Annotated in this window: 56 protein-coding genes (2 of these 56 cut by a window edge); 29 read left to right on the top strand and 27 right to left on the bottom strand. The window is 38.1% G+C overall.

From position 1 onward, the window contains the following. The 19 genes from rplX to DHW03_RS13275 all read left to right on the top strand — a co-directional run. A protein-coding gene (gene rplX, locus DHW03_RS13365; RefSeq protein ID WP_025145216.1) for a 50S ribosomal protein L24 crosses the window boundary here: on the top strand, positions 1-107 show its 3' portion. 235 nt of this gene lie to the left of the window's left edge; 107 of the gene's 342 nt are visible here — the last part of the coding sequence; its start codon lies beyond the left edge, outside the window; its stop codon occupies positions 105-107. After that, positions 104-670 carry a 50S ribosomal protein L5 gene (rplE, locus tag DHW03_RS13360; RefSeq protein ID WP_109926340.1) on the top strand — a complete coding sequence of 189 codons (567 nt, stop codon included), beginning with the start codon at positions 104-106 and terminating at the stop codon, positions 668-670. Before rplX ends, rplE begins: the two co-directional genes overlap by 4 nt. Beyond that, a complete protein-coding gene (gene rpsN, locus DHW03_RS13355; protein ID WP_025145214.1) occupies positions 670-939 on the top strand; it encodes a 30S ribosomal protein S14 in 270 nt (89 codons plus the stop codon). Before rplE ends, rpsN begins: the two co-directional genes overlap by 1 nt. A gap of 187 nt (positions 940-1,126) precedes the next feature. Next, positions 1,127-1,525 carry a 30S ribosomal protein S8 gene (rpsH, locus tag DHW03_RS13350; RefSeq protein WP_056869756.1) on the top strand — a complete coding sequence of 133 codons (399 nt, stop codon included), beginning with the start codon at positions 1,127-1,129 and terminating at the stop codon, positions 1,523-1,525. A 19-nt stretch (positions 1,526-1,544) separates the two neighbouring features. After that, positions 1,545-2,102 carry a 50S ribosomal protein L6 gene (gene rplF / locus DHW03_RS13345; protein ID WP_109926339.1) on the top strand — a complete coding sequence of 186 codons (558 nt, stop codon included), beginning with the start codon at positions 1,545-1,547 and terminating at the stop codon, positions 2,100-2,102. A gap of 5 nt (positions 2,103-2,107) precedes the next feature. Beyond that, positions 2,108-2,461: a 50S ribosomal protein L18 gene (gene rplR / locus DHW03_RS13340; RefSeq protein ID WP_109926338.1), complete on the top strand. Its 354-nt coding sequence runs from the start codon at positions 2,108-2,110 to the stop codon at positions 2,459-2,461. Positions 2,462-2,479: 18 nt separating this feature from the next. Continuing rightward, complete coding sequence (rpsE, locus tag DHW03_RS13335; protein WP_010599893.1) at positions 2,480-2,998, top strand: 30S ribosomal protein S5; 519 nt, start codon at positions 2,480-2,482, stop codon at positions 2,996-2,998. 4 nt (positions 2,999-3,002) lie between these two features. After that, complete coding sequence (gene rpmD / locus DHW03_RS13330; protein WP_109926337.1) at positions 3,003-3,182, top strand: 50S ribosomal protein L30; 180 nt, start codon at positions 3,003-3,005, stop codon at positions 3,180-3,182. 135 nt (positions 3,183-3,317) lie between these two features. Then, on the top strand, positions 3,318-3,764 hold the full coding sequence (gene rplO / locus DHW03_RS13325) for a 50S ribosomal protein L15 (protein ID WP_109926629.1): 447 nt from the start codon (positions 3,318-3,320) through the stop codon (positions 3,762-3,764). A gap of 8 nt (positions 3,765-3,772) precedes the next feature. Then, the gene (gene secY, locus DHW03_RS13320) at positions 3,773-5,113 is read left to right on the top strand and encodes a preprotein translocase subunit SecY (RefSeq protein WP_109926336.1); all 1,341 of its coding nucleotides are present in this window, start codon (positions 3,773-3,775) and stop codon (positions 5,111-5,113) included. Positions 5,114-5,122: 9 nt separating this feature from the next. Next, on the top strand, positions 5,123-5,908 hold the full coding sequence (gene map, locus DHW03_RS13315; protein ID WP_109926335.1) for a type I methionyl aminopeptidase: 786 nt from the start codon (positions 5,123-5,125) through the stop codon (positions 5,906-5,908). Positions 5,909-5,979: 71 nt separating this feature from the next. Then, entirely contained in the window at positions 5,980-6,198 is a 219-nt protein-coding gene (gene infA / locus DHW03_RS13310) for a translation initiation factor IF-1 (protein ID WP_010599888.1), read from the top strand. 1 nt (position 6,199) lies between these two features. Next, positions 6,200-6,316 carry a 50S ribosomal protein L36 gene (rpmJ, locus tag DHW03_RS13305; protein ID WP_010599887.1) on the top strand — a complete coding sequence of 39 codons (117 nt, stop codon included), beginning with the start codon at positions 6,200-6,202 and terminating at the stop codon, positions 6,314-6,316. A 69-nt stretch (positions 6,317-6,385) separates the two neighbouring features. Further along, on the top strand, positions 6,386-6,763 hold the full coding sequence (gene rpsM, locus DHW03_RS13300; RefSeq protein WP_109926334.1) for a 30S ribosomal protein S13: 378 nt from the start codon (positions 6,386-6,388) through the stop codon (positions 6,761-6,763). 152 nt (positions 6,764-6,915) lie between these two features. Next, the gene (gene rpsK, locus DHW03_RS13295) at positions 6,916-7,305 is read left to right on the top strand and encodes a 30S ribosomal protein S11 (RefSeq protein WP_109926333.1); all 390 of its coding nucleotides are present in this window, start codon (positions 6,916-6,918) and stop codon (positions 7,303-7,305) included. Between the two features lie 61 nt (positions 7,306-7,366). Then, complete coding sequence (gene rpsD, locus DHW03_RS13290) at positions 7,367-7,975, top strand: 30S ribosomal protein S4 (RefSeq protein ID WP_109926332.1); 609 nt, start codon at positions 7,367-7,369, stop codon at positions 7,973-7,975. Between the two features lie 85 nt (positions 7,976-8,060). Next, a complete protein-coding gene (locus DHW03_RS13285) occupies positions 8,061-9,053 on the top strand; it encodes a DNA-directed RNA polymerase subunit alpha (RefSeq protein WP_056097531.1) in 993 nt (330 codons plus the stop codon). Positions 9,054-9,174: 121 nt separating this feature from the next. After that, positions 9,175-9,699 (top strand): 50S ribosomal protein L17, encoded by a 525-nt coding sequence (rplQ, locus tag DHW03_RS13280; protein ID WP_109926331.1) that lies wholly within the window; start codon positions 9,175-9,177, stop codon positions 9,697-9,699. A 184-nt stretch (positions 9,700-9,883) separates the two neighbouring features. Next, positions 9,884-12,844: a glycoside hydrolase domain-containing protein gene (locus DHW03_RS13275; RefSeq protein ID WP_109926330.1), complete on the top strand. Its 2,961-nt coding sequence runs from the start codon at positions 9,884-9,886 to the stop codon at positions 12,842-12,844. Between the two features lie 83 nt (positions 12,845-12,927). Here DHW03_RS13275 and DHW03_RS13270 read toward each other — a convergent pair whose 3' ends face one another. Together DHW03_RS13270 and DHW03_RS13265 are read right to left on the bottom strand one after the other, a co-directional pair. Then, entirely contained in the window at positions 12,928-13,560 is a 633-nt protein-coding gene (locus DHW03_RS13270; RefSeq protein WP_109926329.1) for a gluconate 2-dehydrogenase subunit 3 family protein, read from the bottom strand. Positions 13,561-13,564: 4 nt separating this feature from the next. Further along, on the bottom strand, positions 13,565-15,301 hold the full coding sequence (locus tag DHW03_RS13265; protein ID WP_109926328.1) for a GMC family oxidoreductase: 1,737 nt from the start codon (positions 15,299-15,301) through the stop codon (positions 13,565-13,567). A 291-nt stretch (positions 15,302-15,592) separates the two neighbouring features. Between DHW03_RS13265 and DHW03_RS13260 the strand changes: the two genes are divergently transcribed. Next, the gene (locus DHW03_RS13260) at positions 15,593-16,795 is read left to right on the top strand and encodes a class I SAM-dependent methyltransferase (protein WP_109926327.1); all 1,203 of its coding nucleotides are present in this window, start codon (positions 15,593-15,595) and stop codon (positions 16,793-16,795) included. 118 nt (positions 16,796-16,913) lie between these two features. On the opposite strand, the gene DHW03_RS13255 is transcribed toward DHW03_RS13260, so the two are convergent. After that, on the bottom strand, positions 16,914-17,273 hold the full coding sequence (locus DHW03_RS13255; protein WP_109926326.1) for a DUF1304 domain-containing protein: 360 nt from the start codon (positions 17,271-17,273) through the stop codon (positions 16,914-16,916). 3,007 nt (positions 17,274-20,280) lie between these two features. Between DHW03_RS13255 and dnaK the strand changes: the two genes are divergently transcribed. Then, positions 20,281-22,188, top strand: a complete 1,908-nt coding sequence (gene dnaK, locus DHW03_RS13225; RefSeq protein WP_109926628.1) for a molecular chaperone DnaK — start codon at positions 20,281-20,283, stop codon at positions 22,186-22,188. Between the two features lie 174 nt (positions 22,189-22,362). Here dnaK and DHW03_RS13220 read toward each other — a convergent pair whose 3' ends face one another. The 7 genes from DHW03_RS13220 to DHW03_RS13190 all read right to left on the bottom strand — a co-directional run bounded on the left by DHW03_RS13220 (position 22,363) and on the right by DHW03_RS13190 (position 31,023). After that, entirely contained in the window at positions 22,363-23,697 is a 1,335-nt protein-coding gene (locus DHW03_RS13220; protein WP_109926320.1) for a MutS-related protein, read from the bottom strand. A gap of 246 nt (positions 23,698-23,943) precedes the next feature. After that, positions 23,944-24,843, bottom strand: a complete 900-nt coding sequence (locus tag DHW03_RS13215; RefSeq protein WP_205941009.1) for a nucleotidyltransferase family protein — start codon at positions 24,841-24,843, stop codon at positions 23,944-23,946. Between the two features lie 126 nt (positions 24,844-24,969). Next, positions 24,970-26,538: a helicase HerA-like domain-containing protein gene (locus tag DHW03_RS13210; protein WP_109926318.1), complete on the bottom strand. Its 1,569-nt coding sequence runs from the start codon at positions 26,536-26,538 to the stop codon at positions 24,970-24,972. 123 nt (positions 26,539-26,661) lie between these two features. Further along, the gene (locus DHW03_RS13205; protein WP_109926317.1) at positions 26,662-26,958 is read right to left on the bottom strand and encodes a chaperone modulator CbpM; all 297 of its coding nucleotides are present in this window, start codon (positions 26,956-26,958) and stop codon (positions 26,662-26,664) included. 70 nt (positions 26,959-27,028) lie between these two features. Further along, positions 27,029-27,910, bottom strand: a complete 882-nt coding sequence (locus DHW03_RS13200; RefSeq protein ID WP_109926316.1) for a DnaJ C-terminal domain-containing protein — start codon at positions 27,908-27,910, stop codon at positions 27,029-27,031. Positions 27,911-28,057: 147 nt separating this feature from the next. Next, positions 28,058-30,475 (bottom strand): alpha/beta hydrolase family protein, encoded by a 2,418-nt coding sequence (locus DHW03_RS13195; protein WP_109926315.1) that lies wholly within the window; start codon positions 30,473-30,475, stop codon positions 28,058-28,060. 131 nt (positions 30,476-30,606) lie between these two features. Next, entirely contained in the window at positions 30,607-31,023 is a 417-nt protein-coding gene (locus tag DHW03_RS13190) for a DUF1801 domain-containing protein (protein WP_109926314.1), read from the bottom strand. Positions 31,024-31,162: 139 nt separating this feature from the next. On the opposite strand from DHW03_RS13190, the gene DHW03_RS13185 reads away from it, so the two are divergent. Beyond that, positions 31,163-32,269 carry a Gfo/Idh/MocA family protein gene (locus DHW03_RS13185; protein ID WP_109926313.1) on the top strand — a complete coding sequence of 369 codons (1,107 nt, stop codon included), beginning with the start codon at positions 31,163-31,165 and terminating at the stop codon, positions 32,267-32,269. 28 nt (positions 32,270-32,297) lie between these two features. Here DHW03_RS13185 and DHW03_RS13180 read toward each other — a convergent pair whose 3' ends face one another. The 6 genes from DHW03_RS13180 to DHW03_RS13155 form a co-directional block, all read right to left on the bottom strand. Next, positions 32,298-32,705, bottom strand: coding sequence for a PAS domain-containing protein (locus DHW03_RS13180; RefSeq protein ID WP_109926312.1), 408 nt, complete (start codon positions 32,703-32,705; stop codon positions 32,298-32,300). Positions 32,706-33,592: 887 nt separating this feature from the next. Further along, positions 33,593-34,708 (bottom strand): M42 family metallopeptidase, encoded by a 1,116-nt coding sequence (locus DHW03_RS13175; RefSeq protein WP_109926311.1) that lies wholly within the window; start codon positions 34,706-34,708, stop codon positions 33,593-33,595. A 70-nt stretch (positions 34,709-34,778) separates the two neighbouring features. After that, positions 34,779-35,195: a GNAT family N-acetyltransferase gene (locus DHW03_RS13170; protein ID WP_109926310.1), complete on the bottom strand. Its 417-nt coding sequence runs from the start codon at positions 35,193-35,195 to the stop codon at positions 34,779-34,781. Beyond that, the gene (locus DHW03_RS13165; RefSeq protein WP_240618534.1) at positions 35,195-36,376 is read right to left on the bottom strand and encodes an MFS transporter; all 1,182 of its coding nucleotides are present in this window, start codon (positions 36,374-36,376) and stop codon (positions 35,195-35,197) included. The genes DHW03_RS13170 and DHW03_RS13165 overlap by 1 nt, the downstream gene beginning before the upstream one ends. Positions 36,377-36,428: 52 nt before the next feature. After that, entirely contained in the window at positions 36,429-37,970 is a 1,542-nt protein-coding gene (locus DHW03_RS13160) for an acyl-CoA carboxylase subunit beta (RefSeq protein WP_109926309.1), read from the bottom strand. A gap of 34 nt (positions 37,971-38,004) precedes the next feature. Continuing rightward, on the bottom strand, positions 38,005-39,240 hold the full coding sequence (locus tag DHW03_RS13155) for a porin (RefSeq protein ID WP_109926308.1): 1,236 nt from the start codon (positions 39,238-39,240) through the stop codon (positions 38,005-38,007). 146 nt (positions 39,241-39,386) lie between these two features. Here DHW03_RS13155 and DHW03_RS13150 point away from each other — a divergent pair, with 146 nt between their 5' ends. From DHW03_RS13150 to DHW03_RS13140, 3 genes are all read left to right on the top strand, one after another. After that, a complete protein-coding gene (locus DHW03_RS13150) occupies positions 39,387-39,731 on the top strand; it encodes a hypothetical protein (protein ID WP_109926307.1) in 345 nt (114 codons plus the stop codon). A 146-nt stretch (positions 39,732-39,877) separates the two neighbouring features. Then, a complete protein-coding gene (locus DHW03_RS13145) occupies positions 39,878-41,482 on the top strand; it encodes a SulP family inorganic anion transporter (RefSeq protein WP_109926306.1) in 1,605 nt (534 codons plus the stop codon). A 4-nt stretch (positions 41,483-41,486) separates the two neighbouring features. Then, on the top strand, positions 41,487-42,143 hold the full coding sequence (locus tag DHW03_RS13140; protein WP_109926305.1) for a carbonic anhydrase: 657 nt from the start codon (positions 41,487-41,489) through the stop codon (positions 42,141-42,143). A gap of 59 nt (positions 42,144-42,202) precedes the next feature. Here DHW03_RS13140 and DHW03_RS13135 read toward each other — a convergent pair whose 3' ends face one another. The 9 genes from DHW03_RS13135 to DHW03_RS13095 form a co-directional block, all read right to left on the bottom strand. Next, positions 42,203-42,466 (bottom strand): hypothetical protein, encoded by a 264-nt coding sequence (locus DHW03_RS13135; protein WP_109926304.1) that lies wholly within the window; start codon positions 42,464-42,466, stop codon positions 42,203-42,205. Between the two features lie 1,555 nt (positions 42,467-44,021). Further along, entirely contained in the window at positions 44,022-45,656 is a 1,635-nt protein-coding gene (gene pruA / locus DHW03_RS13130) for an L-glutamate gamma-semialdehyde dehydrogenase (protein ID WP_109926303.1), read from the bottom strand. A gap of 124 nt (positions 45,657-45,780) precedes the next feature. Beyond that, positions 45,781-46,326: a 4'-phosphopantetheinyl transferase family protein gene (locus DHW03_RS13125; protein ID WP_109926302.1), complete on the bottom strand. Its 546-nt coding sequence runs from the start codon at positions 46,324-46,326 to the stop codon at positions 45,781-45,783. Then, positions 46,316-46,570, bottom strand: a complete 255-nt coding sequence (locus DHW03_RS13120) for an acyl carrier protein (RefSeq protein ID WP_109926301.1) — start codon at positions 46,568-46,570, stop codon at positions 46,316-46,318. Before DHW03_RS13120 ends, DHW03_RS13125 begins: the two co-directional genes overlap by 11 nt. Further along, the gene (locus tag DHW03_RS13115; protein ID WP_109926300.1) at positions 46,563-47,843 is read right to left on the bottom strand and encodes a beta-ketoacyl-[acyl-carrier-protein] synthase family protein; all 1,281 of its coding nucleotides are present in this window, start codon (positions 47,841-47,843) and stop codon (positions 46,563-46,565) included. The genes DHW03_RS13120 and DHW03_RS13115 overlap by 8 nt, the downstream gene beginning before the upstream one ends. Beyond that, positions 47,836-48,288 (bottom strand): 3-hydroxyacyl-ACP dehydratase FabZ family protein, encoded by a 453-nt coding sequence (locus tag DHW03_RS13110; protein WP_109926299.1) that lies wholly within the window; start codon positions 48,286-48,288, stop codon positions 47,836-47,838. The genes DHW03_RS13115 and DHW03_RS13110 overlap by 8 nt, the downstream gene beginning before the upstream one ends. Beyond that, complete coding sequence (locus DHW03_RS13105; RefSeq protein ID WP_109926298.1) at positions 48,282-49,334, bottom strand: type III polyketide synthase; 1,053 nt, start codon at positions 49,332-49,334, stop codon at positions 48,282-48,284. The genes DHW03_RS13110 and DHW03_RS13105 overlap by 7 nt, the downstream gene beginning before the upstream one ends. Beyond that, positions 49,331-50,044, bottom strand: coding sequence for a methyltransferase domain-containing protein (locus DHW03_RS13100; RefSeq protein WP_109926297.1), 714 nt, complete (start codon positions 50,042-50,044; stop codon positions 49,331-49,333). The genes DHW03_RS13105 and DHW03_RS13100 overlap by 4 nt, the downstream gene beginning before the upstream one ends. Next, complete coding sequence (locus tag DHW03_RS13095) at positions 50,044-51,180, bottom strand: NAD(P)/FAD-dependent oxidoreductase (protein ID WP_109926296.1); 1,137 nt, start codon at positions 51,178-51,180, stop codon at positions 50,044-50,046. Before DHW03_RS13095 ends, DHW03_RS13100 begins: the two co-directional genes overlap by 1 nt. A gap of 202 nt (positions 51,181-51,382) precedes the next feature. Between DHW03_RS13095 and DHW03_RS13090 the strand changes: the two genes are divergently transcribed. From DHW03_RS13090 to DHW03_RS13075, 4 genes are all read left to right on the top strand, one after another. Then, positions 51,383-52,543 (top strand): carboxypeptidase-like regulatory domain-containing protein, encoded by a 1,161-nt coding sequence (locus DHW03_RS13090; protein WP_109926295.1) that lies wholly within the window; start codon positions 51,383-51,385, stop codon positions 52,541-52,543. 134 nt (positions 52,544-52,677) lie between these two features. Then, positions 52,678-53,739 (top strand): tetraacyldisaccharide 4'-kinase, encoded by a 1,062-nt coding sequence (lpxK, locus tag DHW03_RS13085; RefSeq protein ID WP_109926294.1) that lies wholly within the window; start codon positions 52,678-52,680, stop codon positions 53,737-53,739. After that, positions 53,711-54,526 carry a purine-nucleoside phosphorylase gene (locus DHW03_RS13080; protein ID WP_109926293.1) on the top strand — a complete coding sequence of 272 codons (816 nt, stop codon included), beginning with the start codon at positions 53,711-53,713 and terminating at the stop codon, positions 54,524-54,526. The genes lpxK and DHW03_RS13080 overlap by 29 nt, the downstream gene beginning before the upstream one ends. 1 nt (position 54,527) lies before the next feature. Beyond that, the gene (locus DHW03_RS13075) at positions 54,528-56,519 is read left to right on the top strand and encodes a putative porin (protein ID WP_109926292.1); all 1,992 of its coding nucleotides are present in this window, start codon (positions 54,528-54,530) and stop codon (positions 56,517-56,519) included. A 63-nt stretch (positions 56,520-56,582) separates the two neighbouring features. Here DHW03_RS13075 and DHW03_RS13070 read toward each other — a convergent pair whose 3' ends face one another. Then, positions 56,583-57,320, bottom strand: a complete 738-nt coding sequence (locus tag DHW03_RS13070) for an outer membrane beta-barrel protein (RefSeq protein WP_109926291.1) — start codon at positions 57,318-57,320, stop codon at positions 56,583-56,585. Positions 57,321-57,584: 264 nt separating this feature from the next. Next, positions 57,585-57,671, bottom strand: partial view of an asparagine synthetase B gene (locus tag DHW03_RS13065; RefSeq protein WP_109926290.1) — the 3' end only. It continues 1,095 nt past the right edge of the window; only the last 87 of its 1,182 coding nucleotides appear in the window; the start codon falls outside the window, past its right edge; its stop codon occupies positions 57,585-57,587.

The raw sequence follows: 57,671 nt of genomic DNA, 5'->3' as shown, positions 1-57,671 counted from the left end.
TGTTGGTTGATCCAAAATCTGGTAAAGCTACCCGCGTTGGACGTAAACTAAACGCAGATGGTAAATTAGTTAGAGTTGCTAAAATTTCAGGAGAGGAGATTAAATAATGGCTACACCAAGATTAAAAAGCAAATACAAAGAAGAAGTTGTAAATGCATTAAAAGAAAAATTTCAGTACAAAACTGTAATGCAGGTTCCTAAATTGGAAAAAATCTGTATCAATCAAGGTGTAGGTCGTTTTTCAGTTACGGATAAAAAGATTATGGACACTACAATTGTAGAATTGTCAACCATCACTGGTCAACAAGCAGTTCCAGCACAATCTAAAAAAGATATCTCTAACTTTAAGTTACGTAAAGGTATGCCAGTAGGTGTACGTGTTACTTTACGTGATAACAATATGTATGAGTTCTTGGATCGTTTGATCTCTGTTGCTCTTCCACGTATTCGTGATTTCAAAGGTATTAATGATAAGGGCTTTGATGGAAAAGGTAACTACACATTAGGTGTTACTGAACAAATCATCTTTCCAGAGATTAATATCGATAAAATCAATAAAATTTTAGGTATGGATATAACTTTCGTAACTTCGGCAAAATCTGACGTTGAAGCTTTAGAGTTATTGAAGCAATTCGGATTACCATTTAAAAATCAAAAAACAGCAGAATAATGGCAAAAGAAGGTGTAAAAGCACGCGAAGTTAAGCGCCAAAAATTGGTAGCTAGATACGCTGAAAAACGTGCAGTTTTAAAAGCTGCAGGAGATTTCGAAGGTTTAGATAAATTACCTAAAAACTCATCTCCGGTACGTTTACACAACCGTTGTAAGTTAACTGGTCGTCCACGTGGTTACATGCGTACCTTTGGTATTTCAAGGGTAACGTTCCGCCAAATGGCACTAGACGGTAAAATACCAGGTGTTAAAAAAGCATCTTGGTAATATAGCTTTAGAACTCATGTTCTAAGCTGAAAGACTAAAGCTGAATGAAAGCTAAATTTCAAAGTTTAAGGCGATGTATGTCGCTTTAGGCTTTGGTCTTTTACGTTTCAGCTTAACAAAGAATTTAACCGATAGCAGGTCCCATCGCTGGGTAGCGGAAGGATACCACTATCAAAAACAATAAAAAATGAATACAGATCCAATAGCAGATTATTTAACAAGAGTAAGGAATGCCATTAAGGCCAACCACCGTGTTGTAGAAATTCCTGCATCAAACCTTAAAAAAGAAATTACTAAAGTTCTTTTTGACAAAGGTTACATCGCGAACTACAAGTTTGAAGATACTACAGTTCAAGGCACCATTAAAATCGCTTTGAAATACAATCCAATAACTAAAGTTCCTGCTATTCGTACTTTGATGCGAATTAGTAAACCAGGTTTGAGAAACTATGCTGGTGTTGAAAATATGCCAAGAGTATTAAACGGTTTAGGTATCGCAATCTTATCTACTTCTAAAGGTGTAATGACTGATAAAGAAGCAGCCAAATTAAATATTGGTGGTGAGGTATTGTGTCACGTTTATTAATTTATAGGAGAACAGCACAATGTCAAGAATAGGAAAAGCCCCAATCACAATCCCTTCAGGAGTTACAATTACCGTATCTAAAGATAACGTAGTAAGCGTAAAAGGGCCTAAAGGTGAATTAACACAAGCAGTTGATACAGATATCACTGTAAGTCAAGAAGACGGAATCTTAACGGTTTCTCGCCCTTCTGAACAAAAGAAACACAAAGCATTACATGGTTTATACCGTTCTTTGCTTAACAATATGGTTATTGGTGTTACAGATGGTTATAAATTAGAACAAGAATTAGTAGGTGTTGGTTACCGTGCTACAAATGCTGGTAATACACTAGATTTAGTTTTAGGTTATTCTCACCATTACGTATTTCAATTACCACAAGAGATTAAAGTAACCACCACATCAGAAAAAGGTCAAACTCCTAAAATTATTTTAGAAAGTATTGACAAACAATTGATCGGTCAAGTAGCTGCGAAAATTCGTTCGTTACGTGCTCCAGAGCCTTATAAAGGTAAAGGTATCAAGTTTGTAGGTGAAGTGTTAAGAAGAAAAGCAGGTAAATCAGCATCTAAGAAATAATAATCATGGCAGGTAAAAAATTATCAAGAAGAGATCGTATTAAAAAAGGGATCAGAAAAAGACTTACTGGTTCGGAAGAACGCCCAAGGTTATCTGTTTATAGAAGCAATAAAGGTATTTATGCTCAGGTAATTAACGATGTAACCGGTACAACAATAGCTTCAGCATCTTCATTATCGAAAGATTTTGCAGGAACTGGAAATAAAAGCGATCAATCAGTAGCTGTAGGCAAATTAGTTGCCGAAAAAGCAATTGCTGCAGGTGTTAAAGAAGTTGTTTTCGATAGAAACGGCTACTTATATCACGGACGTGTTAAATCGTTGGCAGAAGGTGCTCGCGAAGCTGGTTTAGTATTTTAATCTGAAGAAAAAAGTAAGATGTCAACTATCAATATAAAAAGAGTAAAAACCACCGATATCGAGTTAAAGGATCGTTTGGTTAGTATACAACGTGTTGCCAAAGTTACCAAAGGTGGTCGTACTTTCAGCTTCTCAGCAATTGTTGTTGTTGGAGATGAAAACGGCGTTGTTGGTTTCGGTTTAGGTAAAGCGAAAGAAGTAACTGAAGCAATCGCTAAAGGTGTGGATGATGCTAAAAAGAACTTAGTTAAAGTTCCAATTTTAAACGGTACTGTTCCTCACGAGCAAATCGGTAAATTCTCTGGTGGTTTTGTTTTAATCAAACCAGCAGCAGTAGGTACAGGTGTAATTGCTGGTGGTGCAATGCGTGCTGTATTAGAAAGTGCTGGCGTGCATAACGTATTGGCAAAATCTAAAGGTTCATCTAACCCACACAACGTGGTAAAAGCAACTGTTGATGCATTAACAAAAATGCGTGATGCTTATACAGTAGCTCAAACTCGTGGTATAGATTTAAACAAAGTATTTAACGGATAATATCATGGCTAAGATCAAAATAACACAAGTAAAAAGTATTATCGATAGAAGCGAACGCCAAAAAAGAACTGTTCAAGCTTTGGGTTTATCTAAAATGAACCAAAGTGTAGAAGTTGAGGCTACTCCACAGATTATTGGAATGATTCGCAAAGTGAATCACTTAATCGCAATCGAAGCAATTTAAGAGAATTATAAGATGAATGAGTTTTGAGTGAGGGGATAAGCATATTGCAACTATTCAACCATTCAAAATTCAATCATTATTTATTTATCGTTGTACCTGTTTAGTGAAAGCGAAGGGCAACACAAATTCAAAAAAATGAATTTAAGTAATTTAAAACCTGCTACAGGTTCAGTAAAAAACAGTAAAAGAATTGGTCGTGGTACTGGTTCGGGTCGTGGTGGAACTTCAACTCGTGGTCATAAAGGTGCGGGTTCTCGTTCAGGTCACAAAACTAAGATCGGTTTTGAAGGTGGTCAAATGCCTTTACAGCGTCGTGTACCTAAAGTTGGTTTTAAACCAATTAACCGTACAGAATATGTAGGTGTAAACTTAGACGTATTACAAAGCTTAGCTGATAAATTTAGCTTAACAACGATTGATTTTGCTGCTTTACAAGAGCATGGTTTAGCTTCAAAAAATGATCTAGTAAAAATTCTAGGTCGTGGTGAAGTAAAAGCAAAATTAGATATTACAGCACATGCGTTTTCTGCAACCGCACAAAAAGCTATTGAAGCTGCAGGTGGTTCAATTGTAAAATTGTAAATTATTAAATGAAGAAGCTATTTACTACTTTAAGTAATATCTGGAAAATTCAAGAATTAAAAGAGCGTATATTGTTTACGCTCTTAATTCTTTTGGTGTACCGTTTCGTATCTCACGTGGTTTTGCCAGGTGTAGATCCAACAGCTTTAGGCAATAACGAAAAATCAGGAATCTTAGGCTTACTCGATATGTTTGCTGGGGGTTCTTTCTCTCGTGTGTCTATCTTGGCTTTAGGGGTAATGCCTTATATCTCTGCATCAATTGTGGTGCAATTGTTAGGTATTGCTGTTCCTTCTTTCCAAAAGATGCAAAAGGAAGGCGAAAGTGGCAGAAAAAAAATGAACCAGATTACCCGTTACCTAACGGTAGCGATTACAATCGTTCAATCAGTAGGTTATGTTAAAACTCAGGTTCCTGCAGAAGCTATTTTATTACCGAATACATTATTTTTAGTTTTATCAACTTTCGTATTAACCGCAGGTACATTATTCGTAATGTGGTTGGGTGAGAAGATCACAGATAAAGGTATTGGTAACGGTACGTCACTAATTATCATGGTTGGTATTATCGCTCGTTTACCGGTTGCAATCAGTCAAGAGTTTAGTGCTCGTGTAGGTTCAGCTAGTGAAGGTGGAGGACCAGTTGCTTTAGTTTTAGAAATTGTTGCTCTATTTGCTGTGGTGATGTTTACCATTTTAATTGTTCAAGGTGTACGTAAAGTGCCAGTACAATACGCTAAAAAAATAGTTGGTAACCGTCAGTTTGGTGGTGTTCGTCAGTACATTCCTTTAAAGGTAAATGCTGCTGGTGTTATGCCAATCATCTTTGCACAAGCGTTGATGTTTATACCAGGTGCTTTGATGCAGTTTGTTCCTTCTTTACAAGGATCATGGTTAATTCAATTTAGCAATACCACGTCGTTAGCTTATAGCTTAACTTTTGCGTTTTTAATTATTGCATTCACTTTCTTCTATACTGCAATTACAGTAAATCCAACTCAAATGAGTGATGATATGAAGAAAAATGGTGGTTTTATCCCTGGTGTTAAACCTGGTTTTGCAACTTCAACTTTTATTGATGATGTAATTTCTAAGATCACTTTTCCGGGTGCAGTATTTTTAGCCATTATCGCTATACTTCCATCAATTGCAGTTAAGTTCGGAATTAAGCAAGAATTTGCGCATTTCTTCGGAGGTACATCACTATTAATTTTAGTGGGTGTGGTTTTAGATACTTTACAACAAATTGAAAGTTATCTATTAATGCGTCACTACGACGGTTTAATGAAAACGGGCAGAGTTACTGGCAGAACAGGTGTACCTGCTGCAAGTAGCAACGCAGCTTTGTAGGCAATTTAAGTGTCTAAAGTTTGTTACAAATCTCTGGAAGAGATTGAGTTAATAAGGGAAAGTTCTTTACTGGTTTCGAAAGCTTTGGCCGAAGTGGCAAAAGTTATTAAAGCAGGCATAACAACAAATGAGTTGGATAAGTTAGCTTATGAGTTTATTCTTGATCACGGAGCAATCCCTGCATTTTTAAACTATAACGGCTTTCCAAACTCTTTATGTATTTCACCAAATGAACAAGTTGTTCACGGCTTTCCAAGTGAGTACGTCATCCAAGAGGGTGATTTGATTTCAGTCGATTGTGGCGTAATTAAAAACAATTATTTCGGCGATTCGGCCTTTACGTTCTCCATTGGAGAAATAGATGCAGAAAAGCAAAGATTAGTTGAGGTTACTAAACGTTGTTTGGAATTGGGGATTGAAAAGGCAGTAGTTGGCATGCGTGTTGGCGATATCGGCTTTGCCATTCAACAGCATGCAGAGGCGAATGGATTTGGTGTGGTAAGAGAACTTGTTGGGCATGGTGTTGGCATAAATCTCCACGAGAAACCAGAAGTTCCTAACTATGGAAAACGAGGAAGCGGACCAAAACTTGAAGAAGGGATGGTTATTGCAATTGAGCCGATGATTAACGCAGGCCTTGCAGGTATTATCTTTCATAGTGATGGCTGGACAGTTACGAGTAAAGACAATAAACCATCGGCACATTTTGAGCACACAATAGCAGTAAAAAAGGGCAAAGCAGACGTTCTATCGACCTTTTCAATAATAGAAGAAGTTTTACAACAAAAAAAATAAAAAATTAAAAATTTTTATTTAATTTTGCAACCCTGTTTAGAAGCAGCTAATTAAGTAACAATCAATAAAATATGGCTAAACAAGCCTCAATTGAACAAGACGGAGTAATACGAGAAGCATTATCTAATGCTATGTTTAGAGTTGAACTCGAAAACGGACATGAAATTATTGCGCACATTTCAGGTAAGATGAGGATGCACTACATCAAAATTCTTCCTGGGGATAAAGTAAAATTAGAGATGTCGCCGTATGATTTAACAAAAGGTCGCATCACTTATAGATATAAATAAAATGAAAGTTAGATCATCAATTAAAAAACGTAGCGCTGATTGCAAGATTATTCGCCGTAAAGGTAAACTTTACGTTATTAACAAGAAAAATCCTAAATACAAGCAACGTCAAGGGTAATTAAAACTATTGTAATGTACCGCACAACGGTGGCCCGCCGTTCGGAGTTACTTAAAAACATAAACAAATATGGCAAGGATTTCAGGTATTGATTTACCAAGAAACAAAAGAGGAGAGATTGGTTTAACTTATATCTACGGTATAGGAAAAACAACTGCACAACGTATTTTAACTACAGCAGGAATCGACGTAAACAAAAAAGTACAAGATTGGTCTGATGATGAATTGTCAGCAATCCGTACCATGATTAACGATGAAATTAAAGTAGAAGGTGCTTTACGTTCAGAGGTTCAGTTAAACATCAAACGTTTAATGGATATTGGTTGTTACCGTGGTTTACGTCACAGAAAAGGTTTACCTTCTCGTGGTCAGCGTACTAAAAACAACTCACGTACTCGTAAGGGTAAGAGAAAAACAGTTGCTAACAAGAAAAAAGCTACTAAGTAATAGATAGATAGGAGATGTGAGATTTTAGATGTGGGAACCATATCTTGATTATCTGCTCAAATCTGGAATAAAAGAGAAAAAGTAGGATACTGAGTGTCGGGGTAGGGAAATCTCCATGCCTCAAGTCTCATATCTAAAATCTAAAAGAAAAAATGGCTAAGAGTAAAAAAGTAACCAAAAAACGTATCGTTGTAATCGAACCTGTTGGTCAGGCTCATATCAATGCTACTTTCAACAACATCATCGTTACCTTAACAAACAACGGCGGACAAACCATTTCATGGTCGTCAGCTGGTAAAATGGGCTTTAAAGGTTCTAAAAAGAACACACCATATGCAGCTGGTCAAGCAGCTTCAGATTGCGGTAAAGTTGCGTTTGACTTAGGTTTACGTAAAGTTGAAGTATTTGTAAAAGGTCCAGGTTCAGGTCGTGAATCTGCAATCAGAACTTTACAAGTAGCAGGTATTGAAGTTTTATCTATCAAAGATATCACTCCACTTCCACACAACGGATGTCGTCCTCCTAAAAAGAGAAGAGTTTAATTAATTTTAAAGCTAAGAATCTTCAGCTACAGGTTGAATGATACTTTAAAAAACAACAAAAATGGCAAGATATACAGGCCCAAAAAGTAAAATTGCACGTAAATTCAGAGAACCAATCTTCGGTCCTGATAAAGTGTTAGACAGAAAAAATTATCCTCCTGGGCAACATGGCTCATCAAAAAGAAGAGGAAAACAATCTGAATATGCAATCCAGTTAATGGAGAAGCAAAAAGTAAAATACACTTATGGTGTATTGGAAAAACAGTTCAGTAACTTGTTTAAAAAAGCATCTTCACGTGCAGGTATCACTGGAGATAACTTACTTCAATTATTAGAAGCACGTTTAGATAATACAGTTTACCGTTTAGGTATTTCAACAACCCGTTCTGGTGCACGCCAGTTAGTTAGCCATAAACACGTAACCGTGAATGGTGAAGTTGTAAATATCCCTTCATATCAGTTAAAAGCTGGTGATGTGATTGCGGTTCGTGAGAAATCTAAATCTTTAGAATCAATTAGTAACTCAGTTGCAGGCAGAACAATTAATAAATTTGCTTGGTTAGAGTGGAATGCTGGAGAGTTAACAGGTAAGTTCTTAACTTATCCACAACGCGACGAGATTCCTGAAAACATTAAGGAAAACTTAATCATCGAGTTATACTCAAAGTAATAAATGATCTAGTTAATTACCTCGAAAGGGTAATTAACTTTTTTCATGTTACTATATATTCAATAACGAATTTAAAAAAATATAAATGGCAATTTTAGCATTTCAGAAACCAGACAAAGTGATCATGCAGAAATCAACTGATTTCGATGGCATATTTGAATTTCGTCCTTTAGAGCCCGGTTTCGGTGTAACAATTGGTAATGCCTTAAGAAGAATTTTACTTTCTTCATTAGAAGGTTATGCTATTACTACTATTCGTTTTTCAGGCGTTTCTCATGAGTTTTCTACCATGAAAGGTGTTGTAGAAGATTTAACTGATATCATTTTGAACTTGAAACAAGTACGTTTCAAAAAAACTGGTGATTCTGGTGATGCTGAAAAAGTTTTCATCATTGTTAACGGTCAAGATCAATTCAAAGCTGGTGATATTACTAAATTCTCTAACAACTTTACAGTTTTAAATCCTGAGCATGTAATTTGCAATATGGACAAATCTGTAACTTTAGAAGTGGAATTAACCATCAACAAAGGTCGTGGTTATGTTCCTGCTGAAGAAAATAAAGTTGCTGATGCTGTTGTAGGTGTTATCGCTATCGATTCGATCTACACACCAATGAAAAACGTTAAATACACAATTGAAAATTTCCGTGTTGAACAAAAAACGGATTATGAGAAATTGGTATTAGATATTTCTACTGATGGTTCAATTCACCCAGAAGAAGCATTAAAAGAGGCGGCTAAGATTCTTATCCAACACTTTATGTTATTCTCTGACGAGAACTTGGTATTAGAATCTCAAGCTAAAGAGGAAACTAAAGAAGTTGATGAGGAAATTTTACATATGCGTAAAATCCTTAAAACTGAATTGGTAGATATGGATCTTTCAGTTAGAGCATTAAATTGCTTAAAAGCTGCTGATATCCGCACTTTAGCTGATTTAGTTTCTTACGATGTTGCTGATATGTTAAAATTCAGAAACTTTGGTAAAAAATCTTTAACAGAGATTCAAGAGCTTGTAAAATCAAAAGGTTTATCATTCGGTATGAACCTGTCTAAATTCAAGTTAGACGAAGAGTAAGATTAGTCGTAAGTTTTTATTTTGATGCTTAGGCATCTGTTAGAAACCCAACTAAAATAAATAATTTTTCACAGTGCATAATTCCCTCGGTAAGAGACGGTATGCACTCAATTAAAAAACAATGAGACACGGTAAAAAAGTAAACCACTTAGGTAGAACCGCAAGCCACAGAAAGGCGATGTTAGCCAACATGGCATCATCACTTATTTTGCACAAAAGAATTACAACAACTTTAGCTAAAGCTAAAGCTTTACGTACTTATGTTGAGCCAATTATCACAAAATCAAAAAATGATACAACTCACTCTCGTCGTACAGTGTTCGCTTACTTACAAGATAAAGAAGTAGTAACTATTTTATTCCGCGAAATTGCTGAGAAAGTTGCAAATCGTCCGGGTGGATATACTCGTATCATTAAATTAAACAACCGTTTAGGTGATAACGCTGAAATGGCTTTAATTGAATTGGTAGATTACAATACAGTTTACGGTAAAGACGTAGAAGTTAAAGAAGAAAAGAAAACAACTCGTCGTGGTAGAAGTAAAGCTGCTGCTGCACCTAAAGCTACTGAAGCGAAAGCAGAAGTTACTGAAGAAGCTGCTCCTGCTGAAGAAGCTCCTGCAACTGAAGAGCCAAAAGGAGAATAATCTAATTCCCCTTAAAGTATTAAGTCCTGTTCAAAAGAGCAGGACTTTTTTTTGTGCCTAAATCGGAATGATTCTTTCATAACTCCCATTGTTTTGGGAAATAGGACAAAAGTTTCTCTCATATTTTCATTACATAGTGCTTTTTAGGAATGCTATCTATAAATTAGCTTCAAATAAATTTGAAATGAAATTTAGGTTTTTTCTAATAATCGCGCTATTCTCTCATTTAGCTGTTTTCGGTCAAATTCATCAATATTCCAATGGCAATAATGCATGGAATCCAGATTCTTTAGGCAACCATAGGGCGATGCTTCAATTTAACGGTCCCGGCAAAATTGCTCATGCAAAAATTAATTGGAGAAGGAGAGATGAACACCCAGAGTTAAAAAAGGTCATTATTCATGATTCTGAAGGAAACAAGGTTTCTATTGAGGGTTTAGCCAATTTTAGCAGGGAAGGTGTTGATGTTTATTTTGATGCCCCAAAAAAAGGTAAATATTACGTTTACTACATGCCTTATCAAGATGAAGGACGGAACAATTATCCCAAGGGTATCTATTTAAAATCTGATTCGCAGCAAGTGAGTAAATCGAAGCACACCTCGGTTAACTGTACGGTTATAGCCCTTCAATCCACTGATGCATTTAATTCTTTTTATCCGATGGAGATCATTGCGACGGCGAAGGAAACAAATGCCTTAAAAGCTCAGCACAAGGGGAAACCATTTTTGATATTTCCAGAGGACAGAATGTTTCCAATAAAGATGGTTAAGGATTTACCTTATCGCTGGATCGTTAAGGGCGCATCAAATTCATTTACTGGCTTTGCCGAAAAGGGCGAAAACTATGCTTTACAATTAGGCGTTTTTGCATTAAGAGACCTCAACAATGTAGAAGTGATTTTGGGTGATTTGAAATCGTCCAATGGTAAAATTATATCTTCAAAAAACATAAGCTGCATAAATACTGATGGAATCACCTATGATGGTAGGCCATTAAAGAAAAGGATTAGCCTTTCTTTGGGGAATGTACAAGCCTTGTGGATTACCGTTAATGTTCCGAAGCAAACAATCGCTGGTTTATATACAGGTAAATTTTTTGTAAAGGCTGAGGGTAAATCATATCCAGTAGATGTTAAACTGACGATTGGAAGCAAAATCTTACCTGACGGCGGGGTATCAACGCCGAATAAACAAACCCGCCTAACTTGGCTAAATTCTACTTTGGCTCAGCAAAACACAGTTGTAGCGCCATATACATCGTTGCAAGTGAATGGAAACATAATTTCTTTATTGGGTAGGAAATTCGAAATAAATACGGATGGATTTCCAAAGCAGATTCAAACGTTTTTTAATTCTGAAATGACGGCATACACCGAAAAACCAAATAACTTATTGGCAGAACCCATCCACTTTCATTTTTACAATACGCCAAAAACACAAGAGAAATTTGTTTCAAGTAATTTTAGCATAATTTCTAAAGAATCTGGCACTGTAAAGTGGACAGCAGCCAACACATCTCCTAACCTAAAAATGGATTTAGAGGCCAGTTTGGAGTTTGATGGGTATGTGCACTATGAAGTTAAAGTTACGGCGTTAAACGATGTCGATTTCAGTAACATTGATTTCCACATTCCATTTGATAAAAGATCAACAAAATATTTAATGGGGCTTGGTGAAAAGGGCGGGCTAAGGCCAGATACTCTTAGATGGAAATGGGATGTGGCACATAAAAATCAGGATGCTGTTTGGATTGGAAACGTAAATGCAGGGCTTTATTACAATTTAAGGGATGAGCATTACGTTCGCCCGCTCAATACAAACTTCTACTTGCAAAAACCATTGCGCTTGCCCAAATCTTGGGGCAATGACAATAAGGGAGGTATCCAAATTAATATCAAGGGAAGTTCTATGCTCGCCGATAATTTTACTGGTGCTAGAAGCATGAGAAAGGGGGAGGTACTTTACTACAATTTCAACTTGCTCATTACCCCTTTTCATTTGTTGGATACCGATTTCCAATGGGAGAATCGTTTTTACCACAAGTATGGGAATTTAGATTCTATCAAAGCAACTGGTGCGACAGTAGTAAACATACATCATGCAACACCCATCAATCCTTGGATTAATTATCCATTTATTGAATCGAAAAAAATGAAGGCTTATATTGATGAAGCACATAACAAAGGGCTGAAAGTTAAGATTTACAATACTGTTCGAGAACTTTCCAACCATGCTTACGAGTTACCTGCCTTAAGAAGTTTAGGAATGGAAGTTTATTCAGCGGGTAAAGGCGGTGGTTTTAGCTGGTTGCAAGAACATTTGGATACTAATTACATCGCAGCTTGGTTTGTGCCACAGATTAAGGATGCTGCCATCATCAACAGCGGGATGAATCGCTGGCACAACTATTATGTGGAAGGGATGAATTGGTTAACCAATAATGTTGGCATTGATGGGGTTTATTTGGATGATGTTGCTTTTGATCGGGTAACGATGAAAAGGATCAAGCGGGTGTTAACGAACAACGGGCATCCAGGTATCATCGATTTACATTCTGCAAATCAGTACAATAAAAACGATGGATTTAATAACAGCGCCATTTTATACATGGAGCATTTTCCTTACCTAAATCGGCTTTGGTTTGGCGAATATTTCGATTATGAGACAAACAATCCAGATTTCTTTTTAACTGAAGTAAGTGGTGTACCTTTTGGTTTAATGGGCGAAATGTTGCAGGATAATGGTAACCAATGGCGTGGATTGATTTATGGTATGACCAGCAGACTGGGTTGGAATCCTGGTAGCGATCCTAAACCACTTTGGAAAGTGTGGGACGCTTTCGGGATGAAAGGTTCGTCTATGATTGGTTATTGGAGCGATAATTCGCCCGCGAAAACAGATAACCCAAAAATATTGGCTACTGTGTATAAAAAGCCGGGTAAGGCACTCATTGCAATTGCAAGTTGGGCGGAAAACGATACCGTAGTAAATTTAACTTTAGATTGGAATAAATTGGGATTAGATGCCAGTAAGGCCAAGATTTCTGTTCCTGCTATCGAAAAATTTCAGGCAGCTCAAAATTATATGGGAAGTGAAGGTATCTCTATTGAAAAGGGGAAAGGCTTGATTTTAATTATTGAATAAGTTTTAAGTAACTAATGGCTAGCAAAGTGGAGAAGGTAAGCGATTATGTTCCCCACTTTGCTTTAGCGCATATTTCTTACATTTTATATTTTCACATTCTCCATGCCGTACTGTTTTAACACGTCATCGGGTACGCCAGCCCATTGATTTGGAGAATTTCCGACATAGCCAATGTCTTTAACGCCGATTTCAGTAGTGTAAAAACCTGACGCCGTTAAATCCCTCATTCTGTTAAAAAAGGCAACTCCAGCCTGCATTTCTGGTCTTGCCTTGGCAGGATAAGCTATTTCATCTACAATTGATATTTGCTCTTTTTCTGAAGCTTCTACAAAAGATTTCTGGAATTTATTGAAGCTGTAAATATCAAGCCACTTGAGTCCGCCACGCATTGGCACTTTGTGTTCTGGAATATCTTTTACGATAAACTCGATGAATTCTGGAACTTTAGCATCTGAGGCACTGCCAGAAACATCATCCTTAGGAATAATGATATCTGCCAAAACGGTTATGGTTGCCATTTCGTGTTTGGTGAAGAATGTGGCAGATTTAAGATTTTTATCTCTATCGATTTCCCATTGTTCACGTCCTGCCTCTTTGGCGGTTTCTTCTGGTTTGGCAATTTCTGTTTTGGTTTCGGGCTGTTTACAGGCTTCTACCAATACAGTTGTACTGATTGCGGTTATGCCGAGTGCTTTTATGGAATCACGTCTATTCATAATTCTATATGTTTTGTTTTTTCTTTTGTGCTAAAATGTATTCCGCTGTGCGCATAGATAGGGCTAGAATTGTCCAAGTGGCATTTTTGTCACCCTGCTGAACAAAGGGGCCAGCATCTACCACAAATAAATTTTTACAATCGTGTGCTTGGCAGTATTTATTTAAAGCCGATTTTTTTGGGTCGTCGCCCATGCGAATGGTTCCAACTTCATGGATAATTTTACCCGGATTTAATAAGCCATAATTGGTATCGGCACCATGGATTTCTGAAGTAACCACTGCACCCATTTCTTTCATGATGGAAAGAAAGGTTTCTTGCATGTGTTTTGCTTGAAGAATCTCCTCTTTTGCCCAAGTATAATTAAACCTTAATACCGGAATTCCGTATTTATCCACCACATTCGGGTCAATTTCGCAGTAGTTGTTTTCTCGAGCAATTGCTGTACCTCTGCCAGCCATCCCTACGCTTGTGCCATAGAAACGACGGTAGTCATCTTTTAACGATTTTCCATATCCTCCAGCTTCTTTTTTATTGCCGTTGCGATCGGGCACCATTCCATTTATTTTTGAAACGCCTCCACCAAATCCATAAGATGGCATACCCATTCCGCCACCATATTCAATGTGATAGCCACGAGGGAAATTTAATTTTTTATTATCTAGCCACCAAGGAGAGTAAATGTGCACACTTCCGAGTCCATCTTCATTGTAACGTTTTCTGTCCATTAGTTGGGGAAGAAATCCGTAAACACCAGCACCTGTAGAATCGTGTAAATATTTTCCTACTACACCACTGCTATTGGCCAAGCCACCTGGATGGGCGGAAGATTTGGAATTTAGAAGAATACGTGCAGATTCGCAAGCACTGGCACCCAGAATTACGAGCTTACCATTAACTTGATATTCTTGTAAATCTTTTCTATTTACATAAGAAACTCCTTTGGCGGTACCGTCTTTATCGGTAATCACTTCTCTAACCATTGCATCGGTGATTACGGTTAGATTCCCCGTTTTTACCGCTGGTATAACCAAACAAGATGATGCAGAGAAATCGCCATAAACTTTACAGCTTCTTCCGCATTGTCCGCAATAGAAACAAGGTGCACGATCGTTATTGCCCTTAATGGCTTCTGTCATTACCGCGCCACGACCCGTAATTACCTTTACACCCGCTTTTTCTGCTCCTTTTTTGATAAACAATTCATTTAAACGGGGTTTTGGTGGTTTCATGAAAATTCCGTCGGGTTCGTTTTCTAAACCTTCTGCTGTTCCATAAATCCCAATCATTCGGTCTACCTTATCATAAAATGGTTTAACATCATTATATGTAATTGGCCAATCATCGGTTAAGCCATCGGTTGGTTTAAAATCTTGTGGACCCATCCTCAAGGAAATTCTGCCCCAGTGGTTAGTGCGGCCGCCAAGCATTCGGGATCTGAACCACTCGAATTCTGTTTTATTTTTTTGAGTGTAGGGCTCGCCTTCAAGTTCCCAACCACCGTAAGAAGCATCAAAATCTCCAAAGGGACGGACTGTGCTTGCACCACGACGTGGGGATTCCCAAGGCCATTTTAATTGATGGGAGTCTAATCGCGGGTCGAAATACTGACCTGCTTCGAGCATTAAAACTTTTTGCCCTGCATTAGCCAGTACATAGGCGGCCATGCCACCACCAGCACCTGAGCCAACAACAATTGCATCGTAAACGGTAGGCGATTTTTTTATCTGAAATTCACTCATAGATTAAATTTAGAAATGAAAGGATATTCTAATCTAAAGTTAAAATTTGTGAATTAAAAGCTTATTTTTTTGGATTTCCTTTTTTGGAATGATTACAAACATTCTTTATTTGAATGTTTCCTAAATCGAATTAGTAAAAGCTTGCCTGTAAATTATATAGAAATGATTCACGAACATTATTCAAAATCTGATGGTTGATGTGTTGTGGGTAGGTCGTGTAATTGTTACATTATGTTTCATAGCGATTGTAGCAAAAAAAATTGGTTTATCTTTGTGCTTTAAAATTCATCAATGGTATTTTCAGAACATATAGAACAGTTTATTTCAGCCCTATCTTTAAGTTTAGAATCGCAAAACTTCGTGAAGATTTCTCTAGGGAATTACAAAGGTTTGGAAGAGGCATTAAAGCAAATTCTTGTTCGGAAAGTTATTATAAAGCGGGAAGAAAAATTGGCTTTTACATTTCGCTACAAAACGCGGGATGTTGTAAAGAATCTTTCTTACACCGAGGGCGTTAATTTAATTGCTGAATATTTAAACACGGGCTTCAAAATTGCAACATTATTTACAACCGATAGGGATTTAATTGTTGAGGAATTGAACAACGGTAAGCTAGTTATACGTGAAATAGCGCCAACAATTAAAGAGGCTCCAGCTGCCAGCCATGATAAGCAGAAAGCCAGGTTGATTACGGCTGATTCAAAATCGTATTTAACCGATTTGAAAATTACGGATACAGCGGGCAAAGTTTTTAAAAATGCCCAAAATAAATTCCGTCAGATTAATCATTACATCGAGATTTTAAGTGCCTTAATTAAAGAACTGCCTACAGGAACAATTAAGAAAGTAGTAGATATGGGCTCGGGTAAGGGTTATTTAACTTTTGCCTTGTATGATTATTTACATTCGGTTTTAAACCTCAATACCGAAGTTGTTGGGGTAGAATATCGGCAGGATATGGTTGATTTGTGCAATGCAGTTGCTCAAAAATCTGCTTTTGGACATTTGAGTTTTGTGCAAGGTACGATTGAAGATTATGATGCTAATGATGTGAACCTTCTGATTGCTCTACATGCTTGTGATACCGCTACTGATGATGCCATTTTTAAAGGAATAAAAGCAAATGCAGATTTAATCGTGGTTGCGCCTTGTTGCCACAAACAAATTCGCAGGGAAATCGAGCAAAACAAAGTGAAAAATGATGTATCGTTTTTAACGAAGTACGGCATTTTTTTAGAGCGCCAGGCCGAAATGGTTACCGATGGCATTCGTGCGCTAATTTTAGAATACTTTGGCTATAAAACTAAAGTGTTCGAATTTATTTCTGATGCGCACACACCCAAAAATGTACTTGTAGTAGGCGTGAAGAGGGCTGAAAGCTTGAATTCAAAAGCGGAAAACGAAAGGAAAGAAGAAATTTTGCTAAAAATTAAAGCGAGCAAAGCGTATTTCGGTATTGGTCATCATCATTTGGAAAGATTGTTGGATTTATAAACAAGCAAAATTTATGCAGTATAGATTGCTTAGGCTTAACATATAAAATCAAAATATAACCATATAAGAGAGGTAAGGCAGATGGCTTATTCCGGTTTTTCCGTTCTACGTAAATTTGCTAAAGATGCACTAAAATTAAAGCAATTAACGCTGGAATAGCTTGCACATACAGAATCCTTTTACTTGCGGTCGCTGCCCCATAAATGCCTGCGATGATCACACAACATAAGAAAAACACAGCAACATAAAGTTTCCAGTGATGATCGCTTGTACATAACGACCATATTAAACCAGCTGCCAAAAAACCATTATACAAGCCTTGATTAGCCGCCAAGGTTTTTGTAGGCAGAAATAATTCTTTTGGAATGCTTTTAAAAACCTTGGGCGCTTTGGTTGTCCAAGCAAACATTTCTAACCATAAAATGTAGAGGTGGATGATGGCCACTAAGCCAATCATGATTTGTGCTATTAATTGCATTTCAATTTCGTTTGGTTATTTGAATATACGATAATTTAGATTATTCATGGTGGCTGTTTTTAGAAGATTTTTTTTGTCTTGGCCAGACGGGCTTTTTTCTTTTTCTTGATAAAAAGAAACAAAAATCAAGGCTTGCGAAGCTTTGTTGTAAATTCTCCACAAATCTTTGTACGCAATCCTAGATCGTGGGAAGGTTTAGTGGGGTATGAACTTTTCTGCAACACGCGTAGGATTGCTTGTTTCAGTGGTTTATGAACGACATTGTATCCAAGATTTATGGGTATTTACGTCCGAATCTTCTGAGGCCCTTTCGTCACTACCTTGATTGGTTGTGGTATGGGAGGGGTAGCAGTGGTTATAAATTTTATTCGCAAGCGTGAGATTTTTTTGTCTTAGCCAGACGGGCTTTTTTCTTTTTCTTGATAAAAAGAAACAAAAATCAAGGCTTGCGAAGCTTTGTTGCAAATCCGCCATAAATCTTTGTACGCAATCCTAAGTCGTGGGAAGGTTTGGTGGGGTATGAACCTTTCTGCAACACGCGTAGGATTGCTTGTTTCAGTGGTTTATGAACGACATTGTACCCAAGATTTATGGGTATTTACGTCCAAATCTTCTGATGCCAATCTTCGCCACTTTGAAAGGTTGTGGTATGTTATGGGGGGCTTTTGTGGGTATGAACTTTTCTGCAACACGCGTAGGATTTCTTGTTCCAGTGATTTATGAACGACATTGTACCCAAGATTTATGGGTATTTACGTCCAAATCTTCTGAGGCCAATCTCCGCTACTTTGAATGGTTGTGGTATGGGATGGGTAGCACCTGGTTAACAATTTTATTCGCAAAGCGTGAGATTTTTTTGTCTTAGCCAGACGGGCTTTTTTCTTTTTCTTGATAAAAAGAAACAAAAATCAAGGCTTGCGAAGCTTTGTTGCAAATCCGCCATAAATCTTTGTACGCAATCCTAAGTCGTGGGAAGGTTTGGTGGGGTATGAACTTTTCTGCAACACGCGTAGGATTGCTTGTTTCAGTGGTTTATGAACGACGTTGTACCCAAGATTTATGGGTATTTACGTCCAAATCTTCTGATGCCAATCTTCGCTACTTTGAATGGTTGTGGTATGGGTAGCACCTGGTTAACAATTTTATTCGCAAAGCGTGAGATTTTTTTGTCTTGGCCAGACGGGCTTTTTTCTTTTTCTTGATAAAAAGAAACAAAAATCAAGGCTTGCGAAGCTTTGTTGCAAATCCGCCATAAATCTTTTTTCGCAATCCTAAGTCGTGGGAAGGTTTAGTGGGGTATGAACTTTTCTGCAACACGCGTAGGATTTCTTGTTTCAGTGGTTTATGAACGACATTGTACCCAAGATTTATGGGTATTTACGTCCAAATCTTCTGAGGCCCCTTCGTCGCTACTTTGAATGGTTGGGGTGTGGGAGGGGTGACAATGATTGTAAATTTTATCCGCAGCTTAGATTTTTTTTGTCTTAGCCAGACGGGCTTTTTTCTTTTTCTTGATAAAAAGAAACAAAAATCAAGGCTTGCGAAGCTTTGTTGTAAACCCGCCATAAATCTTTGTACGCAATCCTAAGTCGTGGGAGGGTTTGGTGGGGTATGAACTTTTCTACAACACGCGTAGGATTTCTTGTTTCAGTGGTTTATGAACGACATTGTACCCAAGATTTATGGGTATTTACGTCCAAATCTTCTGATGCCAATCTTCGCTACTTTGAATGGTTGGGGTGTGGGAGGGGTGACAATGATTGTAAATTTTATCCGCAGCGTGAGATTTTTTTGTCTTGGCCAGACGGGCTTTTTTCTTTTTCTTGATAAAAAGAAACAAAAATCAAGGCTTGCGAAGCTTTGTTGTAAATCCTCCATAAATCTTTTTACGCAATCCTAAGTCGTGGGAAGGTTTGGTGGGGTATGAACTTTTCTGCAACACGCGTAGGATTGCTTGTTTCAGTGGTTTATGAACGACATTGTACCCAAGATTTATGGGTATTTACGTCCAAATCTTCTGATGCCAATCTTCGCTACTTTGAATGGTTGTGGTGTGGGAGGGGTGGTACTGGTTAACAATATTATTCGCAAGCGTGAGATTTTTTTGTCTTGGCCAGACGGGCTTTTTTCTTTTTCTTGATAAAAAGAAACAAAAATCAAGGCTTGCGAAGCTTTGTTGTAAATCCTCCATAAATCTTTTTACGCAATCCTAAGTCGTGGGAAGGTTTGGTGGGGTATGAACTTTTCTGCAACACGCGTAGGATTGCTTGTTTCAGTGGTTTATGAACGACATTGTACCCAAGATTTATGGGTATTTACGTCCAAATCTTCTGAGGCCCCTTCGTCGCTACTTTGAATGTTTGTGGTATGGGAGGGGTAGCACTGGTTAACAATTTTATTCGCAAGCGTGAGATTTTTTTGTCTTAGCCAGGCGGGCTTTTTTCTTTTTCTTGATAAAAAGAAACAAAAATCAAGGCTTGCGAAGCTTTGTTGCAAATCCGCCATAAATCTTTTTTCGCAATCCTAAGTCGTGGGAAGGTTTAGTGGGTTTTGGACATTTCTACAACACGCGTAGGATTTCTTGTTTCAGTGGTTTATGAACGACGTTGTACCCAAGATTTATGGGTATTTACTTCCAAATCTTCTGAGGCCCCTTCGTCGCTACTTTGAATGGTTGTGGTTTGCTTGGCAGGTTGTTAAGTGTAAAAAAATTGGTTCTTAAACCCGATAAAAGCGGCAGCTCCCGATTTTTCATCGGGACTATAGCGTTTAGCGGGGCAGGTGTTCCCGACGTGATTCGAACGTTCATTTTCAAATTATTTTAAAATAGCGGATAGCACCATAATCTAATCACATCGCTTTCTGTCATGCTGTCAGTATCAATTTGCGCTATTTTTCACATTTTATCAGTCAATTACTCATATTATCTGCCAAAAACCAATTGGCACAAGCATTGTTTAATAGGAGTAGAAATTATAATACTTTAAAAGAGAAAAATAAAAATACAATGGGAAAAATTATTGGAATAGACTTAGGAACAACAAACTCTTGCGTGAGCGTAATGGAGGGCAATGAGCCTGTAGTTATCGCGAACAGTGAGGGTAAACGTACTACACCGTCTATTGTTGCTTTTGCAGAAAACGGTGAGCGTAAAGTTGGCGAGCCTGCTAAACGTCAGGCTATAACCAACCCAACAAAAACGATATACTCGATTAAACGCTTTATGGGTAGCAGCTACGACGAAAGTGCGAAAGAAGCTGGACGTGTACCTTATAAAGTGGTTAAAGGTGATAACAATACACCACGTGTAGAAATCGACGACAGAAAATATACTCCACAAGAGATTTCTGCAATGATTCTACAAAAAATGAAAAAAACTGCTGAAGATTTCTTAGGACAAGAAGTTACTGAAGCGGTTATTACTGTACCAGCTTACTTTAATGATGCACAACGCCAAGCGACTAAAGAAGCTGGTGAAATTGCAGGTTTAACTGTTAAACGTATCATTAACGAGCCTACTGCAGCTGCTTTAGCTTATGGTTTAGACAAAGCACACAAAGACATGAAAATTGTTGTGTTTGACTGCGGTGGTGGTACTCATGACGTTTCTGTTTTAGAATTAGGTGATGGTGTTTTTGAAGTAAAATCTACTGACGGTGATACGCACTTAGGTGGTGATGACTTTGACCACATTATTATTGATTGGTTAACTAACGAATTTAAAGCGGAAAATAGCATGGACCTTGCGAAAGATCCAATGGCTTTACAACGTTTAAAAGAAGCTGCTGAGAAAGCTAAAATTGAGTTATCTAGCACAACTTCTACTGAAATTAACTTACCATACATTACTGCTGATGCGAGCGGGCCTAAACACTTGGTGCGTACTTTATCTCGTGCTAAATTTGAGCAATTGGCTGGTGATTTAATTAAACGTACTATCGATCCTTGTAAATCGGCTTTGAAAAATGCTGGTTTAAGTACAAGCGATATCGACGAGATCATTTTAGTTGGTGGTTCAACCCGTATTCCTGCTATTCAAGATGCGGTTAAAGCTTTCTTCGGTAAAGAGCCAAGTAAAGGTGTTAACCCTGATGAAGTTGTGGCAATTGGTGCTGCTATTCAAGGTGGTGTTTTAGCTGGTGATGTTAAAGATGTATTGTTATTAGACGTTACACCTTTATCATTAGGTATCGAAACTATGGGTGGTGTAATGACTAAATTAATTGAGTCTAACACAACTATCCCTACTAAAAAATCAGAAACTTTCTCAACTGCGGCTGATAACCAACCTTCAGTAGAAATCCATATTTTACAAGGTGAGCGTCCAATGGCTAACCAAAACCGTACAATTGGTCGTTTCATTTTAGATGGTATTCCACCAGCACCTCGTGGTGTGCCTCAAGTAGAAGTTGCTTTTGATATTGATGCTAACGGTATTTTACACGTAAGTGCTAAAGATAAAGCTACTGGTAAAGAGCAAAAAATCCGTATCGAAGCGTCTTCAGGTTTAACTGATGCTGAGATCAAAAAAATGAAAGAAGAAGCTGAAGCTAATGCAGCAGACGATGCAAAAGCTAAAGAAGAAGCTGACAAAATTAACGGTGCAGATGCTTTAATTTTCTCTACTGAAAAACAATTGAAAGAGTTTGGTGATAAATTATCTGCGGATAAAAAAGCGCCAATCGAATCTGGTTTAGAGAAATTGAAAGCAGCGCATTTATCACGTAACTTCGCAGACATCGATGCAGCACAAGCTGAATTGCAAAATGCATGGAATGCAGCATCAGAAGAAATGTACAAAGCTGGTGAGCAACCTCAAGGCGGTGGTGAACAACCACAAGCTGATGGTCAGCCTCAAGCTGGTGGCGATAACGTTACTGACGTTGACTTCGAAGAAGTAAAAGAAGAAAAATAATTTTCGGTCGGTAAGACAGAAGATTTAAAATACAAAGCGTTTCTGATTAATTTCAGAAGCGCTTTTTTTTGTTTAGAAGGATTGTGTGGCAACAAATGATTTGCTTTTGGCACTTATGGTTAAGGCCTATAATTGATTAAACTTGGATGCTGATGGAGTGGAATTTAATCTGGATTATCTTTTCGCATTTCTGTCCAAAATATTAAGGATTCCTTCATTCTTAATAATCCATAGTCCCATTCTGTCGCTAGTAATTCCGGCCTTTAGTTTATGGGAATAACTTGGTTTATTTCCAATCATTTTAGTTTCAAGAAAGTTGAAATCAATATTTTCATTTTGATGTAGGTCTTCAGCAACTTCAACAATATGTGTTGAAACGATGAAAAAACAATTTTTGATTTTTGAGAAGGCATTTATAATCGAAACTGACGCTTCATGTGCATCTTTCACGTTGGTTCCTCGAAATAATTCATCGAAAATGACAAACATATTTTTACACGCATCAATTTTACTTGCAACACTGCTTACTCGTCTTACCTCATTATAAAAGTGACTGTAACCCTGACTTAAGCTGTCAGAAATATTTATGGTAGTCATCAATCCATGGAACACGCTTGTTTTCATCTGTTGAGCGGGAACTGGAAAGCCTAAATGAGCCAGATAAACCGCGATCGCAATTGATTTCAATAAGGTTGATTTTCCGGCCATGTTTACACCAGTTATAAATGAGACGTTTTTATCCGTGGAAATAAAAACATCATTTGGAACGGGTTTGTCCAGAAAGATGTGTCTTAGCATTTTAATCTCAACGTGTTTTTCTTCGTCACTATTGAGTTGTGGGTAACACAAAGTATGTTGTTTAGCTGTTTTGGCTACTGCAAAATATGCGTCGAGCTCATATAGAAGCGTTAATAGGTTCGTTATTTGGCTAGCCGCTGTCGTCCTAATCTCAAAATCAAAGACTGATAATTTGGAAGGAGTTAACTTATTATTTTTTGACAAAAGATACTCCGCAATTGGCCTATTGTTTTTTATCTCGATAATTACATCATTTATTTTTTTTAAAAAGCTGAAATTTGTTTTGCGGTTTAAGTGCGAAACAATAAGATCTAGATAAGTAATCAAGTCTAAAACTTCTTTTACACCTCTTCTTTTTATATAGAATGCTCTTGTTGGATTTAGGTATTCTGAAACAGTCTTTTTAATTTTTGATAAAGCGGATGGTTTTTTTGGTCGATTGTTTTGTCTTATATAGAAAGCTATAAAATCGACTGATTCTTTATCAAGATTGAAATCTAAGCTACTGTTTTGCAGGTATTGGATTAATTTTAGTCGTTCAGTTATTACTTTAATATCTGTTAAGGGATTTTTGAAAATCAATTTCAAGGTTGATTCACCTTCAATTGTACATGTTTGGTTAAACAAATCAAACAGTGATTTGTGATCTTCACTGCTGCCGAATACTTCTAAATCATTTAGTGTTTGTTTATCAATATCAAAAGCAGTCATGAGGATGAGCGGGTTTATTTAAATTTTCAAATTGGTATAAGTCGATCGTGAAAAAATTTTCCTGTTGACTAAGCTCCTTCAAGAAACAACGATGTATTCGGTAACAGGTTTGGTCTGTTATAGAGCATTCCATTCGGCTTTAGATAGGGGTATAAAGCAAATAGGTTCGGTTAACTAAGCCCGAACCTATTTGTTGCAATTTATTTCCCTGTTAAGGAATGGAATTTTAAAATTTCGGCAATGAAATTAGCTCCATAATTTTTCAGGGTAAGTGCCGTTTTTTACCAATTGATCAATACTGTCTTGAACATATGGTTTATCTTCTTTATAGGTTACGCCAAACCATTTGTTTGATGTTGGTACAACTTTAAAAGTAGCTTCATTTGTTTTTACCAAGCTTTCGCCAATTAAAGGGATAAAAAATTCTGCCTTAGGTTTATCTTTATTGGCCATGGCAAATTCTTTAAATAATTCTTCGGTAATTTTAAAAACGGCTGGCGTAAAGCCCCAAAAATTCATCGAAACTGGGGTATCGAAGCTTAATGGGAATTCTTCTCCATCTTCCTCGTAAAAGATTTTGCCATCTTTTGGATATACTTTTGTGCGTTCGATAATTTCTTCTAAGTTTCCTGAAGCATCTACTTTACATACGCCACGAGATACAGCGCCAAATTCAGAAAGTGTTTTGCCAATTTCGTAACCAATGATTGAGAAATTACTATCACTCGCTTCGTCGTTTAAGAAATCGACCATTTTTTTAAATGCATCATAACCATAATAATCATCGGCGTTGATTACACAAAAGGGTTCTTTAACAACTTTTCTGGCTGAAAGGATTGCGTGCGCAGTTCCCCAAGGTTTTTCTCTGTAAATCTCTTCTTCAATGCCAAATTGTTTCAAATCAAAATTTTGGAAAACATAGTCTGTTTCAATTCTTCCGTTAAGCTTTGGTTCGAAGATGGATTTAAAGTTATCTACAAATTCTTCTTTAATGATGAATACAACTTTGCCAAAGCCAGCCTGTATGGCATCATAGATAGAATAATCAATAATGGTTTCACCGTTTGGGCCGAATCCATCAATTTGTTTCATGCTTCCGTAGCGACTTGCCATCCCGGCAGCTAGTATTAATAGGGTTGGTTTCATAATGGGATTTTAATAGCCTTAGGTTATTTAAAGGCTAATCGTTGTGTTTTATTTTTTTAGTTATGTGAATATTTTTTTGGGCTCATCATCTGTGATTTACCTCATTGTTTTAAAAATCTCTTATGTTTAAAAACCGAATAAACCACCACCTCGTCTGGTCTTTTTTCCGGTTAGCATACCAAAAATACCCCGAACAATTTCTTTTCCAATTTGGCGGGTAATGGTAGCGCCCATTACCTGCTCAACAATACTCTTTTCGCCTGGTTTTGGTCTGCTCTCTACCTCGGCCTGTTTTTGAGCTTCAGCCTGTTGTTTTTGCTCTTCTAGGGCTGCGGTTTGTTCATTAATTCTTTTGGTTAAAATTTCGTAGGCACTTTCTGGATCAATTGCATCTTTGTATTTGGCATACATTGGGCTGCTTTGTACTACCTTTTCAAAATCAGCTGCGGTTAAGGGTCCCATTGCGGCTCTCGGCGGGGTAAGCATGGTTGCCGAAACTTCTGTGGGGATTCCTTTTTCATTTAGAACCGTAATTAAGGCTTGGCCAGTTCCTAATGAGGTTAATACTTTGTCTATTTCGTAGAAATCTGATTTTGGGTAGGTATTAACAGTCTTCTTAAGTGCATCTACATCATTTGGAGTAAATGCTCTTAGTGCATGTTGCACGCGATTTCCCAATTGTGCCAAAACGCTTTCTGGAACATCAGTGGGTGATTGCGTGCAGAAAAACACGCCAATTCCTTTTGATCGAATTAATCGGATGATGGTTTCAATTTGTTCTAAAAAAGCTTTTGATGAATTTTTAAAAAGCAGGTGTGCCTCATCGAAAAAGAAAACGAGTTTTGGCTTGTCTAAATCGCCCACTTCTGGCATGGTATTAAACAATTCGGCCAATAAACTTAACAGGAACGTAGAGTATAGAATTGGCTGATTTTGAACATCGGCAATGTTTAACAAACTTATGGTTCCTTTGCCATCAACGCGTTCAAACAAATCTTCTATGTCAAAAGATTTTTCGCCGAACATGCCACCCAAACCTTGCTGTTCTATTGCTACAATTTTTCTCAATATTGTACCAGATGTAGCGGTAGAGATTGAGCCGTAATCGCTTTTAATCTCTGCTGCGCCAGCGCCTTCAGATAAATAGGAAACCAATTTTTTAAGGTCGTTTAAATCAATAATCGGTAGTTTATGGTCATCGGCATATTTGAAGATAACGGCCATAACGCCCGATTGTGTATCGTTTAAATCGAGCACTTTAGATAGCAACGTTGGGCCAAATTCTAAAACGGTTGCCCGCATTTGAGCCCCTAATTTACCAGAGAGCGAATAGATTTCTACTGGAAATCCTTGTGGTGTGAAAGTTTTATTTAATTGTTTGGATCGTTCTTCAATTTTTGGGTTTATAGTACCTGCTTGGTTTAAACCAGATAAATCACCTTTTACATCGAGCATAAAAACAGGCACCCCGGCATCGGATAGTTGTTCGGAAAGCAATTGCAGGGTACGGGTTTTACCTGTTCCTGTTGCGCCTGCAACTAAGCCATGTCTGTTCATCATTTTCAATGATAAATTAACTTCGGCCTCTCCATAAACTTCACCATCTAACATTCCAGCGCCCAAATAGATATAAGAGCCGGTTGGGGCGTAAGAGGATTTAATCTTTTCGATGAATTTTGTTGAAGAATCGCTCATTAGAAAAATTTTAAACAGCCAATTTAAGAAACTAATCTTAAAAAGATATGGTTTATGATAGCCTTTTGTTGGTAAAAATAATTTACCATAAATATAAATTAATTTGAGGCAAATATTTCTCAGCTAGTGCAAGTGATGATAGAATTTGAGCTCATTTCTAAGTGCTAAAACTTCGCTCTGCATTTTTTGTAGTTGATTAAGCAACTGAGCTACAGCGTGGATGCCTTCGAGATTAATTTCGAGCTCTTTTGATAAGCGAATGTAGGGTTCTAGCTTGGTTAGTTCTTCGGTATTCAAGAAAACGGTTTTTTTGAGTATCGTTGTTTGGACCAAACCAAACTCTTCTAAGGAACGTACAAAGTTCATTTCTATATTATAAAATGAACAAATGTCTTCAATCGATATGAGATTATTTTCCATCAGATTTTACTTGATTTGCTTATGTATAACGAATTATGGTGGTTTCGGTTTTTATACTTCTTTTCTTTTTTTAAAGTTTAGATAGTTTTTCGAAAAGTTCTTTTTGTTCTTTATTGAGTGCTGTAGGTACTTTAACTTTCCATTTTACATACAAATCGCCAAACTGATTTTCTTTTTTATAAACTGGAAAGCCTTTGCCTTTTAGCCTCAAAGATGCATCTGGCTGTGTACCTGCCGGAACGTTTAATTTAACTTTGCCGTTTAAAGTTTCGACAATTTTTTCGCCACCCAAAACCGCGGTGTACAAATTCAATTCTTCGTTAACGTAAATATCGTTGCCCTTACGTTTGAACTTAGGGTCGTCGGCGATGGAAAAGGTAATGAATAAATCGCCTGGAGGGCCATTGTTTACACCTGGTGAGCCATAACCTGTTAATTTGATTTTTTGCCCGTTTTCTACCCCTGCCGGGATGGTAATGCGAACTTGTTTGCCATTTACGGTAAGGGTTTGTTTATGTGTGGTATATACATCAAGAAGATTTAATTGAAGTTCGGCTGAAAAATCTTGCCCTTTAAATGGAGATTTACCGCTGCTTCGTGCACCTCCACCTCCAAACATCGACGAGAAGAAATCAGAAAAATCGCCACCTCCAAATCCGCCAAATGCGTCATAATCAGCACTTCTACCACGCGATTGATTTTGCCTGTATTGGTTAAATTGATCTGCATTTTGCCAATCTTTTCCATGTTGATCGTACTTCTGGCGTTTAGCAGGATCGCTTAGTACTTCATTGGCTTCATTAATTTGCTGAAACTTTTTATTTGCTTCTTCATTATTTGGGTTCAAATCGGGATGATATTTCCTGGCTAACTTTCGGTAGGCTTTCTTGATGTCATCGGCACTTGCATCTTTTTTTAACTCCAGTATTTTATAATAATCTACGTAGTCCATATGGTACTAAACAAATAAATGGCGGGTATTTTGAATTTACAAGGCTAAAGGTAACCTTAAAAAAGGAAAATTAAGATTAGAAATTTAAGCAATTCTATTAAAAAAAATGCCCCGTTTACCGGAGCATCTTTAAGGTGGGGAAAAAATTTACTTTTTATTTTTCACATATTTTTCTAGCCATTGGTCTTGTTCCCAAAGCATGTGCAGAAGGTTTTCTTTGCCCCGATAGCTATGCGCTTCATAAGGTAAGAATACGAAACGTGTTGTGCCTCCCGCTCCTTTTATTGCATTGAACAAGCGTTCGCTATTTATTGGAAATGTACCTGGGTTATCATCAGAATCGCCATGTATTAAAAGAATAGGTGTTTTTATTTTATCTGCATAGCTGAATGGGCTCATTTCATAGTACAGTTGGGGTGCTTGCCAATAAGTGCGTTCTTCGTTTTGGAAACCAAAGGGCGTTAAAGTTCGGTTGTATGCGCCACTACGGGCTATTCCTGCTGCAAATAGGTTGGTGTGCGCTAGTAGATTAGCGGTCATAAATGCTCCATAGCTGTGTCCGCCAACGGCCATACGCTTACGGTCTCCAACACCTAAATCGGCTAATTTATTTATGGCTGCTTCTGCATTGAGCTGTAATTGATCGACAAATGTATCATTCGGTTTTTTAGCGTCTTTGGCCACAATTGGCATTTCGGCATTGTCTAAAACGGCATATCCTCGGGTTACCCAAAATATTGGTGATGCCCAGCTGATGGTGGTAAACTTGTCTTTAGATCCGCGGATTTGTGCTGCATCGGCTGCTGAATTAAATTCGCGGGGATATGCCCAAATTAGGGTTGGTAAGGGGCCGTCTTTGTCTTTGTTGTAGCCTTTGGGTAGGTATAAATCTCCGGTTAAATCAACCCCATCCGCTCGTTTGTACGAGATTTTTTCTTTGGTGATGCCTTCTAGCGATGGGTAAGGGTTGGTAAAGTTTGTTACCGATCTGTCGGCAATTCTTAACACGAGGTTTTTAATGTAATAATTGGGCACTAACTTTTGACTTTCTTTGCGAGTTAGTAGAACTAATTTTTCTGGATCGATTACATCGCTTATGTATTCAAATGTTCCTTCGGTACTTCTCCAGATGATTTCATTTTTTTTAGTGGATAAATCGAATTTAGCCAAAAAGGGTAGGTCTCCTTTTTCTGATGAGCCTACCGTATTGTACATTAGTAATTTTGTGCCATTATCTACGGTATGGATTACCTGACGGCCGTACTTGTTTTTTGTTGTTACTGGGCTACCGGGATTTCCGTATGCATCTGTTTGATTACGGCTGTAAAGTTCCTCTATTGCTCCGGTTGTTGGGTTATAGCGACTTACTTTACTGGTTTGCTTGCTTCTTAATCCTTCCATAATTAGGGCGAGATTTGCATCGCCCCATTGTACGCCGCGATAACGGGTTACGGTTTTGAATAATTCTTTTTCTGATCCTGTAAATGGGGCGCTTAAGGCGTAAACAGCATCATGGAAGGGAACATTCTTTTTGATTAATCCGCTATCTAGTGGCTTGGCCCACACAATGGTTGCTGGCTCATCATCTCGCCAATCAAAACCACGGGGAACATTTTGAAGGTTGTCGTAGCCCGATGGTGTGCCTTCTGATGAGGGTAATTCGGCCAAAACTTTGATTGTTTTGCCTGTTAAATCTGTTATTGTTACTGTTGATGGGAAACCTCCGGCCGATACCAAATATGAAAAGGGTTTACGGATGGTTTCTATCATCATGTATGTTTTATCTGGTGATAAGCTCACGGAGCCATAAATAGCGGGTTTGCCAATTGGTGTTTCTACGCCTCCTGTATTCTTTACGAGTTGTGATGTACCGTAAAATTCAAATAACTGTTCATCGAAGGGCGATTTAATTAAATCTTGATAGGTTGCACTTGGTGCGGCTTTACCTAAGTTTTGTTGTATGGTTGGTCCTTTTGGCATCAGCGGCTTCGCTGGTGCGGCACTTGCTGGTTTTGTTGCTGTGCGATAGATGATTGTATTGTCGTTTAGCCAAGTAAGCCCGCTACCCAAAACAACATTTAAAAATGCTTTGTTAACTTTAGTTGCTTTTTTGGTGGCTAAATCCATGATGTACAAATCGACTCCTTTTTGCGTGGTGTTGGTGAACGCAATTTTATTTTCAGATGGATTCCAGCTTATGCTGCCTGCATATAGTGGTGTAGGTAAGCCTGTTACTGGAAATGTTTTGTCTGTTTTAATGTTTTTTAAGCTGAAGTTGTTGATGTAGGTTTGTCGGCTTGGTGAATAATTGTTTGGGTTGAGGCGTAGGCCAGCGATGCGGTATTCTGGCATGGCTAATTCTTCTACGGATGGATAGGAATTCCGTTCGCTAAACAAAATCCATTCGGCTTTGCCATCAATACTTACGCCTGGAGTTGGTTTAGCAAGTAATAAATCGGCAATTTCTTTTGGTGGGCTTTGGTAGCTCACCGCATCTTGCGCCAATGCATTTAAAGAAATACAAGCGCCTGCTATTAAAAAACAGAGGTGAAGTTTTTTGATCATTTCCGGTTGGTTTGGTTGAATAAGGATATTGTAAATATGCAAAAATTAGCTTAGTGTAATTGTTGCGTAACTGCATATTTACAAGATTAAACGCTTTCTTCGAAACCTCGCAGATGGGTGTAAAAATTGTACTATGGGTAAAGACTTTTGATGTTTTCTACAGAGTTAACAATCATTTTTTTGAGGATGTCCACATCAATGTCGGATAATTTTTTAATGTATATACAGGCTTTTGCTGATTTGTGTTTGCCGAATTTCTGCAACAGTACTTCACGATCTTTTAGCTGTGAGGATAGATACAGCGAAAAGCTATCTTTTCTTGGTGAGAAGCCTGCTAAGGGCGCATCGCCGCTTCTGCCACTATCATACACATAATGATAACTCCCGAAACCAACTATTGCGGCTCCCCACATTTTCGCTTCAAAGCCTGTTGTTTTCGAAAAGATTTCAACCAGCTCAAAACTGTCCTTTCGTTTAGCTTCATCTTCTACTTGATTTAAAAAATCGGATACACTAAGTTCGTTTTCGGTTGTTTTATTCTGTGCCATTATCTTTTTTATTTTAAAGTTATAAAAATTAAGAAAAAAAATCTGCCTTCAATTTGCCTGATGCATTTTGTAATATTTTCATGCTATTGAAGGAACAAAATCATTAATGTATAACTTGTGCATCTTTCAATACTGCATTATGAAAATTTTTACATCATCTTCTTACTTTAGAGGTTTAGCCCTAATTGCTTTTATTTGCTTATCATTTTATGCTAATGCCCAAAAACTCAATGTAGCGGTTGCCGGCCTCAACCACGATCATATTTATCTGATTATGAACAGCTATCAAAAGGGTGAGGTAAATGTGATTGGTATTGCCGAGCCGAATCAACAATTGGTAGATCGTTTTAAAAAACAGTATAAACTTGCAGATAGTTTGTTCTATCCTGATTTAACATCATTACTCAAAAAGAAGAAGCCACAGGTGGTTTTGGCTTATAATGCAATTAGCGATCATTTGGCTGTTGTTGAAGCGGCTGCGCCTTTGGGTATTTCTGTAATGGTAGAAAAGCCCTTGGCCATCAATGTTAAACAGGCACAAAAAATGGCAGATTTGGCTCGCAAGTATAAAATTCATTTGCTTACCAATTACGAAACCACGTGGTACCCTAGTAATCAGGAAGCGTATTTAGACATCAAAGAGAAAAAAACCATTGGTGATGTTCGGAAAATGATTGTGCATGATGGACATCAAGGGCCAAAGGAAATTGGCGTGAGTAAAGAGTTTTTAAGCTGGTTAACGGATCCGAAAAAAAATGGTGCTGGTGCATTGGTTGATTTTGGGTGTTATGGCGCCAACTTAATGACTTGGTTAATGGATGGAAAGGCTCCCATTTCTGTTTCTGCGGTAACGCATCAAATTAAAAAAGATGTTTATCCGCTAGTGGATGATGATGCTACAATTTTGTTGGAATATCCGAATGCTACGGGCATTATCGAAGCTTCTTGGAACTGGCCTTTTAGCATTAAGGATATGGAAGTTTTCGGTAAAACGGGCTACATTCAGGCTGTAAATGATCAAAACCTTCGAAGCAAGGTTAATGGTAAACCTGAATATTCAATTTACAAGGCTAAACCTCTAACGCCAGCCTATGCCAATCATCTAGGCTACTTAGCAGCAGTATTACGGAATGAAATTCAACCGGTTAATGATTTGTCATCACTAGAAAACAATTTAATTGTGGTTAAAATCTTGGAAGCGGCAAAAACTTCTGCTAAAACAGGGAAGAAGGTTATGATTAAGTAGGGGATGGTTTGATGGGCAGCTTTTTACATTAACCTTTAAAATCGGTAATGTCTTGACTGGTTCCAACTATTTTATTGATTTCGCCAATTTCTTGCACCATAATTCCATCTACCTTCATTTTTCTGATGCTTCCATCTGGTCGCTTAATTCTATACTGAACGTTGTAACTGCTTCTCTCGCCAGAAATGGTTAGTTGTATTTCGTCTTGCATGTGGTCCAAATCTTCTGGTAAAATCATGCTCAATAAATTATCGAAGGTGAAACTTGCATCTGGCAGTAATCCGTAGTTTCTCTTACAGGTGTAACTGGTGTGCAAAATCCCAGACTCATACTCAAACTCCCAGAAGCCAAGTCTTACATGATCAAATATAACATCCCAATGGGCATCGCAGATCATAGAAACATCTGCTTTCTTGGTGTTGAGGGGCGAATCCATAATGTATAATAAGTATGATTGTAATCGGGAAACGGATTAATAATCTAATATAATAAATTTGTTACATTCGAATTGAAAAAAAATTGGATACAACCAGAAGGAGTGTTAAATTATGATGTATTTGATTATTGGAAATGAAGTAAAACGTGCAATATCATCAGCGACAGTTAGGTGCCTAATACACGGAAGTTTGGATTGTATCCCTTGTATTCCGTGTGTTCTGTGTTTCCGTGGCGAAACATAAATGAGTTATCAGAACTTAGATCTGGACTTTATTATGTGTTTAGGAAATAAAAATTGCCACGGAAGCACGGAATACACGGAGGTTTGGATTGTATTCCGTGTGTTCTGTGTTTCCGTGGCGAAGCATAAACGAGTTATCAGAACTTAGATCTGGACTTTATTATGTGTTTAGGAAATAAAAATTGCCACAGAAGCACGGAATACACGGAGGTTTGGATTGTATTCCGTGTGTTCTGTATTTCCGTTGCGAAACATAAATGAGTTAACAGAACTTAGATCTGGACTTTATTATGTGTTTAGGAAATAAAAATTGCCACGGAAGCACGGAATACACGGAGGTTTGGATTGTATTCCGTGTGTTCTGTGTTTCCCTTGCGAAAGATAAATGAGTTACCAGAACTTAGATCTGGACTTTATTATGTGTTTAGGAAATAAAAATTGCCACGGAAGCACGGAATACACGGAGGTTTGGATTGTATTCCGTGTGTTCTGTGTTTCCGTGGCGAAACATAAATGAGTAACAGAACTCAGATCTGGACTGTGTTATGTGTTTAGGAAATAAAAATTGCCACAGAAGCACGGAATACCCGGAAGTTTGGGTTGTGTTTTGAGTTTCTGTGGCAGATAATATAGTTTGAATTTCGTTATTTAAATTCTCTGAAATCTTGACCGTCTTTAATGTTTAGCAAGCTTTCGTAAATTAGGCTGATCACATTATCTACGTCTTCTTTATGCACCATTTCTACTGTGGTGTGCATATAGCGCAATGGTAATGAAATTAGAGCTGATGGAACACCTCCATTTGAATAAGCGAAAGCATCGGTGTCTGTTCCCGTTGAACGTGATGAGGCTTGGCGTTGGAATGGAATTTCATTCTTCTCTGCCGTTTTAATCAGTAATTTGTTCAAATTGGTTTGCACTGCTGGTGCGTAAGAAACTACTGGTCCTTTGCCTGCCGATAAATCCCCTTGAATGTTTTTATTAATCATCGGGGTGGTGGTATCGTGGGTTACATCGGTAATAATCGCAACGTTTGGTTTAATGCGTGCTGCAATCATTTCTGCACCACGTAAACCTATTTCTTCTTGCACGGAGTTTACGATGTATAAACCAAAAGGAAGTTTTTTCTTGTTTTCTTTTAGTAAACGGGCAACTTCTGCAATCATAAAACCACCCACACGGTTATCTAACGCACGACCAACGTAATAGCGATCGTTCAATACCATAAACTCATCTTCATAAGTTATTACACAGCCTACATGGATGCCTAGTTTTTCTACTTCTTCTTTAGATGTGCAGCCGCAATCTAAAAATATATTTTTAAGTTCTGGGGCCTGTTCTTTTTCGCCATGGCGGGTGTGGATAGCCGGCCAGCCAAATACAGCTTTTACCAATCCATTTTCGGTGTGGATGTTAACTCGTTTAGATGGTGCAATTTGATGGTCTGATCCACCGTTGCGGATTACATAAATTAAGCCATCACTGGTGATGTAGTTTACATACCAAGAAATTTCATCGGCATGAGCCTCGATAACCACTTTGAAAGGTGCCTTAGGGTTAATTACGCCAACCGCCGTGCCATAGTTATCAATAAAATGTTCATCGATGTAGGGCTTTAAATAGTTAAGCCAAATTTTTTGCCCTTCCCACTCGTAGCCAGTAGGCGCAGGGTTATTGATGTATTCTTCTAGAAACTGTAGCGATTTTTTGGTTACTACAGGAACGTGTTTTTTCTTTTCGTCGTCTTTTTTCTTAGCCATGTGATATCTATTTTGCCTTAATGATGCATAAACAAGATTTTAATCTCTTGTAATTGAAGCATATGGGTATTTAGTTATTGTTTAATATTAATTCCATGATTACAAAGTCATACCCATTTTTTGAAAAGGTTTTATTTGTTTCTTGGAAGCCAAATTTAAAATAAAATTCTTTAGCATTTACGCGTGCATTGCACCATACCTTACTGGCCTTTTGAATTTTACAAAAGTCTATCATATATTCAACCAATTGAGAACCATAGCCCATTTTTTGCGCTTGTGGCAAAACTGCAAGTTTTCTGAATTGATAAACATCGCCCTCTGCAAATACAGAAACCACCCCTGTTAGTTTATGATCGGCATACAAGCCAAAATGAACGCCATCGAAATCATTAGCCAACTTTACAACATCAAAGGGCTGGTCTGCGTACATGGCTTCGTGCCGAATGCGCCAAGTTAGTGAGGGAAATATTTGTTCTAATTGAACCATCAAATTGCATTGTGCTTTTTCTTACCGTAGAATTGATAAATTAGGATATTGATTATAATGATGGCCGTCATTCCGTAACAAAATAATGCCCAACCGCCTTGATCCCAAAGGAATAAACCCAAAGCTGAACCGCAACTTGCCCCAATAAAACTTACTGACATAAATATGGTATTAAGCCGGTTTCTGGCTTCTGGAATTAAAGTGTAAATACGAGTTTGGTTGGTTACATGAATGGCTTGTTGTCCAATATCGATTAATACAATTCCAACTACAAAAAGGTATAAATGACTTTTGGTGAAGTAGAATAAAGCAATGCTAATGAGCTGTAGCAAAAACCCAATCATTAAATTTTTTCTTGGATTATTTCCATCGCTGAGTTTGCCAACAAGCGGTGCGGCTAATGCCCCAGCTGCGCCAGCAATGCCGAACAGGCCAATTTGCAAGGTTTGAAAATTGAACGGCGGATTGGCTAGAAACAAAACCATGGTTGTCCAAAATGCGCTAATGATGGCAAAGGCCAAAAAATTAATTAAGGAAGTTTCTCTTAGCGCAGGTTGTGTTTTAATGTAACCAAACATAGAACGCATTAGTTCTTTATAAGTGCCTTTAAATGCAGGGTAGCTCTGTGGGAAACGTTTAGCCATTAAAGCAATTAACAATAAGCATATTCCAGCTGCCATATAATAAACCGAACGCCACCCCAGCCAAAATCCTATACTGCCACTTACCGCACGAGAGGCTAAAATGCCCACCAAAAGGCCGCTCATAATCATACCGATGTTGGCTCCCCTGTTTTCATCGGAGCTAAGGTTGGCTGCCAATGGCAAAATGAGTTGCGGAACAATAGAACATGCTCCAATTAGCACTGAAGCCACTTCTAAGAGAAAAAAAGTTTGTGAAGTGGCGGCTACCAGAAGTGCAGCAATGGCTAATCCGGTTATCATCAAGATTTGCTTTTTTCGCTCAAACATATCGCCGAGTGGAACTAAAAGAAGTAACCCGAGCGCATATCCAATTTGCGTTAAATACGTAATTCGCCCTGCATAACTTTCGGTTAAATTAAAATCTTTAGCAACCAAAATAACCAATGGTTGGCAATAGTAAATGTTTGCCACAATTAAGCCTGTGCAAAAGGCCATCAAAAGAATGTTGCTGCGGGATAATTGTTGGGTTGATTGCATAAATCGGGTAAATGATTTTAACTAGAGCAGGATGTTACAGCCTCTTTTTGTCCTATAAAGGTATATTTCCATGTTTCTTCCGTGGATTGTTTACCACTTTGTTTTCTAACATCTTAAATGCCTTTATTAATTTTATACGGGTTTGCGATGGCTCTATCACTTCATCAACAAAACCACGTTCGGCCGCACGGTACGGGTTTGCAAAAATATCCGAATACAGTTTTTCTTTCTCCAACCATTTTTCTTGAGGATTTTCAGCCGAGCTAATCTCTCTTTTAAATATAATTTCTGCTGCACCCTTAGCCCCCATAACGGCAATTTCTGCACTTGGCCATGCATAATTTAAATCGGCACCGATGTGTTTGCTGTTCATCACATCGTATGCCCCACCGTATGCTTTTCTGGTAATAACCGTAATTCTTGGAACGGTGGCTTCGCAAAAGGCGTATAACAATTTGGCTCCATTGGTGATGATTCCATTCCACTCTTGATCGGTGCCGGGTAAGAAGCCCGGTACATCTTCAAAAACGAGCAAAGGAATGTTAAAGCAATCGCAAAAACGAACAAATCGGGCAGCCTTGGTTGATGAATTGCTATCTAGAACGCCAGCCAAATAGGCAGGTTGGTTGGCTACAATGCCAATGCTTCTTCCTGCTAGGCGTGCAAAACCTACAACTATATTTTCTGCAAAGTCTTTATGCACTTCCAAAAAGCTATCTGCATCGGCCACTAAGGCTATAATTTCACGAATATCATAAGGTTGTGAAGCATTTTGAGGCATGAATGTATTCAGCTCGATGCGCTGTTCATCAGCTTGCTCATACGGTAAAATATCGGCCATTTCCTCACAGTTTTGAGGCATATAACTCAACAACTTTTTAACATGATTTATGGCTTCTATCTCATTAGCACATGCAAAATGTGTTACGCCTGATTTGGTTGCATGGGTTGTGGCACCTCCCAACTCTTCTGAAGTTACTTCTTCATGCGTAACCGTTTTAACCACATTTGGCCCCGTAACAAACATGTACGAGGTATTTTCAACCATCAAAATGAAATCTGTTATGGCTGGAGAATACACTGCACCACCTGCACATGGACCCATAATTGCCGATAATTGTGGTATAACACCCGATGCTTGCACATTGCGGTAAAAAATATCTGCATAACCGCCTAACGAAACTACGCCTTCCTGAATTCTAGCTCCACCACTATCGTTTAAGCCAATTAATGGTGCACCGTTTTTCATCGCCATTTCCATTAGCTTACAGATTTTCTCTGCATGGGTTTCTGACAATGATCCTCCAAATACAGTAAAATCTTGAGAGAAAACATAAGTTAAGCGGCCATTTATAGTTCCGTAGCCGGTAATTACGCCATCGCCCAAATACTTTTCTTGTTCCATGCCAAAATCGGTACTTCGGTGGGTAACCATCATGCCAATCTCTTCGAAACTTCCCTCATCCATTAAAAAGTGAATCCTTTCGGGGGCGGTTAGTTTTCCTTTTTTATGCTGACTATCTATTCTTGCCTGTCCACCACCAAGTTGCGCTTGGTTTATTTTATCTTGAAGTAAAGCTATTTTCTTATCCATAGGGAGGAGTATTTTCAGAATTTAAATTTAAAAATTACCAACGGTATTGCAAACGGGTTGTGAATACATCATCCTTAATGTCGTTAGGTACATCTGTTAGGCTTGTGCTTTCGTTGGTTACATGTTCATTATAAATAGTAAACTTCAAACGGTTACTCAATTGATAGGTGAGGCCGTAGCCTAGTGTATTGTATTTCACATCTCCAGAAGTGGTAAAAGTATTTGCCTTACCAATTACTTCGCCTTTCACATTCGTATTCGGATCGTAAATATCATAACCCACCAAAGCAGAAAGCTTTGTTTTGCCAATTTGTTGGGTAAACCAAATATAGTAGCCGTTGAAATTGCGGGCATATAAATTTGTAGCGGGCTGAAGCGCAAAGCTCTGACTTGCATAAGGGCCTTTTAAATCTGCTGAACTGGCCACACCAGGTTGCTTGCCTGCAATGTACTCGGTTTTTAGTGATGTTTTACCAAATGGGTTATCGTATTCTAGCTGTATGTTTGCCCCGTAATAGTTTCGATCTAAATATTTGCCCACAAAGTCATCGCTTGTGTTTGCGCTAAAACCTCCGCTGTTGCTATTGTAATAGGTTTTAGTACCGCTTCTTACATATCCTCGGTAAACAGATCCACCAAAACCAATATGTAATTTTTTATTGGCAAGGCTATCAAATTTGAAGGCAATGTTTCCAATGATGTCTTTTTTTGAATCGTAATCTCTTGCTGTTAAGCCACTCCCATTTACAACTGCAAGCTCCAATGTCAAAAACTTGAGGAAGTTGTTGGGCCTGTAGCCCACTAAAGCACCAATATCGCGTTCTCTTGGCATAAGAAGTTGGAATACACGCGGCCGTTCTGGAAAATCCCGGTAACCAGAGGAGTACACAATGCTGTAACCAAACGGTCTGTTAAATAAGCCTGCCGTTAGGCTAAACTCTTTAAGCTTGGGCTCTCTTAGCTGTATAAAGGCATCCATAAGTTGTAAGCCATTTTGCGTTGCATCTATTTGGAAAACAATACTGGTATATTTATCTACCCGATCTACCTTTAAGCGTCCACGCCTGATGATAAACCGATTATCGGCATTAGACGAGAAATCTCCTCCGGAAAAGGAAGCAATTCCTGCGGATTCTGCTTTTTGAAATTGGGTTTGAAGATAGCCTGTGATTGCAATGTCGTGCGGATCATAACTGGAGGGTGCGTTGTTGTTTTGTGCGTAAATTAACGTAGGGATACACAACAAAGCTAAAAGCAAAAATTTCTTCATATTACGCGAAAATAAAACATTAAATTCAAATAATAACTTTAGCCTTACTACTTAAATTACAAATATTTTACAGCCTAATGCATTGAAAAATCAATTATGCTGTTATTTTTGTATCCAGAGAATTAAAACCAGATTAGAATAAATCGATGTTTTTAAGAAAATACAAGTATTTAATTGTGACGGCCTTTATGTTCATCTTCATGGCGAAGATGGGTATATCTGGCGCGCCAGTTTTTTTTACAAGTATTGATAAGGATATTATGAATGCCGTAATCATGCAAATTGAGTTAGAGCATGACGGCGGAAAGGATGCCGCTAAAGACACCGCCAAATTTACAGATCTTAAACTGGTAGAGCTTAACCACCCTATTTTATCTTACGAGTTCTCATCAAGTCACTTCATTTTAAAAAGCAGTTTTGTAGAGCATTTTAGAAGATATGTAGATCCGTATCATCCTACAGTTCCAACCCCACCGCCCAACGCCATCTAGTAATTTGGTGTTTTAAATTATTCATCATCATAAGTTTAGCAATTTAAAAGTGCATTGAAAATCAATGCAGTATAGATTGTGCAATGCATTGATCTGTTTAAACACCACGATTTATTCGTTAAAATTTACTAGATAATTATATCGTTATGCAAAAGTTTAAGCCGGCCTTTTCAGGTGCGGATGTAAAAAAATATATTCTTAAAAAGAATCTGAAGAAAGATTTACCCTCCAGTATCGTTGTGTTTTTAGTGGCTTTGCCACTTTGTTTAGGTATTGCACTTGCATCTGGTGCGCCATTATTTGCTGGTTTAATTACCGGAATTATTGGTGGTATCGTTGTCGCGTCCTTTAGTGGCTCGCAATTAAGTGTAAGTGGGCCTGCAGCGGGTTTAACGGTAATTGTACTCGGTGCAATCACATCCTTGGGGAGCTATCCTACTTTTTTACTTGCGGTTGTTTTGGCGGGAGTTTTTCAATTGGTTTTAGGCTTGGTAAAGGCTGGTACAATTGGCAACTACTTTCCATCAAGCGTTATCGAAGGGATGTTGGCAGCCATCGGTTTAATCCTAATTTTGAAGCAGTTGCCTCATGCTTTAGGGGTTGATACCGATTTTACTGGTGATGAGGGTTTCTTTCAACAAGATCATGAAAATACTTTTTCTGCCATCTCTGCTGCAATAGGACATTTTAGCTTGGCTGCGGTTGTAATTAGTTTAGTTTCAATAGCCATCTTAATTATTTGGCCAAAATTTCCAAAATTAGCTGTTGTGCCTGCGCCGTTATTGGTGGTAACATTAGGTGTGCTGGGTACTATATTTTTCGCTGGAACAGATCATCCGCTTCGGGCAGACCAAATGGTAAAAATTCCTGTGGTAAATGGTTTTGGAGAATTTTTGGGTTTATTTACCATGCCCGATTTCTCGCAATTAGCCAATAGCAAGGTTTACCTTGTTGCGGGCACCATAGCCGTTGTTGCGAGTTTGGAAACCCTTTTAAGCTTAGAGGCGGTAGATAAAATTGACCCAATAAAACGCGTGTCTCCAACCAATAGGGAATTAATTGCCCAAGGAATTGGAAATATAACCAGTGGTATGGTGGGTGGTTTACCCATGACCTCCGTAATTGTACGCAGTTCAGCGAATGTGAATTCTGGTGCCAGAACCAAAATGTCGGCTATTTTTCATGGCATTTGGTTATTACTGTCATTACTTTTCATTCCGGGTGTAATTAATATGATTCCACTTTCCTGTTTGGCGGCTATACTTTTGGTTACGGGTTATAGGCTAACTCGAATTGGCTTGTTCAAACACATGTACCATAAAGGTTGGGATCAATTTGTACCTTTCGTGGTTACAGTTTTGGCAGTTCTTTTTACTGATTTGTTAAAAGGTGTGGCTATTGGTATGATGGTATCAATTTTCTATTTGTTACGTACCAATATGCGCAATCCATTCTTTTATCGAATTACAAATGAAGGCGATAAAAAGAACATCCGTATTAAGTTAGCAGAAGAGGTATCCTTTTTAAATAAAGCGGCGATTCAGGTTGTTTTAACGAATATTCCGAAAGAAACAAACGTAATTATTGATGGTTCAAACGCTCGCTACATTGATCCTGATGTACTCGAAACCATTTTTAATTATAAACACAATGCTTACACAAAAGGAATCATTGTAAGCTTAGAAAATATCAAAAATCACTATGTGGTTCCGAAATTAACAAATAAAGTTGTAGAAGAAATTAACAAGTAAAATTATGTGCGCAAAGAAAATAGAATCAAAAGATATATCATGTGAAACCCTTTTACAGGGAAATAAGGATTGGGTAGAAGAAATGATTGAAACCAATCCGGAGTACTTCAATATTTTATCGGCGGGGCAAACGCCTCCGGTATTGTGGATTGGTTGTTCTGATAGCCGTGTGCCAGCAAACCAAATTACCAATACCATGCCGGGCGATATCTTCGTACACCGTAATATCGCAAACGTGGTTGTTCATACGGATATGAATTTACTTTCGGTTTTGGATTATTCGGTAAATGTACTTAAGGTTAAACATGTAATTGTTTGCGGCCACTATGGTTGTGGAGGTGTTAAGGCGGCCTTAGGGAATAAGCAAGTGGGTATTATCGACAATTGGTTGAGAAATATCAGAGATGTGTATCGAACACATGATAAAGAAATGGATGCTATTCAAGATCCGGAGGAGAAATTCAATCGTTTGGTGGAACTGAATGCCATTCAGGGTGCTGCCAATGTGATGCATACGTCAATTGTACAAACCGCTTGGGCAAGTGGACAAGAGCTATCTGTTCATGCTTGGGTGTACAGCTTAAAAACAGGCATAATTAAAGATTTGGAAGTAACCAGTTCAAGTCTTGATGATGTTACGCCTACATTTAAAGTAAGTTAAACCACGCCAATAAGGTGTTGTTTTTGTTGTTAGGAAAGCCTCGGTAATATACCGGGGCTTTATTCTTGTGTTTCGGTATTAGGCATATTACCTGCATGGCCTTTATTTCCTTTTTCAGAATCTTCTCTGGCTTCTTCCGAACCAAAATCACCTCGACCAAAATTTCTGCCTAGGTTACCAGCATCTGATTTTATTTTGTTCTTCTCGTTATTTTCGTCACTGTGGTGGCGTGGAACCAATCCATCGGGCATATTTGTATTGTCTGCACCATTATCTGCCTTTTTATCGTGCAAGTTTTCGTTATTTTCTGCTTGATTTTCCATATGATTATTGTGTTTGATATAGAACAGTATAGTTGAGTTTTAGTTTGCGGTATTTGTTTTGTAAAATAATTACGGACTGGGAAAGGTGCTTACATAATGATGGTTTAGGTGCTGTAAACATTTACCATTTGGAGGTGATGCATGGATTGGAGCATTATAGATTTAATGTATCTAAATGCATTTGAATCCTCTTTAACATTTACTATTTTTTTGAAATTGATGTTCAGTAATCCTTCCATTCGTGTAGTCCCGCCATTCGCTGTAGCCCTCATTGAAAAAATTCGGGGCTGTCGCTTCTGTCGGGTTTAGGTACAAAGGTTCTGCTTGGAGTACCTCTGTGGGTAGAACCTGATGGGACGGAAAGCCGCTATTTTCATAGTTCTTGGAGGTGCAGTGGGGCGGGTGTTTCAAATGAAAAGCAATTGTTGGAAGGCCTGAATTTATTTCAGGGTCTTAGTCTGTTTTTTTGACTTGTATTTCTGAACACTCATTTTTAAATATTTTAAAGTATCTAAAATGCGTTTAAATCTCTTTAACATTTATTATTTTTTGAAATTAACGTTCAGTAATACTGTCATTCGTGTAGTCCCGCCATTCGCTGTAGCCCTCATTGAAAAAATTCGGGACTGTCGCTTCTGTCTGGTTTAGGTACAAAGGTTCTGCTTGGATTACGCCTGCGGGGTAGAACCTGATGGGACGGAAAGCCGCTATTTTCATAGTTCTTGGAGGTGCAGTGGGGCGGGTGTTTCAAATGAAAAGCAATTGTTGGAAGGCCTGAATTTATTTCAGGGTCTTAGTCTGTTTTTTTTGAGTTGTATTTAACACTCATTTTTAAATATTTTAAAGTATCTAAATGCGTTTAAATCCCCTTCAACATTTACTATTTTTTGGAAATTAACGTTCAGTAATACTGTCATTCGTGTAGTCCCGCCATTCGCTGTAGCCCTCATTGAAAAAAATTCGGGGCTGTCGCTTCTGTCGGGTTTAGGTACAAAGGTTCTGCTTGGAGTACCTCTGTGGGTAGAACCTGATGGGACGGAAAGCCGCTATTTTCATAGTTCTTGGAGGTGCAGTGGGGCGGGTGTTTCAAATGAAAAGCAATTGTTAGAAGGCCTCGTCACCCTGAATTTATTTCAGGGTCTTAGTCTGTTTTTTTTGAGTTGTATTTAACACTCATTTTTAAATATTTTAAAGTATCTAAATGCGTTTAAATCCCCTTCAACATTTACTATTTTTTGGAAATTAACGGTCAGTAATTCTTCCATTCCTATAGTCCCGCCATTCGCTGTAGCCCTCATTGAAAAAATTCGGGGCTGTCGCTTCTGTCGGGTTTAGGTACAATGGTTCTGCTTGGAGTACGCCTGCGGGGTGAAACCTGACCGAAGCATTACTGCAATTGTTTTTCAAATCTTGATTTTAGGTGTATCAATTGGTTGGGAATTTAACAACAATAGCCTATAAACAACAAAACCCCCAAATGAATAGGGGGTTTTTAAACATCAATAATCTTAATATCTTATTTATGGATCAGCATTCAAAAATGGGGTTTTGAATGTTAGTCTTCCGCTAAGAATGGGTAGCGGTAATCAGTTGGCGATTCAAAAACTTCCTTAATTGTACGTGGAGATACCCAACGCAATAGGTTAATCATCGAACCTGCCTTATCATTCGTGCCCGAACCTCTGGCACCACCAAATGGTTGTTGACCAACTACCGCACCTGTACATTTATCGTTAATGTAAAAATTACCTGCTGCATTTCTTAACGCATGGCTGGCTTTCTCAATTGCATATCTATCTTGAGCGATAAAAGCACCAGTTAACGCGTATGGAGACGTGGTATCTATAACTTCCAAAATTTGGTCGAAATCTTGATCTGCATAAACGTAAACACTTAAAACAGGGCCAAATAATTCTTCGCACATTGTAGTGTATTTCGGATCGTTAACTACGAGAACAGTTGGCTCAATAAAATACCCTTTGCTCTTATCGTAATTTCCGCCGGCAATAATCTCTACGCCCTGATCTGTTTTGGCCTGGTCGATGTATCTGGCTAATTTATCAAACGAGCGTTCATCAATAACTGCATTAATAAAATTACTGAAATCTTCCGTTCCGCCCATTTTAAATGAAGCCAAATCGCGAAGCATCTGCTCTTTAATTTCTGGCCAAAGGCTTTCTGCAATGTAAACACGACTTGCAGCAGAACATTTCTGACCTTGATATTCGAAAGCACCACGAACAATGGCCGTACTCGCTACATGAGTTTGTGCCGATGGGTGCACCAAGATAAAATCTTTACCTCCAGTTTCGCCAACGATACGTGGATAGGATTTATATTTGTGAATGTTGATGCCAATGGTTTTCCAGATTTCTTGAAATACTTTCGTAGAACCTGTAAAATGAATCCCAGCAAAATCTGGATGATTGAAAATAACATCACCTGTTTCTGGTCCATCTGCATACACCAAGTTAATTACCCCTGCGGGTAAGCCAGCTTCGATAAAAATTTCCATCAAAAGATTGGCTGCGTAAATTTGTGTATCTGCAGGTTTCCAAACCACAACGTTACCCATCATGGCAGCAGAAGCGGGTAAGTTGGCGGCAATGGCAGTAAAGTTGAATGGGGTAAGGGCAAACACAAAACCTTCTAAAGGGCGTTGTTCCACTCTGTTCCAGCTTCCGCGAGGCGAAACCGGAGGTTGTTGCTTATAAATATCGGCCATGTAGCTTACGTTGAAACGCAAGAAATCTATCAGCTCGCAAGCGGCGTCAATTTCTGCTTGATAGGCATTTTTGCTTTGGCCAAGCATAGTTGCCGCGTTTAATTTATAACGATACTTGCCAGCAATTAAGTCGGCTGCTTTTAAGAAGATGGCCGCACGGTGTTCCCAAGCTAGGTTTTCCCAATCTTGCTTTGCTGCAAGAGCTGCATTAATGGCCTGGGTAATGTGTGCTTTTTCGCCAATACTAAATTGGGCTAAAATATGTTGATGATCGTGAGGAGGTGTTACTTTACCTTTCTTTTGGGTATGTACTTGTTCGCCAGCAATATACATGGGGATGTCTTGTTGGTGTGAGCGAGCTTCGGCTAATGCCTCCTTTAAGAGCGCACGTTCTTTACTGCCAGGGGCATAGTTTAAAATAGGCTCGTTTACCGGAACTGGTACGTTAAAAAATCCTTTAAGCATGATTTTATTTTTTATGATTTGCGCAAAGATAAGGCTTTTATAAGTAGGCAATTCTATTATTCTGTAAAGAAAATAGGGCAAAACCCGAAGTGATTTCTTATTTCCTGGTTGAGTGCTGAAATCATTAAAGGTGGGTGATGAACAAGTACTTTCCGTGATGGCTAATAGAGGCCACAGATTTGGTTTTGGAACATAAATTTAGCATTTCGGGAATGCCTTGATTATTTTTTTGCAAGCGAAAACTCTGATGATTTTGATTGAATAGCTCAACGTAATTTGCTTGATTTAAGCCGAAATAACTTTTAATTGTTTTTACAGGGTGTTGGGTAGATAAAGCAATGGTGTGTACGCAATCATTATGAATTTTGGAATTGCTATAGAAGGTTTTCCCATCGTAACACACAAGGCCTTTTGACGAATAATTTGTAAGCTTTGATATTTGGCAGGCAAAAGCTTTTGGGTTATAAAATCGTTGTTCGATGCTTCGATTTAAAATTTTGTAGGCAGCTTCTTTCATACTCCACAATAGCCAAACCATTAAATCAGGATTTTCGGCTTCCCAAATTTCCTGTTGCTCCGCATCTGTAAAAACCTTAGCCAAGTAGTTTTTACGCCGCCAATTGCTTTGTGTTTTGGCTAGTAGAAGATCAACAACATCATTACCCAGCATTCAATTTATTTTGAATAATTCTTACCGTATCTTTAACTGTTAGCATCTGAGCCATTGAGTCATTGTCAATCACAATGCTAAATTTTTCTTCAATATCTAAAATGATATCCACCAAATTTGCAGAGTTGATTTTTAAGTCGGCAATGAAGTCAGTGTTTTCATCAAGGCTTTCCAAAGCTGTTTTTTCCTCGGTGTAGGGGGTAATAATGGTAGCCAGTTCTTGTGTTATTTCAGTTTTATCCATGGTTGTATTTCTTTAAAATTAAGCATGCGTTCACATCACCAAAGCCGAAGCTAGCCTTCGCCAAGACATTAAATGATTTGTTTACTAGGGTTTGTGGGATGCTTTTTGGGTTAATTAACTTTGTAATTTCTGGGTTCAAATCTTCGCAATTGATGTTTGGGAAGATAAAACCTTGGTCGAGTTCTAATACGGATGCCACACATTCAATGCTTCCTGCGGCACTAATACAATGCCCAACCATTCCTTTTAAGGAATTAATGTAGGGGAAATCATCGGCGGACGTGCCCAAAGCAGTTTTCCAATTTTCAATTTCCAATGCATCTTTACTTGTAGCCGTTAAATGTCCATTAATTACTTCTATTTCATTGGCTTGTATGCCTGCACTTTTGATGGCACTGGTTATGCAGCGTTGTACCGCTGTTGGGTTTGGCGCTGTCATGGTACCTAAGCCGCGTTGCCCGCCAGAATTTACGTGCCCACCTAATACCTCAGCATAAATTTTTGCATTTCTTGCTAAAGCACTTTCTAAGGTTTCTAACACGAGCGCACCCGCACCACTTCCAGGCACGAATCCGCTCGCCGTGGCGCTCATTGGCCTACATCCTTTTTCGGGCTCTTGGTTGTGTTTAAATGTACACACTTTCATGGCGTCAAATCCACCCCAAATGTAAGGGCCACTATCGCTTGTGCTTCCAGCTAACATTCTAGTCGCTTGGCCAGATTGTATTCTTTCAAAAGCCATTAAAATACTTTCAGCCCCTGTGGCACAAGCCGATGAATTGGTGGAAATTTGATTTCCTAAACCCAATTTTCCACTAATGAAGGCGTTAACACCACTCGCCATGGTTTGTACCACTACAGAACTGCCAAGTTTCCGAATCTCCAGATCGTCTATTTTATTGATTGCCCATCTAAACTTATCAATCCCCGAGGTGCCTGTGCCAAAAATACTCCCGCTTTCCCAATCGGGTTCTTCGTTGTGCTTAATGTTTAAACCAGCATCTTTCCAGGCATCTAAACCTGCAATCACGCCATACACAATGCCCGTGCTGTTCAAATTCCGAAGTTCGAGGGGGCTAAAGTACTGGCCAATACGGTCTTCGCTTAAATTGGGTTTGCCTGCAATTTGGCAAGAAAATCCAAGGGCTTCTAAGTCTGGCTGGTGCCTGATGCCCGAAATGCCGTTTTTGATGGACTGGGTAAATTCATCCATCGTTGTGCCGTTTGGTGCACAAACCCCCAATCCAGTTATTACAACCCTAATCTTATCCATCGGCTTTAGAAATTAACATGCCCGATATATTTCCTTTGCAAACCACCTCACCCGAAGCGTTCTCCATTTTCACGTTGCAACTTAATTTATTGAATCTGAAATACACTTTTTCACTGGTTACCCAAACTTTTTCGCCCGGATAAACTGGCTTTAAAAAATCAACCGTATTTGACGTCATGGCTAGAGACGTATGTTGATTTGATTCTGTATGTTGTAAAAGAAATAGGCCAAGGCAAACTAAGCCGATTTGGGCCATAGTCTCGGTTAAAATTACCGCAGGCGTAACGGGTGCATTTTTAAAATGACCTTGGTAAAAAGGTAAATCTTCGCTGTAGGTAAACGTTCCTTTTGCACCCTGCTCATCAACATGTAAAAGTTCATCAACAAACAGAAAAGATTTGCCATAGGGGAGTTGATCTAAAATGTGTTGTGGCGTGCCTACCATTGTATTAATATTCTTTGTGCGGAAAAACCCGGACCAAAACTCAGCATCAATCCTTTTTCTCCCTTATTCGGTTTATGTTCCATAATGCGTTCTAAAACATATAAAACCGTTGCGCTGCTCATGTTGCCGTAAAGTCTTAACACTTCTTTGGTATCGTTAATATTTTTACCCAACTCACCGAAAAGCGACTCTACCACCTGTATAATTTTTTTCCCTCCGGGATGGAAGATTAAATGATCAATATCTTTAATTTCTAAATTGCTTTTTGCTAAAAATGGATGTATAATTTGAGGGAAATGAGCGGCAATGGTTTCAGGTACTTCTACATCCAATACCATTTGTAAGCCTGTATTGGTAAGTTTAAAGCCCATCATGTCTTCTGCATCGTAAAAGTGATACATTTCCTCCGCTAAAATTTCGGGTCCCTCATCTTCCTCATGAGAACTCAAAAGCACACAAGCTGCACCATCGCCAAATATGGCAGCACTCACAACATTGGCCATCGAAAAATCGTTGAATTGAAAGGTTGCTGTTGGCGATTCTACAGCAATTACGGCCGCCCTTTTGCCTGGATTTGCCTTTAAAAAGTTTTTGGCATAAATCATACCCGAAACACCTGCCGCACAACCCATTTCGGTAACAGGCAAGCGAACAATATCTTGCCTAAGTTTGAGATAGTTAATCAGATACGCATCCAAAGAGGGGATCATAATGCCTGTACAGCTTACCGTAATGATGTAATCTAAATCCTGCGGTTTCCACTGGGCCTTCTCCAAAGCCGATTCTAAGCATTTTACCCCTAATTTAATGCCTTCTCTAATATAAATATCGTTTCTATCTTCAAAACTTAAGTCACTAAAAACTTCTTCGGGCGACATAAAAGAGTATCGCTTATCAACCGCTGCACCCTCAAAAATCTTGGTTACTTTCCGGATAAACCGCTCATCTTGATCCTTCAGCCAAACATCTAAAAAGGGGATAATATCTTCAGTGGCTCTCCAAAATTCTGGCAAGGCCTTACCAACTGCTTTAATTCTTACGCTCATGTTGTTTTAATTATCCACTGGTAACGGAAAGCCCATTTCCATTTTATTGAACTGTACTGTAGCTTTAATTGTTTTGAATAGCTAATCAAATCTGCACGCTTAAATCCCCTCAAAATTGAAACTAAGCCATCTTCTCTTGACATTGCATTTAAACCAAATGCAAAACACAAAGCCTGAAACAATCGATACGCCACAGCGCTTCTGTGCAAGTCGTTTATTACAATGCCCATCTTGGTCGATTGCTTAAATTTTCCTAATAAATGAATTATGTCTTCATCTTTAAAATGGTGTAAGGTTAAGGTGCAAACCATAATATCGCATGCGCTTTCCTCTATCGAATCATCAAATATATCCTTGCATTCATATCGAATATTTGGATAGTTTAAAGATAAGTTTTGCGCATGACTGATGGTGAACTGATTTGCATCCACACCAATCAACTGGAAATTTAATCCTTTCTTTAGCGCATAGTTGGCCAAAGCCCTAAGCATATCGCCATTTCCACATCCAATATCTGTAATACGAATAATTTGTTCTTTCGGTTTGTTAGCGATTAGGGTTTCAATCCCATCCAATGTAACTTTGTTTCCGCCAAGTAACTGATTAATGCTGGCAATTTTATCCAATGCATCCCTTAAAATTTCGCCCTCCATCTCAAAGTCATCCATCATTTCTGGCGCTTCGCTTCTATATTTAGTGTCTATTTTCATTATTTGGATGGTATGGTAATGGGTTTGCCATGTGTTTTGGTTATAATTTTTGTTAATAAAAAGGGCATAAGGCTCAGCGCATTCATCAGAATATTGGTTAGTTTTTCTTTCTGAAGGATGTAGGATAGCAAACTTCCCATTTTTAAACGGGATTTGAACTCTGCATTCCATACAGAAGTATAATTTGCTTCGAGTGAGGCACGTGAATTGAGTCTCCCTTGATAAAAATCGATCAGCAATTCTGATGCTTTTTTTGCGCTGTGTATGGCCATGGCCATGCCGTTTCCGCAAAGCGGATGAATGAGCCCCGCGGTATCTCCGATCATTAAGATATGCTGATCGACAGCAGACTTTTCGCCGAAATAAAGCTGACTAATCGTGATGGGTTGATCAAAAATGATGTTGGACTGTTCAAGGATTTCTTTCAGTTGTTTGTTTTTGTACAAAACCTGTTGTTGATATTCCTCTATGTTTTTGTGCCTCTTAAAGGTTTCATAATCTGCGAGATAACAAATGTTAATTTTACCATCCTCAACATTCGATACTCCGCAATAGCCACCCTTAAAATTGTATAAACCTACCAAATCATTTGGGAAGTTACCTGCATAATGGGCTTTAACCGCCAAAAATGGCGATTTTTGATTCATAAAATCCCTGTTCAGTTTTTGATCTAGGTTAGATCTCTTGCCATGCGCACCCAAAACGTGCTTTGCCTTGTACCAATCTCCCTTGCTGGTTTGAATGGAAAAAATATCATCCGCAAATTCAATATTGGTAACCTGATCTTGCATGATGCAAACCTCTTTTTGTTGAAGCAAGCGGTAGAGGAAATGATCTAAAGTATATCTACTAATGCCAAAACCACCCAAAGGAAGCTTGGCCTTAATGGTTTTTCCAGATCTTGTGGTGAGATTTAAATGTTGAATTTTTGAAGGCTTCAATTCATCAATATCTACGCCAAGCCAATTCAAATAAGGGATAACTTCGTTCGAAATATATTCGCCACAAACTTTATGATGTGGATATTGATTTTTCTCAACTAAAATAACATTTAAACCAGCTTTTTTTAGATGCAGTGCGGCCGTTAAACCAGCCAAACCCCCACCAATAATTAAAATATCTGTTTCAAAATGCATATAAAGAGATGGAAGATACAATATAACATTTAAAGTTAAGCATTGTTCGCTTATAGGGTGTTATCTTGCTGTTGATGTATGGCTTTTTAGTACGCAATCTCTTCGCATTATATGTCTTCGAAGAAGTTTTTTTGGTCCGAAATAATTGCGATATTCGCTTAAAATCAACCAAATATATATTAAGGCTCTCATTCATCTCCCTATGCGTTACGGAATCAATATTATCGCAATCATTCTAATCAGTTTACTATCCTTAACAACTGCCTCTGCTCAAAAAATTATTACTGGTCAGGTCGTTAATCAATCGAATAAAGGGATAGAATCGGTATCGATTTATAACAAAAATATATTGATTGCGCTAAGCGATCAGGCAGGCAACTTCAGTGTTAAAGTAGATTCTTTAAAAGGAGGGCAAACCCTTTCATTTACTTCGGTAGGTTACCAGAGTAGTTCTCTGTTTATCGATTTAAATAATACTTCATCAAAGCTAAGCGTAAAACTAAAGGATAAATATATTAACCTAAATGAAGTTAAGATTTACGCGCCGAACTTTGTTTTCACACTCATCAAAAACGGATTAAGTAAACTTGCCGATACAGGCGTACTTAATAAGCGCTTGCTTTGTAGGCAGTATGTGGTTAGAGAAGGTAAATATAAAACTTTTGCCGAAGGGATTTTCAACATGCGTACCGACGAATATAAAAATGAAATTCTCTTGCAACTAAACAGTATAAGACGGCTCAATCAACTGAGTACCGTAAAGCCAACGGGTGTACAAATTAACTATGCCATTGATATGAGAATGGAACTCAAATCATACTTTGTTAATAATTTAAACGACAATTTAAGCAGTGAGGATATTGATTATGTGATAGAGGGTTTAGTGGATTATGAAGGAGAAAAATGCTATAAAATATACTTTAACAAAGCCAGAAATGTAATTTATAAAAGCAGAAATGGTTGGATTTATATCACCTTTGATAAACATTTGATAAAAGGTATAGAAAGTAATATTGCCACCTTAGCTAAAAATATGATTTGGATAAATAGGCAAAACTATATCACAAAAAATAATCTTTCTTACGTAAGCTCTACTTATTTGAAATGTAACGTGGTAGCGGGTTTGTTTTCAGAAGGGGAACCTTCGGCAGAAATGGAATTAATTGTGCTTGAAGATACTGACCCATCAGAAAAAATGATCGACAACTACTCTACCTCGAAGCTTAGGCAAGATCTATACAAATATCCAAAAAGATCTAATCCAGATTTGTGGAAAAATGTTTACCAAAACCACAACTTAACATTTCCGCAAGTTATTATCGATACCTACCAATTTAAAGGGAGTATAGATTCTCAATTTTAGCTATCTCAAAACTTACCTTATTTATTGGTTGGTTTCTAAAAAACATTTCCAATGCTTAATGGGTTGCTTTATAAGGTCTCGCCATTAGGCGATGCTGTTCTTTTTTAAATAATCTGTATTTTTGAAAACACGATATGATAGTTAAATATCTCCGCCTTTTACTTTTGCCGTTCTCGTTTATTTACGGTATTGCCATTGTTCTTCGTAAAAAACTGTACGATTGGGGCATTCTCCCTTCCATTAAATTTGATATACCGATAATTTGTGTAGGCAACCTGGCCGTTGGCGGATCTGGTAAAACGCCCACAACCGAATATTTGGTGCGCCTATTGGCCGATTATAAAATTGCAATCCTAAGTCGGGGTTATGGTCGCAAAACAAAAGGATTTGTGTTGGCAGATGAACGAGCTACCGCAGAATCAATAGGGGATGAACCCCTCCAATATTATCAAAAATTTGAACAGGTTACCGTTGCCGTTTGTGAAGACCGAGTGAAAGGGGTAGAGCAATTAAAAGATCATCACGATGTGATTATTCTTGATGATGCCTTTCAACACCGCCGCATCCACCCCGGATTTAATATCCTCCTCTTCGAATTCAGAAAACTCGGCACACTCCAATGCTTACTTCCGGCAGGTAATTTAAGAGATGTATTTTCTTCCCGAAAACGAGCAGATGTACTATTGGTTACCAAAGCACCCGTACCCTTGTTGCATGTGGCTCAGCAGGCATCAATAAACGAATTACAACCCAATAGCAATCAACCTGTGTTGCACTCGTATTTAAAATATGGAAATTTACAGCATCTTTATACGGGTGAAAATCGTGCTTTAGCATCTATTGAAGGTTATGAACTTTTTCTGCTTACCGGAATCGCCAATCCTCAACCCTTAATTGAAGAGTTGCAAAAGTTAAGTAAAAACATTCATCACGAGGAATTTGCCGATCATTATGCCTTTGAAATCGACGACCTTAAAAGGTTTAAATCGGCCTTTGAGCAGGGAATTTCTAAAGAAAAAATCATCATCACAACAGAAAAGGATAGTCAACGTTTAAGAGCTATCGGATTTGAAGATTTACTGGTAAATTTGCCGATATATTATTTACCCATTGAGGTTGAATTATTTGAAGAAGATAAGATTACCTTTGATGAACTTATTTTAAATTATGTTAAGAGCAATAGTAGAAACCGTTGAATATATCAAAAGAAAAACTGAAAACTTTAAACCAGAAATAGGGATTATATTGGGTACAGGCTTGGGTGGATTGGTAAAAGATATTGAGGTAGAATTTCAATTGATGTATTCTAATATCCCAAATTTTCCAATTTCTACTTTGGAGTTTCATAGCGGAAAGCTAATTTTTGGAACTTTAAACGGGAAAAAAATTATTGCCATGCAAGGCCGATTGCATTATTACGAAGGTTACAGCATGCAACAAATTACCTTCCCGGTTCGGGTAATGAAGGGCTTGGGCATCGAAAACTTAATCGTTTCTAACGCTGCGGGTTCTCTAAACCCTGAATTTAGAAAAGGTGATTTGATGATTATTTCAGATCATATCAACTTACAACCAGACAATCCTTTAAGAGGCCTGATAGAAAGCGAACTTGGACCACGTTTTCCGGATATGAGCGAGCCTTACAAACGCAGCATCATTGCTAAAGCCCTAAATATTGCAAAAGATGTTGATGTAAAATGTCATCAAGGCGTTTATGTTGCCGTTTCGGGCCCAAACTTAGAAACCAAAGCAGAATATAAATATTTACGTTTAATTGGGGCAGATGCCGTTGGAATGAGTACCGTGCCCGAGGTGATTGTGGCCAATCATGCAGGTATCCCTGTTTTTGCCATATCTGTTTTAACCGACGAGGGTTTCCCTGAAGATTTACAGCCCTTTAACTTAGACGAAATTTTAGCTGCCGCTGCGAAGGCAGAACCTAAAATGACTCAAATTTTAACCCGCTTAATCTCTGAACTATAAGATGCAGAAAATTTTTCAAATCTGCTTTTTGATCTTGCTTTTTACAGGCATTGGCTCCGCTTTTGGTCAAGAGTTGCAAACGAACATTAACGACAAAAAAGAGGCAGACTCTATCCGCAAAAAACTAGATGGTGCGAAGGATTCTGTTATATTCACAGCGAAGTACATCCGTTTCACAAAATTAGGGTTAAGCAGAGACAGTATTGTGTTACTGCCGTTAGATACCTCTACGGTAAATATTCAAAACTACAGCCCCTTATTGCAACCTAAACATCCCACCATTAGCTTGGGTAACTTGGGCTTAGCAGCAAGGCCATTGCTTTACGAGCCATCAAAAAGAATTGGCTATGATGAGGGCTTTCATTCTTTAGATTACTACGCACTTACCCCAGAAGACATTATTTATTACCAAGCTAGAGCACCCTATACGAGTTTATACTTTGTAAGTGCTGGGCAGAAAGAACAATTGTTTAGAGCGGTACTCAGCCAAAATATCAAGAAAAACTGGAATGTTGGTGTCAACTTTAATCGAGCCGATTCTAAAGGTTTTTACACCAGGCAACGAGGAGATAATTTGAATGTAGCCTTATTCTCTTGGTACCAATCGCCAAACAAAAGGTACAACATGTGGGCATCTGCCATTTTTAATACCATGAGGGCCTATGAAAATGGATCGAATGTGGCGACAAATATCTTTGAGCCGGGTTATGAAAAAATCAGTCGCGATGCTGAAAAAGTTAACCTCAGCACAGCCAGAAACCTATATCGCAAAAACACGGTGTTTTTAAAGCAAACTTACTATGTTGGTAGAATTGACAGCTCAAAAAATGCAAATGGTTCGGTTTTACCTACCAATAAAATTACTTATACCATAGAGTACAACAATAATAGCTACGATTTCTATAAAAACGAAGCTGATACCGCCGGAGTTATGCCCACAGGCATTGCCGACCCCATTTTTACAAACGATTCTACCCACGTACAACATGTTAGAAATGAGTTCATATACAGCTTCTTCTTAAGGCCGAAAAATTCTACCGTGATTAAAAACGAGTTGAAGATTGATGCTGGGATTCGGAGTGATTATTACAATCAGAAATATCAAAATTTTCTTCCAAGTGGGGCAACATTCGAAAACAGTCAGATTGCATTTCAAAACATTACGGTTTTGGGATCGGCAGGGTATCGTTTTACGAGTAATATCGATTTTAACTTAGACATTCAGCAAGTTTTACAAGGCGATAACGCGGGCGATTTTTTATATGAAGCCAAGAGTAGAATTTTACTCAGCAAATCAGTTGGTCGCATAGAATTAGGTGCGTACGTTCAAAATCAATCGCCAGCCGATATTTTCAATTACTACAGGGGCAATCATTATAAATGGTCGTACACGGATTTGAAAAACACTAAAATTATAAACGCTTCCTTTAACTACATCAATGATAAGTTTGGATTTGAAGCCGGCGCAAAGTATTTCTTAACCAGCAACTACTTGTATTTTGCTGCAAATGGAGCCAATTCTATTTTGCCTGCTCAAGAAACGGGCGATATTAGTTTAATTAGAATTGATGCGTCAAAAAAATGGCGCTTTGGAAAATTTGTTATCGAAAATTACCTCGCTTATCAAAAAACAGATAAACAAGCCGTTTTAAGAACTCCGGAATTTTATACTTGCAATAGCGTTTATTTGGATCAAACCTTTTTTAAAGTGTTAAAAGCGAATATTGGGTTCGATGTAAGGTACAATTCGGAATATGCCAATTATTCTTATTCGCCAGCCACTTCCCAATTCTATGTAGGGGCGGCAACTGTATATCAATCAACACCAGTGTTAGATGTTTTTATCAAGGCAAACTTAAAACGCGCTAACATTTTTGTTAAGTACGATTATCTAAATCAAGGTTGGCTATCGCAAGGCTATTACACAGTTAACCGATACCCAATGCAAGATGCCTTATTGAAGTTTGGTGTAAGCTGGAACTTTTACGATTAGTAAGTGCATAAAAAAAACCGTTCAGTTTTAAATCTGAACGGTTTTTTATTTTCTAAGCCTCGCTTAGAATGAGTAACCTACTGAGAAACCCAATACGCGGTTTGTTAATTTCGCATCTGTTGTTCTGCTTTCTTTAGGGATTAGATTAGATAATCCTAAACCATAATTAGCGCCTACTAAAAAGCCAGATGATGTACGGTAAGCTAAACCAAAGTTTGCACCAAACTCGGTTGAACTGTAGTTTTTATCTGTAGCTGAACCAAAAGACAAATCATCATCGCTTGAAGAATTAGCTGTGGTAGATGTATTTGCTGTATTGTTACGTGTTGTAACCGATGATTCTAGCTTGTTTTTTCCAGAAATATTAAAGCCAACGTACGGACCAGCAGAAATTTGAATCGCACCAGCATCACCTGTAGGAATTCTAAACACTGCATTTACGGGTACTTCGATATTCATTAAGCTGGTTTTGTTGGTAGAAACCGATGTAGTTGTGGTATTGCCAACTGTAATTGAATTAGTCGTTTCGAATTTGGCACCTTTGTTTTGTAATGAAACACCTGGTTGAATGAAGAAATTGTTTCCAACACCAAAATCTGCAAAAGCGGTAACATTAAAGCCAACGTTATCTTTAACGTTATCGTTAAAATCTGTACTTCCGTTAGCACCACTTGAATGAAATCTTGCTAAGTTAACACCCGCTTTCAATCCAAATCTTGCATCATTTCCAGTCATTGTTGTTTGTGCAAAAGCACCTGTTGATAATAAAAGTGCTGTAGCACCAATTAGTAACTTTTTCATAATAATATTTTTCTTTTGGTAAAATCTTGTTTAAACCTGTCGAGCAAACTCGACGTTAATTGCAAGCATGTTTCCAAAAGCTGTGCCAAAGTATTATTTGTGTTACAACAAGAAAGGTTAAGCGACTGATTAACAGTTGTATTTTAAAGTAATTTCAGTATTAAAACAAGTTTTAAACCGCTTGAACGATTGAAGTATAGACTGTATAGTTATTAGGAATACAGCAAAATTTTGGTGTCAATCGCACAACAGAAAACCATTAGCCTAAGTTTTTTGAGGTTTCTTTTTTGCGGCGGGAAAAAGTACGTTATTTAAAATTAGCCTGTAGCCAGGAGAATTTGGGTGAATATT

The organism is Pedobacter yonginensis (genome assembly GCF_003173595.1).
GTDB classification, from domain to species: domain Bacteria; phylum Bacteroidota; class Bacteroidia; order Sphingobacteriales; family Sphingobacteriaceae; genus Pedobacter; species Pedobacter yonginense.
Note: the sequence above shows the minus strand (reverse complement) of the source record. Positions and strands in the feature narration are given on the sequence as shown.

What these genes read in the sequence shown, in the direction of transcription:
- rpsK (WP_109926333.1), top strand. Translation starts at nt 6,916, where the DNA reads ATGGCTAAGAGTAAAAAAGTAACCAAAAAACGTATCGTTGTAATCGAA.
- DHW03_RS13255 (WP_109926326.1), bottom strand. Translation starts at nt 17,273, where the DNA reads ATGCAATTAATAGCACAAATCATGATTGGCTTAGTGGCCATCATCCAC.
- DHW03_RS13135 (WP_109926304.1), bottom strand. Translation starts at nt 42,466, where the DNA reads ATGGAAAATCAAGCAGAAAATAACGAAAACTTGCACGATAAAAAGGCA.
- DHW03_RS13160 (WP_109926309.1), bottom strand. Translation starts at nt 37,970, where the DNA reads ATGGATAAGAAAATAGCTTTACTTCAAGATAAAATAAACCAAGCGCAA.
- rplF (WP_109926339.1), top strand. Translation starts at nt 1,545, where the DNA reads ATGTCAAGAATAGGAAAAGCCCCAATCACAATCCCTTCAGGAGTTACA.
- DHW03_RS13185 (WP_109926313.1), top strand. Translation starts at nt 31,163, where the DNA reads ATGAAAATTTTTACATCATCTTCTTACTTTAGAGGTTTAGCCCTAATT.
- DHW03_RS13115 (WP_109926300.1), bottom strand. Translation starts at nt 47,843, where the DNA reads ATGGATAAGATTAGGGTTGTAATAACTGGATTGGGGGTTTGTGCACCA.
- pruA (WP_109926303.1), bottom strand. Translation starts at nt 45,656, where the DNA reads ATGCTTAAAGGATTTTTTAACGTACCAGTTCCGGTAAACGAGCCTATT.
- rpmD (WP_109926337.1), top strand. Translation starts at nt 3,003, where the DNA reads ATGGCTAAGATCAAAATAACACAAGTAAAAAGTATTATCGATAGAAGC.
- DHW03_RS13275 (WP_109926330.1), top strand. Translation starts at nt 9,884, where the DNA reads ATGAAATTTAGGTTTTTTCTAATAATCGCGCTATTCTCTCATTTAGCT.
- DHW03_RS13210 (WP_109926318.1), bottom strand. Translation starts at nt 26,538, where the DNA reads ATGAGCGATTCTTCAACAAAATTCATCGAAAAGATTAAATCCTCTTAC.
- DHW03_RS13100 (WP_109926297.1), bottom strand. Translation starts at nt 50,044, where the DNA reads ATGAAAATAGACACTAAATATAGAAGCGAAGCGCCAGAAATGATGGAT.
- rplQ (WP_109926331.1), top strand. Translation starts at nt 9,175, where the DNA reads ATGAGACACGGTAAAAAAGTAAACCACTTAGGTAGAACCGCAAGCCAC.
- rpsD (WP_109926332.1), top strand. Translation starts at nt 7,367, where the DNA reads ATGGCAAGATATACAGGCCCAAAAAGTAAAATTGCACGTAAATTCAGA.
- secY (WP_109926336.1), top strand. Translation starts at nt 3,773, where the DNA reads ATGAAGAAGCTATTTACTACTTTAAGTAATATCTGGAAAATTCAAGAA.
- DHW03_RS13170 (WP_109926310.1), bottom strand. Translation starts at nt 35,195, where the DNA reads ATGGTTCAATTAGAACAAATATTTCCCTCACTAACTTGGCGCATTCGG.
- dnaK (WP_109926628.1), top strand. Translation starts at nt 20,281, where the DNA reads ATGGGAAAAATTATTGGAATAGACTTAGGAACAACAAACTCTTGCGTG.
- infA (WP_010599888.1), top strand. Translation starts at nt 5,980, where the DNA reads ATGGCTAAACAAGCCTCAATTGAACAAGACGGAGTAATACGAGAAGCA.
- DHW03_RS13205 (WP_109926317.1), bottom strand. Translation starts at nt 26,958, where the DNA reads ATGGAAAATAATCTCATATCGATTGAAGACATTTGTTCATTTTATAAT.
- rplO (WP_109926629.1), top strand. Translation starts at nt 3,318, where the DNA reads ATGAATTTAAGTAATTTAAAACCTGCTACAGGTTCAGTAAAAAACAGT.
- rpsE (WP_010599893.1), top strand. Translation starts at nt 2,480, where the DNA reads ATGTCAACTATCAATATAAAAAGAGTAAAAACCACCGATATCGAGTTA.
- DHW03_RS13200 (WP_109926316.1), bottom strand. Translation starts at nt 27,910, where the DNA reads ATGGACTACGTAGATTATTATAAAATACTGGAGTTAAAAAAAGATGCA.
- DHW03_RS13215 (WP_205941009.1), bottom strand. Translation starts at nt 24,843, where the DNA reads ATGAAACCAACCCTATTAATACTAGCTGCCGGGATGGCAAGTCGCTAC.
- rpsH (WP_056869756.1), top strand. Translation starts at nt 1,127, where the DNA reads ATGAATACAGATCCAATAGCAGATTATTTAACAAGAGTAAGGAATGCC.
- DHW03_RS13180 (WP_109926312.1), bottom strand. Translation starts at nt 32,705, where the DNA reads ATGGATTCGCCCCTCAACACCAAGAAAGCAGATGTTTCTATGATCTGC.
- DHW03_RS13120 (WP_109926301.1), bottom strand. Translation starts at nt 46,570, where the DNA reads ATGGATAAAACTGAAATAACACAAGAACTGGCTACCATTATTACCCCC.
- DHW03_RS13075 (WP_109926292.1), top strand. Translation starts at nt 54,528, where the DNA reads ATGCAGAAAATTTTTCAAATCTGCTTTTTGATCTTGCTTTTTACAGGC.
- DHW03_RS13190 (WP_109926314.1), bottom strand. Translation starts at nt 31,023, where the DNA reads ATGGCACAGAATAAAACAACCGAAAACGAACTTAGTGTATCCGATTTT.
- DHW03_RS13260 (WP_109926327.1), top strand. Translation starts at nt 15,593, where the DNA reads ATGGTATTTTCAGAACATATAGAACAGTTTATTTCAGCCCTATCTTTA.
- DHW03_RS13220 (WP_109926320.1), bottom strand. Translation starts at nt 23,697, where the DNA reads ATGACTGCTTTTGATATTGATAAACAAACACTAAATGATTTAGAAGTA.
- DHW03_RS13125 (WP_109926302.1), bottom strand. Translation starts at nt 46,326, where the DNA reads ATGCTGGGTAATGATGTTGTTGATCTTCTACTAGCCAAAACACAAAGC.
- rplR (WP_109926338.1), top strand. Translation starts at nt 2,108, where the DNA reads ATGGCAGGTAAAAAATTATCAAGAAGAGATCGTATTAAAAAAGGGATC.
- DHW03_RS13110 (WP_109926299.1), bottom strand. Translation starts at nt 48,288, where the DNA reads ATGGTAGGCACGCCACAACACATTTTAGATCAACTCCCCTATGGCAAA.
- rpsM (WP_109926334.1), top strand. Translation starts at nt 6,386, where the DNA reads ATGGCAAGGATTTCAGGTATTGATTTACCAAGAAACAAAAGAGGAGAG.
- DHW03_RS13080 (WP_109926293.1), top strand. Translation starts at nt 53,711, where the DNA reads ATGTTAAGAGCAATAGTAGAAACCGTTGAATATATCAAAAGAAAAACT.
- DHW03_RS13070 (WP_109926291.1), bottom strand. Translation starts at nt 57,320, where the DNA reads ATGAAAAAGTTACTAATTGGTGCTACAGCACTTTTATTATCAACAGGT.
- rpsN (WP_025145214.1), top strand. Translation starts at nt 670, where the DNA reads ATGGCAAAAGAAGGTGTAAAAGCACGCGAAGTTAAGCGCCAAAAATTG.
- DHW03_RS13270 (WP_109926329.1), bottom strand. Translation starts at nt 13,560, where the DNA reads ATGAATAGACGTGATTCCATAAAAGCACTCGGCATAACCGCAATCAGT.
- DHW03_RS13090 (WP_109926295.1), top strand. Translation starts at nt 51,383, where the DNA reads ATGCGTTACGGAATCAATATTATCGCAATCATTCTAATCAGTTTACTA.
- lpxK (WP_109926294.1), top strand. Translation starts at nt 52,678, where the DNA reads ATGATAGTTAAATATCTCCGCCTTTTACTTTTGCCGTTCTCGTTTATT.
- DHW03_RS13195 (WP_109926315.1), bottom strand. Translation starts at nt 30,475, where the DNA reads ATGATCAAAAAACTTCACCTCTGTTTTTTAATAGCAGGCGCTTGTATT.
- DHW03_RS13175 (WP_109926311.1), bottom strand. Translation starts at nt 34,708, where the DNA reads ATGGCTAAGAAAAAAGACGACGAAAAGAAAAAACACGTTCCTGTAGTA.
- DHW03_RS13105 (WP_109926298.1), bottom strand. Translation starts at nt 49,334, where the DNA reads ATGAGCGTAAGAATTAAAGCAGTTGGTAAGGCCTTGCCAGAATTTTGG.
- DHW03_RS13145 (WP_109926306.1), top strand. Translation starts at nt 39,878, where the DNA reads ATGCAAAAGTTTAAGCCGGCCTTTTCAGGTGCGGATGTAAAAAAATAT.
- DHW03_RS13165 (WP_240618534.1), bottom strand. Translation starts at nt 36,376, where the DNA reads ATGCAATCAACCCAACAATTATCCCGCAGCAACATTCTTTTGATGGCC.
- DHW03_RS13140 (WP_109926305.1), top strand. Translation starts at nt 41,487, where the DNA reads ATGTGCGCAAAGAAAATAGAATCAAAAGATATATCATGTGAAACCCTT.
- DHW03_RS13155 (WP_109926308.1), bottom strand. Translation starts at nt 39,240, where the DNA reads ATGAAGAAATTTTTGCTTTTAGCTTTGTTGTGTATCCCTACGTTAATT.
- DHW03_RS13285 (WP_056097531.1), top strand. Translation starts at nt 8,061, where the DNA reads ATGGCAATTTTAGCATTTCAGAAACCAGACAAAGTGATCATGCAGAAA.
- DHW03_RS13265 (WP_109926328.1), bottom strand. Translation starts at nt 15,301, where the DNA reads ATGAGTGAATTTCAGATAAAAAAATCGCCTACCGTTTACGATGCAATT.
- DHW03_RS13150 (WP_109926307.1), top strand. Translation starts at nt 39,387, where the DNA reads ATGTTTTTAAGAAAATACAAGTATTTAATTGTGACGGCCTTTATGTTC.
- rpmJ (WP_010599887.1), top strand. Translation starts at nt 6,200, where the DNA reads ATGAAAGTTAGATCATCAATTAAAAAACGTAGCGCTGATTGCAAGATT.
- DHW03_RS13095 (WP_109926296.1), bottom strand. Translation starts at nt 51,180, where the DNA reads ATGCATTTTGAAACAGATATTTTAATTATTGGTGGGGGTTTGGCTGGT.